A 57,671-nucleotide genomic window follows, 5' to 3' on the forward strand; every position below is an offset into this window, starting at 1 on the left:
CGGCGTCTCCACGTCCAGCGGCGTGATCGCCCCGACGGCGATGGCGCTGGCCAGATCTCCGGCGGCCATGCCGCCCATGCCGTCGGCGACGGCGACCAGCCAGGTGCCGGAGTGCAACGCGTCCTGGTTTCCGCTGCGGATGAGCCCACGGTCGCTCGCCCCGGCGGAACGCAGCTTCAGGGTCATGGCACGCAGCCTGCCAGGAGTAGGGCTCGGTTGTCTCTAGGAGATCAGGACCGCCCGGCGTGGCGCGGTGAATCTCACTGACGGTGAACATGAATTCTCATCGGATGCGATCGATTGACATGTCCTGCGCGTCCTGGAAACATGCCCGATACCTGGGAGCGCTCCCAGGTCACACCCCCACTTCGCCTGATCCGTCCCGCTCGTCGGAAGGACTTCCCCCGTGACGCCATCCCGACGTCGTCTCGCGGTGCTCGCCGCGGCGACCGCCGTGGTGCTGGTCGGCGTTAGCGCCGGCACCGCTTTCGCCGATCCACCCGCTGACGCCCCCGAACAGATCCGCAACGGTGACTTCAGCGACGGCTCGTCGCCCTGGTTCTCCTACGGCACCAACACCCTCGGCGTAGTCGATGGTCAGCTCTGCGCCACCGTGGCCGCTGGCCTGGCCAATCCCTGGGACGCCGGCATCGGCCACGACGCGCTGCCGCTGATCGCCGGCGCCGAGTACACCCTCGGCTTCGACGTCACCTCCACCCCGGGTGGCCCGGTGGCCGCCGTGCTGCAACTCGGCAGCGAGCCCTACACCGGCTACTACTCGGTCACCGCCGCCGCGACCCCGACCCAGCAGCGCGTCGAGCGCACCTTTGTCGCCCCGAACGACGACAGCCGCGCCCAGCTGATCTTCCAGATCGGCGGTAGCGCCGAGGCGCGGACCGTCTGCCTGGACAACGTCTCGCTGCGCGGCGGCAACCCGCCCGAGCCGTACGTGCCGGACACCGGTCCCCGGGTCCGGGTGAACCAGGTCGGTTACCTGCCCGGCGGGCCGAAGAACGCCACAGTGGTGACCGAGGCCACCGAGGCGCTGCCCTGGGAGCTGCACTCCGCGTCCGGAGCCGTGCTGGCCAGCGGCACCACCACGCCGCGCGGGGTCGACGAGGCGTCGGCACAGAACGTGCACTCGGTGGACTTCTCGTCGTACCGCACCCCGGGACAGGGGCTGACGCTGGCCGTGGACGGCGAGGTCAGCCACCCGTTTGACATCTCCGGCACGCTCTACGACCAGTTGCGCTCGGACGCCCTGCAGTTCTTCTACATCCAGCGCAGCGGTATCGAGATCGACGGTGACCTGGTCGGCGAGGAGTACGCCCGACCCGCCGGCCACCTCGGCGTCGCACCGAACCAGGGCGACACCGACGTGCCCTGTGTCGCCGACTCCTGCGACTACCGGCTCGACGTCCGTAGCGGCTGGTACGACGCAGGCGACCACGGCAAGTACGTGGTCAACGGCGGTATCGCCACCTACCAGCTGCTGAGCGCCTTCGAGCGGACCAAGAACGCCGCCACGGCCGGCTTCGGTGCCGACCTCGGCGACGGGACGCTGCGGCTGCCCGAGCGGGACAACGGGGTGCCGGACATCCTCGACGAGGCCCGCTGGGAGTTGGAGTTCCTGCTGCGGATGCAGGTGCCGGCCGGCAAGCCGCTGGCCGGGATGGCCCACCACAAGATCCACGACCGGAACTGGACCGGCCTGCCGATGCAGCCCGAGGACGACCCGGAGCCGCGTGAGCTGCACCCGCCGTCCACCGCCGCCACGCTGAACCTGGCCGCCGTCGCCGCCCAGTGCGCCCGGCTGTTCGCCCCGTACGACAAGGAGTTCGCGCAGCGCTGCGGCAGCGCGGCGAAGACCGCGTACGCGGCGGCCAAGGCCAACCCGGCCCGGTACGCCCCGGCCACCGGCAACGGCGGTGGCCCGTACGACGACACCAACGTCACCGACGAGTTCTACTGGGCGGCCGCCGAGCTGTACCTGACCACCGGCGAGCCCGCCTACCTGACCGACCTGACCGCCTCGCCGCACCACACCGGCGACGTCTTCGACCCCCGTGGCTTCGGCTGGCAGAGCGTGGCCGCGCTGGGCCGCCTCGACCTCGCCACCGTGCCGAACGGGCTGCCGGCCGCCGAGCGGACCCGGATCCGCGAGTCGGTCATCGCCGCCGCCGACAGCTACCTCGCCGAGATCCGTCGGCAGGCGTACGGGCTGCCCATGCCCGGCGACCCCAACAGCTACTTCTGGGGCGGCAACGGCGCCATCATCAACAACGCGGTCGTGCTGGCCACCGCCTTCGACCTGACCGGAGCGGCGAAGTACCGCGACGGCGCGGTGCAGACGATGGACTACATCCTCGGCCGCAACGCGCTGAACATCTCGTACGTGACCGGTTGGGGTGAGCACGCGGCGGAGAACCAGCACAGCCGGATCTTCGGCTTCCAGCTCGACCCGAGCATGCCGAAGCCGCCGGCCGGGTCGATCGCCGGTGGTCCGAACGCCGCGCTCCAGGACCCGTTCGTGGAGCAGCTGCTCGAGGGCTGCGCACCGATGTTCTGCTACGTCGACGACATCGCCTCGTACTCCACGAACGAGGTGGCGATCAACTGGAACTCGGCGCTGGCCTGGATCTCCTCGTTCCTGGCGGACCAGGGCGATTCCGCTGCGGTGCCGGCACCCACCTGCACGGTGTCGTACACCAACTACGGCTCGTGGCAGGGCGGCACCGGCTTCACCGCCCAGGTGAACATCCGCAACACCGGCACCGCCGCGGTGAACGGCTGGACCGCCCGGTTCGCCTTCACCGGCGACGCCAAGGTGCGCGAGGCGTGGATGGCCAAGGTGACGCAGTCCGGAGCGACGGTGACCGCGAAGAGCGAGTCGTACAACTCGCGGATCAACCCGGGTGCCTCGGTGATGTTCGGGTTCAACGCCACCACCGGCGGCGGCGCGAACCCGGCGCCCAACCTGGTCACGGTCAACGGCGCGCCCTGCACCGTGTCCTGATCCCCGGGTGGGGTGCCGTCGGCGACCGGCGCCCCACCCGGCCCCCGTCCCGCACGCAGTGATCAAGAGGTTCTGGTCCGGACTCGTCAGGAGTCCGGACCAGAACCTCTTGGTCGTCGGGCACGGGTGGCGGGGTCGGCACCGTGCGGCAGGATAGGGGCCGTGGGTGATCTCGACGGAGTGGTGTTGCGTCACGGCGGGCCGGCGGACGCGGGGGCGGTGCTGCGGCTGCTCGACGACGCCACCGCCTGGCTGGTGGCGCGAGGTCGGACCGGGCAGTGGGGCAGCGGGCCCGCCTCGACGGATCCCCGCCGCATCGCCCAGGCCGACGCGTGGGCCACCGGCGGCGGACTGTGGCTGGCCGAGGTGGACGGACGTCCGGTCGGTGCACTGGTGGTGGGGACCGCCACCGAGTACGTCCCACCCGCGACCGAACCGGAGCTGTACGTCAACCTGCTGGTCACCGACCGCGCGTACGCCGGGCGGGGAATCGGTGGGCGGCTGCTGGCGCACGCCGCCGACCTGGCCCGGCAACGCGGGGTCGGGCTGTTGCGGGTGGACTGCTACGCCGGCGACGACGGCGCACTCGTGCGCTGGTACGAACGCCAGGGCTTCACCCCCACCGACCCCTTCACCGTCCCCCGCCCCAACCACCCACCCTGGCCCGGCCAGGTCCTCACCCGCCCCCTCTAGCCCGCCCACCCGCGGGTGGTGGGGTGGATCAGGCGCGGAGCTTGGGGAGGACCTGGTCGCCGAAGGTGTCCAGGAAGGGGCGTTGATCCTGGCCTACGTGGTGGAGAGCGATCTGGTCGAAGCCCAGGTCGACGTACTCCTCCAGCCAGCCGACGTGCCGCCCCAGGTCGGCGGAGATGTTGACCACCTGGGCGAGCCGGGCCATCGGCACCTCGGCGGAGACCACGTCGAAGTGCTCCGGGGTGGCCAGATCCCAGCAGACCGGCGGCGCGAAGACGTTGCTGCGCCACTGGTCGTAGGCGATCGCCTCGGCCTCGGCCTGCGCCGGTGCCCAGCTCAGGTGCACCTGGAGATGCACCGGTCCACGACCTCCGGCGTCCCGGTAAGCCTCGATCATGCGGCGCAGGTGGTCGGTCGGCGCGTTGACCGTGATCAGGCCGTCCGCCCACTCGGCGCACCAGCGGGCGGTGGCGACGCTCACCGCGGCGCCGACAAGCGCCGGCGGCTGCTCCGGACGGCTCCAGAGCTTCGCCCGGTCGACCCGGACCAGACCGTCGTGACTGACCTCCTCGCCCGCGAGGAGGGCGCGGATGACGTCCACGCACTCGCGCAGCCGCGCGTTGCGTACGTCCTTGCGTGGCCACGCGTCGCCGGTGATGTGCTCGTTGGCGGCCTCACCGGAGCCCAGGGCCGCCCAGAACCGGCCCGGGTACATGGCGGCGAGCGTGCCGATCGCCTGCGCGATGATCGCCGGGTGGTAACGCTGCCCGGGGGCGTTGACCACCCCGAACGACAGGCCGGTGGCCTGCAACGCCGACCCGAGCCAGGACCAGGCGAATCCGGAGTGGCCCTGACGCTCGCTCCAGGGCGCGAAGTGGTCGGAGCACATGGCGGCGTCGAAGCCGACCTGCTCGGCGTGGACCACCGCCGCCAACAGTTCACGCGGGTGGATCTGCTCGTGGGAAGCGTGAAACGCGATCGCCGTCATGCCGCGCTTCACTACCCAGCCGAGCCCGCTCGTAAGCAGCGGCTACTCGGAGTGGGCGCCGGCCCCGGCGGTGGCCGCCCCCTCCCCCACCCAGACCGTCTTGACGTTGCAGAACTCGTGCATGCCGTGGGCGGAGAGTTCCCGGCCGTAGCCGGAGTTCTTCACGCCGCCGAAGGGCAACTCGGGGTAGGACGTCGTCATCCCGTTGATGAACACGGCACCGGCCTCCAGGTCGGTGGCGAAGCGCTGCTGCTCCTGCGGGTCACGGGTCCAGGCGTTCGAGCCGAGACCGAAGCTGGTGCCGTTGGCCAACTCGATCGCCTCGTCGTACGACGCGGCCCGGTACAACCCGGCCACCGGACCGAACACCTCCTCCGCCCACATCCGCATGCCCGGGTGCAGATCCGTCACCACCGTCGGCGGGTAGAACCAACCGTCGCCGCTCGGCTTCTCCCCGCCACAGAGCACGGTGGCTCCCTTGTCGACGGCGTCCCTGACCTGAGCGTCGACCTCGTCGCGACCCCGCTCGGAGGCCAACGGACCGACGTCGGTGTCGTCGTCCATCGGGTCGCCCACCCGCAGTGCCGACATGCGGTGTGCGAACGCCTCGGCGAAGGCGTCGTAGACGTCGGTGTGCACGATGAAGCGCTTGGCCGCGATGCAGGACTGGCCGTTGTTCTGACAGCGGGCGGTGGTGGCGACCTGGGCGGCCAGTTCCACGTCGGCCGACGGCATCACCACGAACGGATCGCTGCCACCCAGCTCCAGCACCGTCTTCTTCAGCTCCCGGCCGGCGATCTGCGCGATCGACCGACCGGCGACCTCACTGCCGGTGAGCGTGGCGGCACGGACCCGGGGATCGCTCAGGATCCGGTCCACCGCCTCGGAGCCGACCAGCAGCGTGGTGAACGCGCCCTCGGGGAAGCCGGCCCGCCGGAACAGGTCCTCCAGCAGCAGCGCGGTCTGCGGCACGTTGGAGGCGTGCTTGAGCAGGCCGGTGTTGCCCGCCATCAGGGCCGGCGCGGCGAAGCGCATGACCTGCCAGAGCGGGAAGTTCCACGGCATCACCGCCAGCACCGGCCCGATCGGCTGGTAACGGACGAATGCCCGGGTCGCCGAGACCGCCTCGGCGTCGGCCGGCTCGTCGGCGAGGAACTCGGCGGCGTGCTCGGCGTAGAAGCGGCAGGCGGTGGCGCACTTGGTGACCTCGGCCCTGGCCGCGGCGAGCGTCTTGCCCATCTCGGTGGTCATCAGCCGGGCGATCTCGTCCCGTTCCGCCTCCAGCATCTCGGCCGCCGTGGTCAGCCACCGCCCGCGCTGCTCGATCGTGGTCCCGCGCAGCTGCCGGTACGCCAGGTCGGTCCGTTCGATCGCGCCGTCGATCTGCTCGTCGGACATCGGCTCGTACGTCTTGAGCACCTGGCCGTTCACCGGGTTGGTGGTGGCGATGGTCATCAGGACTTCTCCCGTCACTCGAACAGCGAGTGCCGCGCGCCGGGCTCCTCGCGACGGCGGGCGGCGCGACGACGCTGGATGATGACCAGGTCGACGACGGCAACCACCGCGAAGACGGCGCAGACGACACCCAACCAGGCCACGTCGGCACGGAACGCCAACACCGCGAAAACGGTCATGGTGACGAGCCCGAAACTGGCCAGCGCCAGCCGCAGGTTCAGCGCGCTGTACGCGTGACCGACCGTGCCACGGGCACGCCGGGGCTGTGATCTCGTCATCATCCCCACCTACCCCGCGCCGCCGGAGCTAACCGTCGTCCGACCCTTTCCGCCCCGTCGCAATGGCGTGGCGGGCCGCCGCGACCCGTCAGGAACGCCAGGCGCCACGGGCCGCTGCCTCGGCGGCGTACGCGGCAAAGCTCTTCGGATCGTGGCCGGTCACCTGCCGGACCGTGCCGGTCGGCTGGCCGTCGCCCAGGTCGCGCAGGGCCCCGAACGCGGCGATCTCGCCCGCCACCTGCTCGGCCGGCACCCCCAACGCGAGCATCACCGTCCGATAGTCGTCGGCCGTACCGAGATGACGCACCGGGCGGCCGACCGTTTCGGTGAGGATCGCCGCGGCCTCGCCGAAGGAGAGCGCGTCCGGGCCGGTGATCTCGTACGTCCGGCCGGCGTGTCCGGCACCGGTGAGGGCGGCGACCGCGACGCCTGCGATGTCGTCGGCGTCGACGAAACACTGGCGGGTGTCGCCCACCGGCACGGCGATCTCCCCGGCGAGCACGGCGTCCCGGAAGAAGCCCTCGTCGAAGTTCTGGTCGAACCAGTCGGGGCGCAGGATCGTCCATTGCGCGCCGCAGGTGCGTACCGTCTCCTCCGCGGCCATCAGGCGCTCGTCCCCCATCGCCTCGATCGCCCGGCTGGAGAGCAGCACCACGCGGCCGACCCCGTGCTCCACCGCCAGCCGGACGAAATCGGATTCGACCGGCCGGTCGTGCGGAGCCATCAGATACATCGCAGTGACCCCGGCGAGGGATGCCCGCCAGGAATTCGGATCGGTCCAGTCAAAGCGCGCTTCTCCCGAGCGGGACGCGGATCGGAGCGGGTGACCGGCGTCCCGCAGCCGGCGGACCACGCGCCGACCGGTCGTACCGGTGCCGCCGAGCACAAGAGTCATGTCCTGGTTCGTCATGCGCCCAGTCGAGCAGCCGCCTGTGACAAAGGCGGGCACCGAGGCCACTGTCGCCATGGGTCGCGTTACCGCCGTGCGTTGCGTTACACCGGCCCGGCGTGACCCGACCTTTCCGGGCATCGGCGGGGAACATGGACCCATGACCGTGAGCCATGCCGAGCCGGTGACCGTCGCCGTCGCCCGCCGCGCCGACCCCGCCCGCACCGAGGAGATGGTGGCGTGGATGCGGGCCGGCACGGCGCTGGCCGAGGCGTTCCCGGGTTTCCTGGGCGCGGGTTGGGTGCGCAGCGCACCCGGGTCGGGCGACTGGCACATGCTCTACCGGTTCGCCGACCCGGACACGCTGCGCCGCTGGGAGGAATCGCCGCAGCGCCACTGGTGGCTGACGTCGGCACAGGGCATCGTCGAGCACACCCACGTCGAGCGGCGGACCGGCATCGAGGGCTGGTTCGATCCGCCGCGCACGGCGGCCGTCGAGCCGCTGGACGCGGAACCGACCGTTTCGCAGTCGCCGCCGCGCTGGAAGCAGGCGGTGACGATCTGGTTGGCGTTCTTCCCGCTCAGTCTCACCGCCACGCTGCTGACCGGCCAGTTCCTGCCGGGGCTGCCGACCGCGGCGCGGGTGCTGGTGATGACGCTGACCCTGACCCCGCTGATGACCTACCTGGTCCTGCCCCGGATCACCCGGGCGTTGCACTGGTGGCTGCACGGCCGGGCAGCGCCCTGGCGCGGGCAACGGACGCCCCGGGGCCCGCGCATATAGCACGGCAATCGGGGACATCACAGGGCACTGCCGCATCCCCGACAGCGCGTGACCAACCGACCTCACCCGCGTAGAGTCACCGTGCCGTCGCTCTGCGCTGTGAGGCTAGGGAAGTCATGCCTGGACGCTGGACCACCGCCGCCGTCTGCCTGCTCGCACTCGTCGCGTTGGCCTGCGAGGCGGGTGGAGATGCGGCGCCGCGCCCCTCGGGCACGGCCCAGCCCGGTTCCCCCCGCGTCGTCGCCGCCCTCGGTGACTCGATCACCACCGGCTTCGGGTCCTGCCTGGTCCTCACCTCGTGTCAGCGCAACTCCTGGTCGACAGGGGACGGCCTGCGGGTGGACAGCCACTACCGGCGGCTGCTCGACCGGAACCCGGGGCTGCGCGGGAAGGCGCACAACCATGCCCGGGCGGGGGCCCGGGCGTCCGCGCTGGCCGGTCAGGCGGAAGCGGCGGTACGCGACCGCGCCGACTACGTCACGGTGCTGGTCGGGGCCAACGACGCCTGCCGCGCCACGATCGACGCGATGACCCCGGTGGCCGACTTCCGGGCCGAGATCAACCGAGGGTTGCGGGTGCTGCGCGAGGGACGCCCGAAGGCCCGGGTCCTGGTCGTCAGCATCCCGAACCTGTACCGGCTCTGGGAGGTCGGCCATGACGAGCCCCGGGCGGTACGCGCCTGGCGGCGGGGCGTGTGCCCGGCGCTGCTGGCCGACGCGACCTCGACCGCGCCGGCCGACCGGAGCCGCCGCGCCGCGTTCCGCGAGCGGATCGCCGCGTACAACGCTCAGCTGAAGGCGGAGTGCCGCGCCTACGGCTCGCGGTGCCGCTACGACGGCGGCGCCGCGCACCGGGTCCGCTTCGACCTGGATCTGGTCAACCGGCTCGACTACTTCCACCCCAACACGGCCGGCCAGTCCCGCCTCGCCGACGTGACCTGGCGCTCCTCCGGCTACGCCGACTGATCGCCCGCCTGGTCGGGACGACGGGGCAACGGAACCCGGGGGCCGCCGTGCTGCCGGTAGAGCGCCCGGGAACGCTCGGCCAGCTTCTTGGTGGCCGAGGAGTTCGCCCAGGTGCCGAGGATGATCGCCGCTCCGGGAACCACCTTGGCGAAGAGCCGCTTCGCCGCGCGTACCCCGGCCATCTGGGCGAGCCGGACGCCCAGGTGCAGCATCACCCGGCCGAGCGGTGCCTGTCCGCCACCGCCGAACAGCGCGCCCGCACGCTCGCGTCCGGCCGCCACCCCCAGCGCCACCCGGGCGCTCGCGGCGACCTTGTGCACCTTCTGCAACACCAGCAGGTCGGTGGCGCGGTCGGGATGCGTCGGGTCGGCACCGTACGCGGCGGCGACGTGCAGGACCATCCGGGACTGGGTCCAGGCCAGCACGCCGACGTCGATCACCGCGCCGGGCAGTCCGGCCGCACCGGAGACGGCACCGGAGAGCCGGGCCTGGTTGACGAACCGACGTACCGCCTGCTCCGCCAGGGCCTCGGCGCTGATCCCGGGCTGCGCGGCCCGGACCCGCTGCGCCCACTGCGCGGCCTCCGGGCCGAGCCTGCGCACCGCTTCCAGCGCGAGGTGCTCGGGAGCGTACTGCGGATCCTGGCGCATCCGGTCCCACAGCGTGGCCGGTGGCGCCTCGACGACCCGGCCGCCCGGCGGAGGCGGGGCGGGGGTGACGGACTGGCCCTCGGCGGGCACGGGGGGATCACTCATCACCTCTCCTTTCGGTGGCGCCCATCCATGTGTACCCCGCTGGAGCAACGGCGTACCGTCGGCCGATCACCCGGCGACGCCGGGCCGGGCGGACCGGCGCGGCAGGAATGCACGAGGATGGCAGGTACGTTCTGGCGATCGGGGTGCCGGCAATCCGGTGGCCCGTTACGCACATGCAGGGAGGCCGCACCGGTGCTCGACCCACACGAGCTCTACGAACTCACCGACGATCTGCCCGACCTCGGTCAGCCGGTCCTGATCCAGGCGCTCACCGGTTTCGTCGATGCCGGTAACGCCAGCCGGCTCGCCCGCGAGCAACTGCTCACCTCGCTGGAGTCCCGCCCGATCGCCCGGTTCGACCTGGACCAGCTCTTCGACTACCGCTCCCGCCGGCCGGTGATGACCTTCGTCGAGGACCACTGGGAGAGCTACGACGACCCGCAGTTGGAGCTGCACCTGCTCCACGACGACGACGAGACCCCGTTTCTGCTGCTCACCGGCCCGGAGCCCGACCTTCAGTGGGAGCGGTTCACCGCCGCCGTCGCCGGGCTCGCCGCCCGGCTCGACGTCCGGCTCACCGTCGGGCTCAACGCGATCCCGATGGCGGTGCCGCACACCCGGCCGACCGGCGTGACCGCGCACGCCACCCGGCGTGACCTGATCGCCGGCTACGAGCCGTGGCTGCAACGGGTGCAGGTCCCCGGCAGCGTCGGCCACCTGCTGGAGTTCCGCCTCGGCGAGGCGGGCCGCGACGCGCTGGGCTTCGCCGCGCACGTACCGCACTACGTGGCACAGGCCGAGTACCCGGCCGCCGCCGAGGTGCTGCTGGCGTCGGTGTCCCGCAGCACCGGGCTGCTGCTGCCCCGCGACGGGCTGCGCTCGGCCGCCGAGGTGGTACGGGTGGAGATCGACCGGCAGGTCGCGCAGAGCGACGAGGCCACCACCCTGGTCCAGGCTCTCGAGGAGCAGTACGACGCGTACGCCCGGGGTCGGGGCGAGAAGAACCTGCTCGCCACGGAGAACGGTCCGCTGCCCACGGCCGAGGAACTCGGCGCCGAACTGGAGCGGTTCCTCGCCGAACAGACCCGCCCCAACAACGACACCCCCTGAAAGGGCACCATCTCGACGGCTCGCGGGCCGGTAGGGGCGTGACTCGGCACCGGCGCGCCGGCCGGTGGTGCGGCAGCGCGCCGGCCGCGCGGGTCGGGGCCGGATGGGGCAGGCTGGCACCATGCGCCTGGCGACGTGGAACGTGAACTCGGTGAAGGCCCGGCTGCCCCGGCTGCTCGACTGGCTGGCCGGCACCGGTCCGGACGTGGTCTGCCTCCAGGAGACCAAGTGCCCGGACGGTGCCTTCCCGGTGACCGAGGTGGGTGAGCTGGGGTACACCGTGGCCAGCCACAGCGACGGCCGGTGGAACGGGGTCGCCATCCTGTCCCGGGTCGGCCTGGCCGACGTCACCGTCGGGTTTCCCGGCGAGCCCGGCTTCCCCGAGCCGGAGGCCCGCGCGATCTCGGCCACCTGCGGCGGGCTGCGGGTCTGGTCGGTGTACGTGCCGAACGGCCGCGCGCCCGACGACCCGCACTACGCGTACAAGCTGGCCTGGTTGGCGGCGCTGCGGGACGCGCTGGACACCGAGCTGACGAATCGGGCACCGCTGGCCGTCTGCGGCGACTTCAACGTGGCACCCACCGACGACGACGTGTGGGACCCGGCGCTGTTCGTCAGCTCCACCCACGTCACGCCGCCCGAGCGGGCCGCCCTGGCGGCGCTGCGCGATCTCGGCCTCACCGACGTGGTGCCCACTCCGATGAAGGGCCCGCACCCGTTCACCTACTGGGACTACCGGGCCGGCATGTTCCACCAGAACAAGGGCATGCGCATCGACCTGGTGTACGCCTCGGCCCCGCTGGCCCGCGCCGTCCGGTCGGCGTACGTGGACCGGGAGGCCCGCAAGGGCAAGGGCCCCTCCGACCACGCCCCCATCGTCGTCGACGCCGACCTGATCCCCACCGTCGAGTCCTTCTGACCCCCACGCCGACCCGGCGCGGCCGTGGCCGCCGACCCGGACGGGTGCTGGCGCGAGATGCCGCAACTCGGCCTCTCCCGCCGCCAGGAAAGCCCCACTTACCGCAACCCGCGCCCATGCCCGGCGCCCGCTGGCGAGGGCAGCGGCTAGGGTGAGGCCATGGCAGTTGTGAAGATCAACGCGATCGACGTTCCGCCCGGTGGCGGCGAGGAGTTGGAGAAGCGGTTCGCCGCCCGGGCTCGCGCGGTGGAGAACTCCCCCGGTTTCCTCGGCTTCGAGCTGCTGCGTCCGGTGGCCGGCGACAACCGCTACTTCGTCTACACCCGGTGGGAGACCGAGCAGGCGTACCAGGACTGGGCCGCCGGCCCCGCCCGAGCCGCCCACGCCGCCCCGCCCGGAGCCGAGCAGCGGCCACCGGTCGCCACGGGTGCGACTCTCCTCGAATTCGAGGTCGTGCAACAGGTCCCCTGACCGGCCCCCGGTTCACCGCTGCTGAAACACCACCGCCTCGTCGCCGAACCGGAGCAGTAGCGGCGGGTAGGTCAGGAGGGGCGGGTGGTGGTGAGGGTGGCGAAGGCGATGACGTTGTCGGCATAGCCGGTGCCGCCGCCGAGCCACTCGCCGCCGCAGGTGATCAGCCGCAGGCCGGGCGGGCCCTCGTGGCCGTAGACCCGGTCGGCGGGCAGTCGATCCTTCGGGAAGTGTTCGACCGAGTTGACGGTGAACACCGCCACCGAGTCGTCCTCCCGGAGGACCTCGACGGTGTCCCCCACCTTCAGCTTGCCCAGGTGGTAGAAGACCGACGGGCCACTCTTGGTGTCCACGTGCCCGACGATGACCGCCGGGCCCGGGTCCCCCGGCACCGGCCCCCGGTCGTACCACCCGGTTTCCTCGTGCCGGCTCAGCGGCGGCACGGCGATCGAGCCGTCCGGTGCGTCACCGACCGGTTTCACCGGCGCGGCGACGTCGATCGACGGGATGGACAGGCTCACCGGCCGCGCGGCGGTACGTCCGGCGGACACCGTCGAGGCTCCGCCGGAGCCCCCTTCGCCGCCGGTGGCCGTCCAGTCGAGCGGCCCCCCGACGGTGTGCCTGAGCCCGGCGCCGGTGGCGAACACGCCGGCCAGCACGAGCACCACTGCCAGCGGCAGCGACCACGGGCTGCGCCTGGGACGCGCCGGGCGGCCGGACCCGCCGGCACCGCGTGGTGCCCGACGACGGTCGGTGAACGGTGCCGCAGCCCGGGCGCGACGGGAGCCCACGTCCGGCACCGCCGCCCACCCGTGCGGGCGCGGCGTGGCACCGGAGCCGGTCGCACGGCCGCCGCGCCCCGACGCGGAACCAGCGACTGCCGCACCGTCGCCGGGACGCGGCGTGGGACCGGAGCCGGCGGGGCGGTCGCCGGGACGCGGGGGCGAGCTGTCCGGCGGTACGAACAGGTCGGTTCGATAGGTGGGACGGGGCGGGCCACCGACGGGACGGGCCGAGCGACCGGAACCGGTTCGTGGCCCGGCCCAGCCGGGCGCACCGGTCGAGCCGGAGGGGCGGGGTGTGCGGGGGGCGGTCATGACGGGCTCACCGTCGGCTGCCGCGACGGCGGGTCGCGGTGACCCAGAGGACCATGCCGGTGACAGTGAGCGCCAGACCGCCGGGAAGCAGCAGATTGCCGGTGATGTCGCCGGCGCTCCCGCCGAAGCCGGTCGCCGGCCCTCGGCTGGGCTTCATCTGGCGTACCACCTGGATCATGGTGGAGGCGGTCTCGCCGCCCCGGCACTCCAGCTTGACCCGGTAGTTGCCGGGGAGCACCCGCTCCTTGACCATCGCCGTGCCGGTCAGCAGCCCGCGCTGCGGCTGCACGGCGACCCGGCCGAACGCGTCCGAGACGACGATGGCCCCCACCGAGTTGTCGTGGCAGCTGGCGCGGAGCCCGACCAGATGGCCCGGTTCCACCATGCTCGGCGAGACCTCCACGAACACGGTCGGGCCGGGCTGCGGCGCGCCCTCGGGTACACCGGGTTGCCCACCGCCGGGTTGCCCGGCGACGACCGGCACGACGGCGGCCCGCGCGGGTGCCGCCAGGTGCGCCGAGTCGGTGCCGGCCGGCACGGACGGCGACAAGGGTGTCGCCACCGCCGGCACGGGCGTCAGCAGGGCGGCCAGGGTGATCGCGAGCAACGGGGCGAAGGCCGCGACGGTACGCAACGGAGCTGTGGACGGCGCCGGACGAGTGTGGATCGCTGCTGACACGCTGCCCCCTCCCGGTGCGCCGGGGCGGTCGCCGGGCACCGCCGGGCACACGGTCCTGCCTTCTTCCGATGATGGTCTCACCACCGGGCGTACCTCACATCCGGGCCGGCGCGTGTTCGCGTAGGCTCGGTGCGTTGTGACCTCCACCGACCCCACTCCCGCCGTCGCCGTGCCGCATCCGGTACGGGCGATCCGCACCTACCACCCGCGTCGCGGCCGGATGAGCGGCCGGCAGGTGACGGCGCTGGAGCAGCACTGGCCGCGGTACGGGCTGCGCGTCGCCGACGCCGACCCGTTCGACCCCGTCGGCCTGTTCGGCCGCCGGGCCCCGCTGGTGGTCGAGATCGGTTCCGGCATGGGCGACACGACCGCGGAGATGGCCGCCGCCGACCCGGATCGAGATTATCTGGCGGTCGAGGTGCACACCCCCGGAATCGCCAACCTGCTGGACCTGATCCACCTTCGTGACCTGGGCAATGTCCGGATCGTCGAAGGCGACGCGATGGAGCTGCTCGATCTGCTGCCGCCCGCCTCGCTGGACGCGGTACACGTCTTCTTTCCGGACCCGTGGCCGAAGTCCCGCCACCACAAGCGGCGGCTGATCCAGCCCGCCCACGTGGCGCGGTTGCGGTCCCGGTTGGCGGTCGGCGGCACGCTGCACTGCGCCACCGACTGGGCGGAGTACGCCGAGTCGATGCGGGCCACCCTGGACGCCGATCCGGGCCTGGTCAACGCCCACGACGGGTACGCACCCCGGCCCGCGTACCGGCCGGTGACCCGGTTCGAGCGACGGGCGCTGCGCGCCGGCCGCCCGATCGCCGACCTGATCTACCGCCGCCACCGGTAGGCCCGACGGCGGGCGAGCGCCGGCTGCCCCGGTTGGCGCACAGGCAATTCATCCAGGCACCATGGACCGGCCATGACACTCACCGCCGCGCTGCCGAAAACCGCCGACCCCGACACCCTCTACGACGCGTTCGCCAGTTGGGCGTCCGAGCGCGGCCTGGACCTCTACCCCCACCAGGAGGAGGCGGTCATCGAGATCGTCTCCGGGGCCAACGTGATCATGAATACGCCGACCGGCTCGGGCAAGAGCCTGGTCGCCATCGCCGCGCACTTCGCCGCGCTGGCCGACGACCGGACGACCTTCTACACCGCGCCGATCAAGGCGCTGGTTTCGGAGAAGTTCTTCGCGCTCTGTGAGGTCTTCGGCGCCGAGAACGTCGGCATGCTCACCGGCGACGCCAGCGTCAACGCCGACGCCCCGATCATCTGCTGCACCGCGGAGATCCTGGCCAACCTGGCGCTACGCGAGGGCAGTCGGGCCGACGTCGGTCAGGTGGTCATGGACGAGTTCCACTTCTACGCCGAACCGGACCGGGGCTGGGCCTGGCAGGTGCCGCTGATCGAGCTGCCGCAGGCCCAGTTCGTGCTGATGTCGGCGACGCTCGGCGACACCACCCGGTTCGTCGACGACCTGACCCGGCGTACCGGCCGGGCTACCGCCGTCGTGCGCTCCGCCGAGCGGCCGGTCCCGCTGCTCTTCTCGTACGCGATGACGCCGCTGCACGAGACCCTGGAAGAGCTGCTGGAGACCAAGCAGGCCCCGGTGTACGTGGTGCACTTCACCCAGGCCGCCGCCCTGGAACGCGCCCAGGCGCTGATGAGCGTCAACGTCTGCACCCGGGCCGAGAAGGACATGATCGCGGCCGCGATCGGCGGGTTCCGGTTCACCTCCGGCTTCGGCAAGACCCTGTCCCGGCTGGTCCGGCACGGCATCGGCGTGCACCACGCGGGGATGCTGCCCAAGTACCGCCGGCTGGTGGAGACCCTCGCCCAGGCCGGACTGCTCAAGGTCATCTGCGGTACGGACACCCTCGGCGTCGGAATCAACGTGCCGATCCGCACGGTGCTGTTCACCGGCCTGTCCAAGTACGACGGGGTCCGCACCCGGCTGCTCAAGGCCCGCGAGTTCCACCAGATCGCCGGTCGGGCCGGACGAGCCGGCTTCGACACCATCGGGCGGGTCGTGGTGCAGGCGCCCGAACACGTCATCGAGAACGAGAAGGCGCTCGCCAAGGCCGGCGACGACCCGAAGAAGCGACGCAAGGTGGTGCGCAAGAAGCCGCCGGAGGGCTCCATCGGCTGGGGCAAGCCAACCTTCGACCGTCTGGTGGAGGCCGAACCGGAACCGCTCACCTCCAGCTTCCAGGTCAGCCACTCGATGTTGCTCAACGTCATCGGCCGCCCCGGCGACGCGTTCGCGGCCATGCGGCACCTGCTCACCGACAACCACGAGGACGCGGCGGCCCAGCGCCGGCACATCCGCCGGGCCATCGCCATCTACCGGGCGTTGCGGGCCGGCGGCGTGGTCGAGGAGCTGCCCGAGCCGGACGAGACCGGGCGGCGGGTCCGGCTCACCGTCGACCTGCAACTCGACTTCGCCCTCAACCAGCCGCTGTCGCCGCTGGCGCTGGCCACCATCGAGCTGTTGGACGGCGACTCGCCGTCGTACGCCCTGGATGTGCTGTCGGTGATCGAGTCGATCCTCGACGACCCGCGCCAGGTGCTCTCCGCGCAGCAGTTCAAGGCCCGTGGCGAGGCGGTCGCCGCGATGAAGGCCGACGGCATCGAGTACGAGGCCCGGCTCGAACTGCTCGACGAGGTGACCTGGCCCAAGCCCCTCGCGGAGCTGCTGGAGAACGCCTACGAGATGTACCGGCGGGGGCACCCCTGGGTGGCCGACCACCAGCTCTCCCCCAAGTCCGTGGTGCGGGACATGTACGAGCGGGCGATGACCTTCACCGAGTACGTACAGTTCTACGGGCTGTCCCGCTCCGAGGGCCTGGTGCTGCGCTATCTCGCCGACGCGTACAAGACGCTGCGGCAGACGGTGCCCGAGGAGGCCAAGACCGAGGAACTCGTAGACCTGATCGAGTGGCTGGGCGAGCTGGTCCGCCAGGTCGACTCCAGCCTCATCGACGAGTGGGAGCGGCTGCGCAACCCGACCGACCTGCCCGACGTCGCCGCCGCCCTGGACGACCGGCCGGCGGCGGTCACCCGCAACCCGCGGGCGTTCCGGGTGCTGGTGCGCAACGCCCTGTTCCGGCGGGTCGAGCTGGCCGCGCTGCGGCAGTGGAACGCGCTGGGCGAGTTGGACGCCGACTCCGGTTGGCCCGCCGACGCCTGGGCCGACGCGCTGGCGCCCTACTTCGAGTCGTACGACGGGATCGGGACCGGTCCGGACGCCCGTGGCCCGGCGCTGCTCATGATCGAGCAGGGTCGGGAGCGCTGGACGGTCCGTCAGATCCTGGACGATCCGGAGGGCGACCACGACTGGGGCATCAGCGCCGAGGTCGACCTCGCCGCCTCCGACGAGGCGGGCGCCGCCGTCGTCCGGATCACCGACGTCGGCCAGCTCTGAAATTTTCCGCGAGGGGGCCGTCCGGGATGCCCGGGCGGCCCCTTTCGTACCCTGGGCGATGTCAGGGTCGTCGATTAGAATGTATGTACTAATCGAGTTCCTGACCTGGGAGGATGCTCGTGACCGCGCCCATCTCCGCCCCCCTCACGCCGTACGCCACCCTCCTCGGTTTCACCCGGTACGTCGACCGCACCGGCCCGACCAAGGCCAGCTTCGTCGGCGGCCTGCGCCGGCAGCGGGCCAGCCGTTCCGGGTTCAACCCGCACGGCCAGTTCGTGAAGGCGCTCAAGGCCGACATCGCCTTCCACACCGGCGGCACCCACCTGGCGCAGGTGGTCGACGTGGTCAAGCCCCGCTGGCGGCCGCTCTACCAGTCGCTCGTGCCCGGCGCGACGGCCTGGCTGCACTCCCTCGGTGAGCCTGCCGGGGTCGACCTTGCCCAGACCCGCGACGCGCTGGCCATGCTCGGCGACCTGCCCATCAAGATCAACCCCCACTTCGGCATCCGGTACGCCGACGGCCGCGCCGAGGCGGTACGCCTGCACTTCGACGAGGCCCCGCCCAGCGAGGAGGCGACGCTGGCGGCACTGCACCTGACCGCCCGTCACATGGACGCCGTGCTCCCGCACGCCGAGCCGGTCCTGGTCGACGTGCGCCGGGGCAGCACCCACCGGATGCCCGACAACGCCAGGCCCGACGAGATCGAACGCTGGCTCGCCGGCGAGGCAGCCGCTTTCCGGGCCATCTGGTCCGCCGCCGCCTGACCCACCCCGCCCCGCCCTCCCCCGCCCCCTGCCCTGCCCTGCCGTGCCGTGCCGTGCCGTGCCGTAGAAAATCAGCAACGTCGGGGAAAGTGTCGCCTCGACGCACCCGGAAGCAGCACTTTTCCCGAAGTTGCTTGAGCAGTAGCGCCCCGTCGCGGCGCGGCGGCGCGGCGGGGCGGCGGGGCGGCGGGGCGGCGGGGCGGCGGGGCGCGGGGTTATCCACAGGGCGGCGGGCGGTGCTTGCGGTCGTCCATGGTGGACGGCATGGCTAAATCCGCTCGGCGTCCGCCGCAACTGCGCGGGCGCGTCTTCCAGGGTTCCCGTGCCGTGGCCCGAGGGCTACTGACCCGGGGCGAACTACGCAGCCGGGCGTGGCGACCGGTCTTCCGGGACGTGTACGCCGACGCACAGCTCACGATCTCGCACCGCACCCGATGCCTGGCTGCGGCGCGGTGGGTGCTCCCACCCGGGGCGGTGATCGCTGGGCGCAGCGCCGCCGCGCTGTTCGGCGCCGGATTCATCGGAGACGCCGATCCGCTCGACATCCTCGTACCCGCCGGTTTCCGCTTCGGGCCGGTCGCCGGTCTGGTGGTGCACACCGGCGAGGTCGCCGAGGCCGATGTGCTGTCGCACGCCGGCATGCCGGTCACCACGCCGCTACGGACCTGCTGGGACCTGGCCCAGTGGCTGGATCCGGAGGAGGCCGTGGTCGTGGTGGACCGGCTGCTCGGCCAACGACTGGTACGCGCCGAACAGTTGCGGGAGATGGCGGACCGACGTCGCGGCGCCCGGGGCTGGAAACGCATGCTTCGGGTGACACAGCTGGCCGACCCGGGCGCGGAGTCGGCTCAGGAGTCGCGGCTGCGGGTGCGGATCGTGCTGGCCGGTGTTCGCCGGCCGGTCACCCAGTTCTTGGTAGAACGTGACGGCAGGTTCATCGCCCGGGTCGACCTCGCCTGGCCAGAGTTGAAGATCGCGGTTGAGTACGACGGGCTCTGGCACGACGATCCGCAGCAACTCCATCGCGACCGGCGACGCCTCAACCGCCTGCTCGGCGAGGACTGGATCGTGTTGCACGTGACCGCCCAACGGCTCCGCGAGGACTTCGACGGCTTCCTCGCCGAACTCCGCCAAGCAATCCGCACCCGCACCCGCTGATCCCACCACCCCACGCACAAGCCCGAACGAGCACAAGGGCAGACGGCAGCTTCGGGGAAACTGCCGCCTCAGGCCGTGTCGAGGGGACACCTTCCCCGAAGTTGCACACGCCCGTGGCTCAGGGGTGCGAGCAGGGCAGCCTAGTGGGGGTGGGTGGGGTCAGGTCGGTGACGGGCACGACCTTCGGATCCTCGGGGTTGCCGACGATGACGCGTAAGGCCGGATAGCGGTCGGCCAGGAGCTGCCGGCAGGGGGCGCAGGGGGTGACGAGGGACCGGCCACGGTCGCCGACGGTGACGATTGTCTCCAGCTCTGCCACGCCCTGTGTGGCGGCGGTGCCGAGCGCGACCGTCTCGGGGCAGGCTCCTCCCGTGGCGTGCACCACGTTGACTGCGGAGATCACCCGACCGTCGGCGGTACGCGCCGCCGTGGCGAGGGTGTGGGTGGCGCTGCGGCAACGCAGCTTCGCCACCGCGCTGGCGGCCTGCACCAGCGCCCGATCGGTGTCACGCATCGTCATCGGCGTCCCCGTGTCCCGCTTCCAGCCCGGCGCCCAACGATAGACCGACCGGAGCAGCCGGCCCGAGCAGGCCGGGCATGGCGTGGGTAACCAGGAGGCGGACCGGCGGGCGGCTGCCTATCCTTGGCCACGACATGCAGAATCCAGCCTCACCCGCCGCGACCGATCCCGTCGGCGAGTTGCAGCGTCGACTGTCTCCGCTGATGTTCCGCGACCAGCGTCACCTGCGCCGTCGGCTCGACGGGCTGCGCAAGCTCCGCGATCCGCGGCGCCGCGAGTCGGTGCTGGCGGAGATCGTCGCCGAGACGGCTGCGGCGGAGGGTCGGCTGGAGCGGCGGAAAGCGGCGGTCCCGAAGATCGTCTACCCGGCCAGTCTGCCGGTCAGCGAGCGCAAGGACGACATCGCCGCGGCGATCCGCGACCACCAGGTGGTGATCGTGGCGGGCGAGACCGGCTCGGGCAAGACCACCCAGCTGCCGAAGATCTGCCTGGAGCTGGGGCGGGGCATCGGCGGCCTGATCGGGCACACCCAGCCCCGGCGGCTGGCCGCGCGTACGGTGGCCGACCGGATCGCCGAGGAGCTGGGGACCGAGCTGGGTGACGTGGTCGGCTACAAGGTGCGCTTCACCGATCAGGTCAGCGAGAACAGCCTGGTCAAGCTGATGACCGACGGCATCCTGCTGGCCGAGTTGCAGACCGACCGGATGCTGCGCCAGTACGACACGTTGATCATCGACGAGGCGCACGAGCGCAGCCTCAACATCGACTTCATTCTCGGGTACCTCCGGCAGCTCCTGCCGCGCCGCCCCGACCTCAAGGTGATCATCACCTCGGCGACCATCGAGACCGACCGGTTCGCCCGACACTTCGCCGGGCCACCGACCGCCGAGCATCCCGACGGCGAGCCGGCACCGGTGGTGGAGGTCTCCGGCCGGACCTATCCGGTCGAGGTGCGCTACCGGCCGCTGGTCGAGGTCGCCGGAGGCGACGAGGAGGATGCCGACGAGGAGAACGTCCGCGACCAGGTCCAGGCCATCGGTGACGCCGTCGAGGAGCTGGCCGCCGAAGGGCCGGGCGACATCCTGGTCTTCCTCAGCGGTGAGCGGGAGATCCGGGACACCGCCGAGGCGCTGGGCAAGCTGGTGCAGAACAAGCGGTCCCTGCTCGGCACCGAGATCCTGCCGCTGTACGCCCGGCTCAGCGTCGCCGAGCAGCACCGGGTCTTCGCCCCGCACGGGGGACGCCGGGTGGTGCTGGCCACGAACGTCGCGGAAACCTCGCTGACCGTGCCCGGCATCAAGTACGTGGTGGATCCCGGCACCGCCCGGATCTCCCGCTACTCGCAGCGGCTGAAGGTGCAGCGGCTGCCGATCGAGCCGATCTCGCAGGCCAGCGCCAACCAGCGCAAGGGTCGCTGCGGACGTACCTCGGACGGCATCTGCATCCGGCTCTACGACGAGCAGGATTTCGACTCCCGTCCCGAGTTCACCGACCCGGAGATCCTGCGGACCAACCTGGCCTCGGTCATCCTCCAGATGACCGCCATCGGCCTGGGCGACATCGCGGCGTTCCCGTTCATCGACCCGCCGGACCGGCGCAACATCACCGACGGCGTCAACCTGCTGCACGAGCTGGGCGCGCTCGACCCGGCCGAGAGCGACCCGACGGGACGGCTCACCACTCTCGGCCGACGGTTGGCCCAGTTGCCGGTCGACCCCCGGCTGGCCCGGATGGTGCTTGAGGGGGAACGCAACGGCTGCGCCACCGAGGTGATGGTGATCGCCGCGGCCCTGTCCATCCAGGATCCGCGCGAGCGGCCGGCGGAGAAACAGGCCCAGGCCGACCAGGCGCACGCCCGGTTCGCCGACGCCGAATCCGACTTCGTCGCGTACCTCAACCTCTGGCGGTACCTGCGCGAGCAGCAGCGGGCCCTCTCCTCCAGCGCGTTCCGCCGGATGTGTCGAGCCGAGTACCTCAACTACCTGCGGGTCCGGGAGTGGCAGGACATCGTCAGCCAGTTGCGCCAGGTGCTGCGTACCCCTGACGACAGGAACCGGGGACGCGGCCGGCGGGGCGGCCCGGACGTCGCGCCCGACGGCGGCGGGCGGCGCCAGGGCGGCGCGGATCTGCCGGAGGAGATCGACACACCGAAGGTGCACCAGTCGCTGCTGCCGGGCCTGCTGTCGCACATCGGCCTCAAGGACGCGCAGAAGCACGAGTACCTGGGCGCGCGTGGGGCGAAGTTCGCCCTGTTCCCGGGCTCGGCGCTGTTCCGCAAGCCGCCCCGCTGGGTGATGGCCGCCGAGCTGGTGGAGACCTCCCGGCTGTGGGGGCGGGTGAACGGGCGGATCGAGCCGGAGTGGGTCGAGCCGCTCGCCCAGCACCTGGTCAAGCGCAGTTACAGCGAGCCGCACTGGGAGAAGAAGCAGGCGGCGGTGATGGCGTACGAGAAGGTCACCCTCTTCGGCGTCCCGCTGGTCACCTCGCGCAAGGTCAACTTCGGCCGGATCGACCCGACGCTGAGCCGGGAGTTGTTCATCCGGCACGCGCTGGTCGAGGGCGACTGGTCCACCCACCACCAGTTCTGGCGGGACAACCAGCGGCTGCTGGCCGAGATCGAGGAGCTGGAGAACCGGGCCCGGCGGCGCGACATCCTGGTCGACGACGAGACGATCTTCCAGTTCTACGACGAGCGGATCCCGGCCGAGGTGGTCTCCGGGCGGCACTTCGACAGCTGGTGGAAGAAGATTCGCCGCGAGCGGCCCGAGCTGCTCACCTTCACCCGGGAGCTGCTGGTCAACGCGGGTCGGGGCGGGCTGGACGAGGCCGACTACCCCGACCAGTGGCGGGCCGACGGGGTGGCGCTGCCGCTGACGTACACGTTCGAGCCCGGTACCCCGACCGACGGCGTGACGGTGGACATCCCGCTGCCGCTGCTCAACCAGGTGCCCGCCGAGAGCTTCGACTGGCAGGTGCCGGGGCTGCGCGAGGAGCTGGTCGTCGCGCTGATCCGGTCACTGCCGAAGCCGGTACGGCGCAACTTCGTGCCGGTCCCCGACTACGCCCGAGCCGCGCTCGCCGCGATCACCGTCGGCGAGGAGCCGCTGCTGGACGCGCTGACCCGGCAGCTGCGGCGGATGACCGGGGTGACCGTACCCCGGGACGCGTGGGATCTCGGCAGGCTGCCGCCGCACCTGAGGGTCACCTTCCGGGTGCTCGGCGACGACGACAAACCGGTCGCCGAGGGCAAGGACCTGCCGGCCCTGCAACGCCAGCTCAAGGCGGAGGTACGCCAGGTGGTGGCCGCCGCCGCACCGGAGGTGGCCCGATCGGGGCTGACCGGCTGGGAGATCGGTACGCTGCCGCGCACCATCGAGCAGGTCCGGGCCGGGTACGCGGTGACCGCCTACCCGGCGCTGGTGGACGAGGGCGCCACGGTCGGGGTGAAGGTGTTCGACTCACCGGGCGAGCAGGAGGCAGCCCACTGGGCCGGTACCCGGCGACTGCTGCGGCTGACCGTGCCGTCCCCGGCGAAGTTCCTCCAGGGGCGGCTGAGCAACGAGGCGAAGCTGGCGTTGTCCCGCAACCCGCACGGCGGGGTGCAGGCGTTGATCGAGGACGCGGCCGGCGCGGCGATCGACAAGCTGATCGCCGACGCGGGCGGGCCGGCCTGGGACGAGGCGGGTTTCGTCGCGCTGCGCGAGAAGGTCCGGGCCGACCTGGTGGACACGGTGGTGGCGGTGATGGACCGGGTCCGGGGGGTGCTCGCCGCCGCCTACGCGGTGCAGCAGCGCCTGGGCGCGACGCGGAACCTGGCCGTGGTGGCCGCCCTGGCCGACATCCGCAACCAGCTCACCGGCCTCGTCCACGGCGGCTTCATCACCGAGGCCGGATACGCCCGGCTGCCCGACCTGCTGCGCTACCTGACCGCGATCGAGCGTCGACTGGACCGGCTGCCGAGCAACCCGGCCCGGGACAAGCAGCAGCAGGACCGCGTCGCGGTGGTGCAGCGCGAGTACGACGAGTTCCTGGCCGCCCTGCCCGCGGCGCGACGCTCGTCGCCGGCGGTCCGCCAGATCCGCTGGATGATCGAGGAGTTGCGGGTCAGCATCTTCGCCCAGGCCCTCGGCACCCCCTACCCCGTCTCGGAACAACGCATCTACCGCGCCATGGACGACGCCGAGAACGGTTAGGGCAGGGGCTCGACGCCGGGTGGGAGTTGGGCGGTGGCGGTGGCGGTGTGGACGTAGTCGAGCAGGATGCGGCGTAGTTCGCGGCCGGCGTGGGTGGGCACGGCGTCGCGGCGGCGGGCCACGGCGATGGTGCGGCGGACGCCGGGTGGGGCCAACCGGGTGACGCGGATGCCGGCCCGGCGGGCCACCACCATGCCGGGTACGACGGCGATGCCCAGCCCGGCCTCGACGAAGCTGAGCACCGCGTCCATCTCCCCGCCGTCCACCGACAGGGTCGGTTCGAAGCCGGCGCCCCGGCACGCCTGGAGGGTGGCGTCGCGCAGGTCGTAGCCCTCGCGGAACATCACCATCGGCTGGTCGCGCAGGTCGGTGATGCGTAGCTCGGCACCGGGGGTGGCGGTGGGCACCGGGTCGACCGAGGCGACCACCAGGTTCTCGGTGAGGATCGGGTCGGCCCGCAGGCCGGCGTCGGTGCCCTGGGAGGGCATGATGATCAGTGCGAGATCGAGGTCGCCCCGGAGCAGGTCACGGACCAGGTCCTGCGAGCCGCCTTCCTCCATCCGCAGGTCGACGGTGGGGTGGGCGTCGCGGAACCGGCGCAGCACCGGCGGGGCGAGCGAGGTGGCGAGGCTGGGGGTGGCGCCGAGGCGTACCCGGCCGCGCCGCAGGCCGACAAGTTCCTGCACCTCCCGGGTGGCGGTCTCGACGTCGGCCAGGATCCGGGTGGCCAACGGCAGCAGCACCTCGCCCGCCGCGGTCAGCGTTATGTTGCCCCTTACCCGCTCGAACAGGGGTGCGCCGAGGGTGTCCTCCAACGCGTGAATTTGCTTACTCAACGACGGCTGGGTGATGCCCACGATGTCGGCCGCCTGGGTGAAATGTCGTACTTCGGCCACCGCGACGAAGTACTTCAGCTGATGGAGCTGCATCTACATAGCTTATGGCTATCAAGACTGCGGTGTCGATGCATTGGACGACTGATCGAAGTCCTCCTAGCGTCGGTCGAGTGGTAGTCACGACGAGAACCCGGTCGCCCATCCGATCGAATGTCGGCCTCAAGGCCGTCATGGCGGTGACGGGCATCCTGCTGGTGCTGTTCCTCATCGCCCACATGCTGGGCAACCTGAAGATCTTCTCAGGCGCGTCCTCGTTCGACCACTACGCGCACTGGCTGCGCGAGATCGGCGTCCCGCTGCTGCCCAGCGCCGGGTTCCTGTGGATCCAACGGGTCGGCCTGCTGACGGCGGTGCTGCTGCACATCTGGGCCGCCACGGTGCTGGCGTTGCGGGCCCGCGCCGCCCGCCCGGTCCGCTACGCCCACCGCAAGAAGGTCCGCGGCAGCTACGCGGCCCGCACCATGCGCTGGGGCGGCGTGATCATCCTGCTCTTCGTGATCTACCACATCCTGGACCTGACCACCGGCACGCTGAACCCGGTCGGCGACCCGTCCCGGCCGTACGCCAACGTGGTCGCCGACTTCGCCCCGCAGCGCTGGTACGTCACGGCCTTCTACACCCTGGCGATCGTCGCGCTCGGCTTCCACCTGCGGCACGGCGTGTTCAGCGCGCTGCGCAGCCTGGGCCAGCAGACCCCGCGCGGCGAGCAGCGGGCCCGGGTGGTGGCGCTGGTCTTCGCCGTCGTGCTCTGCGCCGGCTACCTCGTGGTCCCGTTCGCCGTACTCACCGGATTGGTGTCCTGACCATGGATCTGTTCACCGAGGGCGACCCGATCGCCGACACCAGGGCCCCCGACGGCCCGATCGAGACCCGGTGGGAACGCCGCCGCTTCGAGGCCAAGCTGGTCAACCCGGCCAACCGCCGCAAGATGACCGTGATCGTGGTCGGCACCGGTCTGGCCGGCGGCTCCGCCGCCGCCACGCTCGCCGAGCAGGGCTACCGGGTCCGGTCGTACTGCTACCAGGACAGCCCGCGCCGGGCGCACTCGATCGCCGCCCAGGGCGGCATCAACGCCGCCAAGAACTACCGCAACGACGGCGACTCGGTGCACCGGCTCTTCTACGACACCGTCAAGGGCGGTGACTTCCGCTCCCGCGAGTCGAACGTGCACCGGCTGGCCGAGGTCTCGGTCAACATCATCGACCAGTGCGTCGCCCAGGGGGTGCCGTTCGCCCGCGAGTACGGCGGCCTGCTCGACACCCGTTCGTTCGGTGGCGCGCAGGTACAGCGCACCTTCTACGCTCGGGGCCAGACGGGTCAGCAGTTGCTGCTCGGCGCGTACCAGGCGTTGGAGCGGCAGATCGGCCTGGGCAACGTGGAGATGAACGCCCGGCACGAGATGCTGGAGCTGATCGTCGTCGACGGCAAGGCCCGGGGCATCGTGGTCCGGGACATGGTCACCGGCGAGATCACCACGGAGTTCGCCGACGCCGTGGTGCTCGCCTCCGGCGGCTACGGCAACGTCTTCTACCTCTCGACGAACGCCAAGGGCTGCAACGTCACCGCCACCTGGCGGGCGCACCGCAAGGGCGCGTACTTCGCCAACCCCTGCTACACCCAGATCCACCCGACCTGCATCCCGGTCTCCGGCGACCACCAGTCGAAGCTGACCCTGATGAGCGAGTCGCTGCGCAACGACGGCCGGGTGTGGGTACCGAAGGCCAAGGACGACGACCGCGACCCCCGCGACATCGGCGAGGACGAGCGGGACTACTACCTGGAGCGCATCTACCCGTCCTTCGGCAACCTGGTGCCCCGCGACATCGCCTCTCGGGCCGCGAAGAACGTCTGTGACGAGGGCCGGGGCGTGGGCCCGACGAAGCTCGGGGTCTACCTCGACTTCGCCGACGCCATCGACCGGCTGGGCCGCAAGGCCATCGAGGCCAAGTACGGCAACCTCTTCGAGATGTACGAGCGGATCACCGGCGAGGACCCGTACGAGGTGCCGATGCGGATCTACCCCGCCGTGCACTACACGATGGGCGGCCTCTGGGTCGACTACGACCTCCAGTCGACGATCCCCGGCCTGTTCGTCATCGGTGAGGCGAACTTCTCCGACCACGGCGCGAACCGGCTCGGCGCCTCGGCGCTGATGCAGGGCCTGGCCGACGGGTACTTCGTGCTGCCCAACACGGTCGCCAACTACCTGGCCGCCGGTCCGTTCGAGAAGGTCGACGCGACCCACCCGGCGGCCGTCGAGGCCCGTCGCGACGTGGAGGACCGTATCCAGCGGCTGCTCGCGATCGACGGCGACCGGACGGTGGACTCGTTCCACCGCGAGCTGGGCCAGATCATGTGGGAGCACTGCGGCATGGAGCGCTCCGAGGCCGGGCTGCGCAAGGCCATCGACGAGATCCGCGCCCTGCGGGACCAGTTCTGGCAGCGGGTCCGGGTGCCGGGCAACGGCGAAGGGTTGAACCAGTCGCTGGAGAAGGCCGGCCGGGTCGCCGACTTCTTCGAGCTGGCCGAGCTGATGTGCATCGACGCCCTGCACCGGGAGGAGTCCTGCGGCGGCCACTTCCGCGCCGAGCACCAGACCCCGGAGGGCGAGGCGCAGCGCGACGACGACCGGTTCGCGTACGTCGCGGCCTGGGAGTTCACCGCCACGGGTGAGCCCTCGGTGCTGCACAAGGAAGACCTGAACTTTGAATACGTCCACCCCACGCAGCGGAGCTACAAGTGAACCTGACCCTGCGCATCTGGCGCCAGTCCGGCCCCCAGGACAAGGGTCGGATGGTGACGTACCAGGTCGACGACGTCTCCCCGGACATGTCGTTCCTGGAGATGCTCGACGTGCTCAACGAGCGGCTCATCCTCGCGGGCGAGGAGCCGGTCGCCTTCGACCACGACTGCCGTGAGGGCATCTGCGGCATGTGCGGCCTGATGATCAATGGGGACGCGCACGGGCCGCAGCGCGGCACCACCGCCTGCCAGCTGCACATGCGGCAGTTCTCCGACGGCGACACCATCGACATCGAGCCGTGGCGCGCGCGGGCCTTCCCGGTCATCAAGGACCTGGTGGTCAACCGCAACGCCTTCGACAAGATCATCGCCGCTGGCGGGTACGTCACGGCGCCCACCGGCAGCGCGCCGGAGGCGCACTCCGTACCGGTGGCCAAGGCCGACGCCGACGCCGCCTTCGAGTCCGCCGCGTGCATCGGCTGCGGCGCCTGCGTGGCCGCCTGCCCGAACGGCTCCGGGATGCTGTTCACCGCCGCCAAGGTCACCCAGCTCTCGCTGCTCCCGCAGGGCCAGCCCGAGCGCTACACCCGGGTGATCGGCATGGTCGACGCGCACGACGAGGCCGGCTTCGGCGGCTGCACCAACGCCGGCGAGTGCACCGTGGTCTGCCCCAAGGGCATCCCGCTGACCACCATCGGCCGCCTCAACCGCGACTACCTCACCGCGACCAGCCGCCACGCCGACACCCCCGGCACCTGACCACACCCCGACCGGATTTCCTCCGTTGACCATGAGGTTGGCGGCAGTTGTTGATCTTCAAGCTGCCGCCAACCTCATGATCAACCCCTGCGGAGGTGGGGTAGGCCGGTTAGGGGGCGCTGGCGCGGGTAGCAGGTCAGCTACGGGGACGGCGGCGACTAGGGGGCGACATGCGGGCACTTACCTGGCACGGCAAGCGGGACGTACGGGTCGAGGAGGTGCCCGACCCGAGGATCGAGGACCCGACCGACGCGATCGTGCGGATCACCTCGACCGCCATCTGCGGCTCGGACCTGCACCTGTACGAAGTCCTCGGGCCCTACCTCAAGCCGGGTGACATCCTCGGTCACGAGCCGATGGGCATCGTCGAGGAGGTCGGGTCGGGGGTTACCCGCCTCAAGCCCGGCGACCGGGTGGTGGTGCCGTTCAACATCTCCTGTGGATCCTGCTGGATGTGCCAGCGGCAGCTCTACGCCCAGTGCGAGACCACCCAGGTCACCGCCGAGGGCAAGGGCGCCGCGCTGTTCGGCTACACCTCCCTCTACGGCGCGGTGCCCGGCGGACAGGCCCAGTTCCTCCGCGTTCCGTTCGCCGAGTTCGGTCCGGTCAAGGTGCCGGACGACGGGCCGGACGAGCGGTGGCTCTACCTCTCCGACATCCTGCCGACCGCGTGGCAGGCGGTGAAGTACGCCGACACCCCACCCGGCGGCACCCTGGCGGTCTTCGGGCTGGGGCCGGTCGGGCAGTTCTGTGCCCGCATCGGCCGCCACCTCGGCGCGGACCGGGTGATCGGCCTCGACGTGGTGCCGGAGCGGCTGGAGATGGCCCGCCGGCACGGCGTGGAGGTGCTCGACATCTCCCAACTCGACGACGTGCCCGGCACGTTGATCGACCTGGTGGACGGGCGCGGGCCGGACGCGGTGATCGACGCGGTCGGGATGGAGTCGCACGGCGCGCCGCTGGGCAAGCTCGGCCAGGCCGCCGCCGGGTTGCTGCCGGACAAGCTCGCCCAGCCGATGATCGACAAGGTCGGGGTGGACCGGCTGGTCGCGCTCAAGGCCGCGCTCAAGGCCGTCCGGCGCGGCGGCACCGTCTCCATCTCCGGGGTGTACGGCGGCGAGGTCGACCCGTTGCCGCTGATGGAGATGTTCGACCGGGGCATCCAGGTGCGGATGGGTCAGTGCCACGTACGGCGCTGGACCGACGAGATCATCCCCCTGCTCACCGACGACGACCCGCTCGGCGTGACCGACCTGCGTACCCACCGGCTGCCGCTGGAGCAGGCGCCGCAGGCGTACGAGATGTTCCAGAAGAAGCAGGACGGCTGTGTGAAGGTCGTCCTCGCCTCGTGAGCCCATCGACGGGGTCACCTACGTCGATCCGTCCGCCTAGGGTGTGTCCTGGACACACCAGGGCACCGACGGGAGAGACGAGTGACCATTCGGATGGACCGCAGGACCGCGCTCGGCCTGGGCACCGTGGCGACGGCCGGCGCCGTGTTCGGCACCGCGATGCCCGCCGCCGCTGACCCGACCGAGCAGGCGGGCACGGGTGGCGAGGCGGGCAGTGACCGCGAACGGCTCGCCGCCCGCATCGCCGCGGCCTTCCACCGGGTGAGCAGCCGGGCCGGCGGCAACTGGCAGGCGTACGTCAGCCTGGCCGGTCCGGACGGGCCGCTGGTCGCGGTGAACGAGTCGGCGGACCTGCGGATCGAGGCGTACAGCGTCAACAAGATCGCCGTGGCGGTCGCGGTGCTGGACAAGGTCGACCGGGGCCTGCTCGCCCTCGACCACCAGGTGGAGGTGACCGAGGCGATCGTGGTGACCGGCGGTGACGGCATCTTCAGCCTGGACGGCGCCTACCCCAGTCTGGTGACCGTCGGCCACGTCCTGGCGAACCTGCTGACCGTCTCCGACGACACCGCGGTCCGGCTCTGCGGGCTGGTCTGCCCGGCCGCCGAGATCAACCAGATCCTGGTCGCTAAGGGCTTCCCGAACACGCAGGTGCAGCCGGTGGCCAACCCGAACCGCTTCTTTCTGGGCACCAGCACGCCCCGGGAGACCCATGACCTGCTGCGGGCGCTGGTCGCCGGCACCCTGCTCTCCCCCGCCTCGACCGACCGGGTGCTGCGACTGCTGCGCTCGCCGGTGGCGTTCACCGACGGGGTACGTCGCGAGATGTCCTCCGCCGAACGGGCCCGCGTCGCCACCAAGGCGGGCTGGTACGCCGACGCCCGCCACGAAGCCGGAGTGATCTTCGACACCGCCGGCGCGCCACTGGTGACGTACGCCCTCTTCGCCGACGGGCAGGCCGACGCGGACGACTTCGGCGCCACCCACCCCGCCGTGCAGGCACGCGCCCGGTGGGGCCGACGGGTCATGGACCTGACCGCCGGTGTCGGCGGCACCGGCACCACCCACCGCAAGCACCTGTACCGCCCCAGCAACGGCGGCTGAACCCGGCCGGCGGCGGCTACCGTGGACCTCGGGGATCAACAGAGGGGGGACCATGCGGGCGCCGAACGAGCCGAGCGGACCTACCACCGGTCGGCGAATCACCGGGTCGGTGGCGGGCCTGGCCGCGGTGGCCGGACTCGCCACCGCGGCCTGGGCCGCACGCAACGTGCCGGCCGCGATCGGCGGCCGGCTGGCTGGCGCGCGGGCCGAACGGGCGGCCCGGTCACCACAGTTCCGCGACGGCACCTTCCACAACCGGGCGGACACCCGCACGATGGTGCCCGCCTCCGACCGCAACCTGTTCCGGGAACTGCTCTTCGGCAAGCAGAAGCGTCGGCCGGGCGCACCCGTGCCACTGCTGCGGCCGTCCGCCGAGACCGGCATCGACCCGGCGCGCGAGCTGAACGTCGTCTGGTACGGCCACGCCTCCGCCCTGATCGAGATCGAGGGTCGACGGGTGCTGCTGGACCCGGTGTGGAGCGACAGGTGCTCCCCCTCGACGGCGGTCGGCCCGCGCCGGCTGCACCAACCGCCGGTACGCCTCGACGAACTGCCCCGCCTCGACGCGATCCTGATCTCGCACGACCATTACGACCATCTCGACATGGGCACGGTGCGGGAACTGACCGCCCGGCAGTCGGCGCCGTTCCTGGTGCCGCTCGGGGTCGGTGCCCACCTCGACCGCTGGGGCGTACCGGCGGAGCGGATCATCGAGCTGGACTGGTCGCAGACCCACCGGGTGGCCGAGCTGGAAATCTCCTGCACCGCCGCCCAGCACTTCTCCGGTCGGGGCCTGCGCCGCAACGGCACCTTGTGGAGCTCCTGGGTGGTGGCCGGTCGGCAGCGCCGCGTCTACTACACCGGAGACTCCGGCTACTTCGGCGGGTACGCCGAGATCGGCGCCGCGCACGGGCCGTTCGACGTGACGCTGATGCAGATCGGCGCGTACGACCGGGCCTGGCCCGGCATCCACATGTTCCCGGAGGAGGCCGTCGCCGCCCACCTGGACCTGCGCGGTGGGCTGTTCCTGCCGGTGCACTGGGGCACGTTCAACCTCGCGCTGCACGACTGGTCCGAGCCGGTGGACCGGCTCTGGGCCGAGGCGAAGGCCCGCGACGTGCGGCTGGCCGTGCCACGCCCCGGTGAGCGGGTGGTGGTCGACGACCCGCCGCCGGTCGACGGCTGGTGGCAGGCCATCGCCTGAGTAGCCGCTGCCCCGACGGACCCGAGCCGGGTCGCCTCAGAGGACGAAGGCGTCGGTCCAGAGGGCGCCGGAGCGGCCGGAGAGCGCGTCCAGCATCGCCACCGCCTGACCGTCGGTGAGCTGGGCGACGAAGTCCACGATGGCCCGGCCGCGCGCCTTGCCGATCCGGTCCGGGGTACGCGGATGCAGTTCCGCCTCGGCCAGCTCCACCAGGTCGTGCAGCCGCCGGGGCAGCCGGGACTCCTCCTCCGGGTCGAGCAGCCACTCCCGCAGCGCCTCGACCAGGGTGTCGAGCAGCCGGGCCTGACCACGCTGGTGCAACGCCAGGTCGGGACGGGCCAGCACGAACCGGTGGTGCACGAACTTGAGCACCTGCACCTCGTGCCACTGCGCCGGGGCCAGCAGCACGTGCCCGGAACGTACGGCGGGCTGCTCGACGACGGTGATCGCGTCCACGAAACGGGCGGTCCACCGGGCGGAGAAGCGGGCCACGTACTGCTCCGCCTCGATGGAGCCGTCGAACGGCAACGCCAGCAGCCCCTCGACCAGTTCCTCCCGGACGTGTTCGACGGCGGCGGCGAACGCCTCGTCGTCGGCGATCCAGGCGTCCTTGTGGTGCAGTTGGCGGCGCAGCCGCTCGATCGACGAGCCGGGCCGACGGGCCGAGGTGGCCAGCGCGGAATCGGTGATCGCCCGCAGGTGGCCGCCCTCGCGCTGCCAGGCCATCAGCTCGGCGGCCACCGCGCCCTGCTGGAGCACACCCACCCGGTAGAAGTCCTCCACGTCGTGGATGGCGTACGCGATGTCGTCGGCAGTGTCCATCACCGACGCCTCGACGGTCTGCTGCCAGTCGGCGATCCGGCCGGCGAACGGTGCCCGCGCCTGCCGCAGGTCGTCCAGCTCCGTGCGGTACGCCCCGAACTTCAACGAGCCGCTGTCCGGGTCGTCCGGCGGCGGGGTGGCGCCGCGCGGCGGCGGATCCATCGTCCGGGGGTGCGGGTCGGGGTGGTCCAGCCGGGTCCACGGGTACTTCAGCATCGCCGCCCGCACCGCCGCCGTCAGATCCAGGCCGGTGGTCGCCGCGCCCCGGATCTCGGTCGAGGTGACGATCCGGTACGACTGGGCGTTGCCCTCGAACCCGTCGGTCAGGCCGAGCCGGTGCCGGGCCAGCCGGTCCAGCACCCGCTCCCCCAGGTGCCCGAAGGGCGGGTGACCGAGGTCGTGGGCGAGCGCGGCGGCCTCCACCACGTCCGGGTCGCAGCCGCCCAGCTTCTCCACCAGGTCGCGTTGCTGGCCGTCGGCGGTGAGCCGCTCGGCGATCGCCCGGGCCACCTGGGCGACCTTGAGACTGTGGGTGAGCCGGTTGTGCACCAGCAGCCCGGACCCGCCCGGGCTGACCACCTGGGTGACGCCACCGAGCCGGGTGAAGAACGGCGAGCCGACGATGCGGTCCCGGTCGGCCCGGAACGGGCTGGTCGCCAGGTCGCCGAGGGCCCGCGCGCTGCCACCGAAGAGTCGGCGCGCCCGGGGGTCCGCAGGTGGTTCCATGATCGCCACGGTAGCCCGGCAGAATGCACCACGGAACCCACACCCGAAGGCGGAGCGACATCGTGACCCTCTCTGTTCATCAGCGGATCGCCGAGGAACTCGGCGTCGCCGAGCGCCAGGTACGCGCGGCCGTGGAGCTGCTCGACGGTGGTGCCACCGTGCCGTTCATCGCGCGGTACCGGAAGGAGGCCACCGGCCTGCTCGACGACACCCAGCTGCGCACCCTGGAGGAGCGCCTGCGGTACCTGCGGGAGCTGGACGAGCGGCGCGCGGCGGTGCTGGAGTCCATCCGTTCCCAGGGCAAGCTCGACGAGGCCCTGGAAGCGCAGATCATGGCGGCCGACTCGAAGTCCCGCCTGGAGGACATCTACCTGCCGTACAAGCCGAAGCGGCGGACCCGGGCGCAGATCGCCCGTGAGGCGGGGCTGGAGCCCCTCGCCGACACGCTGCTCGGCGACCCGACCCAGGACCCGCGCGCGACCGCCGCGACCTTCGTCGACGCCGACAAGGGGGTGGCCGACGCCGCCGCCGCGCTGGACGGGGCGCGGGCCATCCTGATCGAACGGTTCGCCGAGGACGCCGACCTGATCGGCACGCTGCGCGAGCAGATGTGGTCGCGGGGCCGGCTGGTGTCCCGGGTACGCGAGGGACAGGAGAGCGCCGGGGCGAAGTTCGCCGACTACTTCGACTTCGCCGAGCCGTACCCGAAGCTGCCCTCGCACCGCATCCTGGCCATGTTCCGGGGCGAGAAGGAGGGCGTACTCGATCTGACCATGGATCCGGAGTCCGACGGCGACGTCGACGCGGTGGCCAGCGGGCCGACCCGCTACGAGGCCGCCATCGCTGGCCGGTTCGGGGTGAGCGACCGGGGGCGGCCCGCCGACAAGTGGCTCGCCGACACGGTGCGCTGGGCGTGGCGTACCCGCATCCTCATCCACCTCGGCGCGGACCTGCGGATGCGACTGTGGCAGGCGGCCGAGGAGGAGGCCGTCCGGGTCTTCGCCACCAACCTGCGCGACCTGCTGCTGGCCGCGCCGGCCGGCGCCCGGCCCACGATGGGACTGGACCCGGGCCTGCGGACCGGGGTGAAGGTGGCCGTGGTGGACGCCACCGGCAAGGTGGTCGCCACCGACACGATCTACCCGCACGAGCCGCGCCGGCAGTGGGACGCCTCGCTGCACACCCTCGCCACGCTGGCCGCCGCGCACGGGGTCGAGCTGATCGCCATCGGCAACGGCACGGCCAGCCGGGAGACCGACAAGCTCGCCGGTGACCTGATCAAACGGCACCCGGAGCTGAAGCTGACCAAGGTCGTGGTCTCCGAGGCCGGCGCGTCGGTCTACTCGGCCTCCGCGTACGCCGCCCAGGAACTGCCCGGGCTGGACGTGTCGCTGCGCGGCGCGGTCTCCATCGCCCGCCGGTTGCAGGACCCGCTCGCCGAGCTGGTGAAGATCGACCCGCGCTCCATCGGGGTCGGGCAGTACCAGCACGACCTGTCCGAGGTGAAGCTGTCCCGGTCGCTGGACGCGGTGGTGGAGGACTGCGTCAACGGCGTCGGCGTGGACGTCAACACCGCCTCCGCGCCGCTGCTGACCCGGGTTTCCGGCATCGGTGCCGGGCTGGCCGAGAACATCGTGCTGCACCGGGACGCCAACGGTCCGTTCCGTACCCGGGCCGAGTTGAAGAAGGTGGCCCGGCTCGGCCCGAAGGCGTTCGAGCAGTGCGCCGGCTTCCTGCGCATCCCCGGCGGCGACGACCCGCTGGACTCCTCGAGCGTGCACCCCGAGGCGTACCCGGTGGTGCGCCGGATTCTGGCCAGCACCGGCCAGGACCTGCGGTCGATCATCGGCAAGAGTTCCATCCTGCGCGGGCTGCGCGCGACCGACTTCGTCGACGAGACGTTCGGCCTGCCCACCGTCACCGACATCCTCGCCGAGCTGGAGAAGCCGGGCCGCGACCCCCGGCCGGAGTTCAAGACGGCGACCTTCGTCGAGGGTGTGGAGAAGATCGGTGACCTGACGCCGGGGATGGTGCTGGAGGGCGTGGTCACCAACGTGGCCGCGTTCGGCGCGTTCGTGGACGTCGGCGTGCACCAGGACGGGCTGGTGCACGTGTCGGCGATGTCCCGCACCTTCGTGAAGGACCCGCGCGACGTGGTCAAGTCCGGCGACGTGGTGAAAGTCAAGGTGCTGGACGTCGACGTACCGCGCAAGCGCATCTCGCTGACCCTGCGCCTGGACGACGAGTCCGAGCCCGGCGCCGGACGCGGTGGCGGCCGGGACGGCGCGGCCGGGCAGGACCGCGCTGGCCAGGGCGGTCGGAGTGGCCAGGGCGGTCGGAGTGGCCAGGGCGGTCGGAGTGGCCAGGGCCGCGACGGGCAGGGCGGACAGGGCCGTACCGGCCAGGGCGGGCAGGGCGGCCAGGGCCGTGGCGCGCAGGGCGGGCAGGTGCGCCAGGGACGCGGCGCGGCGGCACCCGCCGACGGCGCGATGGCCGACGCGCTGCGCCGCGCCGGCCTGCTCTAGAGAGAGCCCTCTCGTCAACGGCCGAGCCATATACCACCTCGCGCCCTTTGCTCTGCTTCAACGGACGCAACGGTTCCGCTGCACCGCTGGTGCGTGGGTTGAAGCAGAGCAAAGGGCCCCAACCCACACCCCGATCCGGGTTCAACACATCGGACAACTTCGGGGATGGTGCTGCCTCAACCCGTCGCGAGACCGCAGCATCACTGAAGTTGCTGACGGCGCCAGGGGTAGGGGGTGGGGAGGGCGGCGGGCGGCGGGCGGCGGGCGGCGGGCGTACCGTCGGGGTGGGGAGCGACGGCGGCGCGGAGTGGCGGGAGACGCAGCGGCAGGCGGTGCTGGCGCACGCGGCGGCCGCACAGCGGCGCCGGGAGGCCGAGCAGGCGGAGGCGGCGGCACTGGTCAGCGCGTTCGTCGCCGAGGCGCGGCGGCGCGGCCTGGCCACCACCCGACTCGTCGCCCGGTCGCATGACGGCCGGGCCCGCTACCGGACCGGCCTGCACGGCTGGTACATCGACCGGGCGCGCAGCCGGGCGGTCGACGTGCACGGTCGTTTTCACCTGCTGACCGTGCCGCGCTCACTGCGCGCCCGGCTCCTCGGTGCCGATCCGCAGCCCGACCCGGCCCCGCTGATCGTCGGCGAAGGTGCTCGGGACGGCGAGTCGCTACCGCTGCGGATCATGTTGCAGCGGCGGCTCGACGCGGCCGACGCGGACCTCTGACCAGCGGCTGAGCGACACACCCGAGCTGACGCGGCGCGCCGGGACGCGTGTCCTTTGCATGTCCTCGCGGGTTGACGTGTCGGGATCCGTGTTGACTGTCGCCATTTTCCGAAATCACGAGCGCTCAGTCTGATACAACCCGTTTGTCTGCTATGACCGTTTGACGTACGGAGGTCAGAACGGTGCCCGTATCCTCGGTGACCGCGCCGACGCGCTCGCCCCGGCCCGCGCGGCCGGACGACCCGGTCAAGCGGCTGTTCGACGTGGTCGTCGCGACCGTGCTGCTGCTGCTGACCGCGCCGTTGATGGCGGTGGTCGCGGCGGCGGTCGCGGTACGGCTGGGCCGACCGGTGCTCTTCCGGCAGTGCCGCATCGGACGAGACGACCGGCCGTTCGAGTTGATCAAATTTCGCACCATGCGGGCGCCCGATTCGGCCCGGGGATTGCTGACCGACGCCGACCGGCTCACCCCGCTCGGCCGCTGGCTGCGGGCCACCAGTCTGGACGAGCTGCCGACGCTCTGGTGCGTGCTGCGGGGTGACATGAGCCTCGTCGGTCCCCGACCGCTGCTGCCGCAGTACCTGAGCCGGTACTCCCCCACCCAGGCGCGTCGGCACGAGGTGCGCCCCGGCATCACCGGGTTGGCCCAGGTACGCGGACGCAACAGCCTCGACTGGGACGCCAAGTTCTCGCTCGACGTGGAATACGTGACCAGCCGCAGCCTCCGCCTCGACCTGTCGATCCTGGCCGCAACCGTCGGCACGGTGCTGCGCCGGGACGGCATCTCGGCCGACGGCAACGCCACCATGCCCGAGTTCCTCGGCAGCCGACGATGACCGGCACCATTCACCTGTCCGCGCCGGACATCGGACCGCTGGAGGAGTCGTACCTGATCGCGGCGCTGCGCTCCGGGTGGGTGGCGCCGGTCGGGCCGGATCTCGACGCCTTCGAGCGGGAGGTCGCCGCCCGGGTGGGCACCCGGGGCGCGGTGGCGGTCAGTTCCGGCACCGCCGCGCTGCACCTGGCGCTGCTGGGCCTGGGCGTCGGCCCGGGGGACGTGGTGCTGGTACCCACGCTGACCTTCGTGGCCACCGCCAACGCGGTCCGCTACACCGGGGCCCGACCGGTCTTCGTCGACTGCGATCCGCGCACCGGCAACCTCGACGTCGCCCTCGTCGCTGAACTGCTGCGGGACCTGCGCTCGCGCGGGGAGCGGATCGGCGCGGTGATCCCGGTCGACATGTTCGGCAGTTGCGCCGACTACGCCGCGCTGCTGCCGATCTGCGCCGCCGCCGACGTCGCGGTGGTCGAAGATGCCGCGGAGGCGCTCGGTGCCACACATCTCGGCCGACCGGCCGGTTCCTTCGGCCGGGTGGGCGCCCTCTCCTTCAACGGAAACAAGATCATGACCACCTCCGGCGGTGGCATGCTCGTCGGCGACGATGTGGCGCTGCTCGACCGGGCGCGGCACCTGTCCACCCAGGCGCGCGAGCCGGTGGCGCACTACGAGCACCGGGAGACCGGATACAACTACCGGTTGAGCAACCTGCTCGCGGCGTTGGGGCGGGCTCAGCTGATCCGGCTGGACGGGATGATCGACCGGCGCCGGCGGCTGCGCGACCGGTACGCCAAACTCTTCGCCCCGGTGCCCGGGGCCGCGCTGGTCGGCGCCGAGGACGCCGGTTCCAACTGCTGGCTCACCAGCATCCGGGTCGACCCGCGCCGTTCCGGCTGGACCGCGGCGGACCTGGCCGCCCACCTGTCCGCCCGGAACATCGAGACCCGTCCGGTGTGGAAGCCGATGCACCTGCAACCGGCGTACGCCGACGCGGAGAGTCGGCTCACCGGAGCCGCCGAACGGCTCTACGCCGAAGGGTTGACCGTGCCCAGCGGCAGCGCCCTCACCGAAGCGCAGGTCACCGCCGTGCTCTCGGCGATCGACGAGTTCCTGGCCGCCCGGACCGGAGTTCCGGCACCGTGACGGTACCCCTGGTCATCGTCGGATGCGGCGGGCACGGTCGGGAGGTCCTGACCATCACCCGTGCCGTGAACGCCGCCGCTCTCCTGCCGCGGTGGCAGGTCCTGGGCTTCGTCGACGACCGGCCGAGCGAGGTGAACCTCAAGCGGGTGCAGCGACTCGACGTGCCGTTTCTCGGTGGTCTGTCCTGGTTCGCCGAGGCGCCCGCCGACACCCACCACGTCATCGGTATCGGCGACCCTCGGGTCCGGCGCGCGGTCGCCGAACGGGTCGACCGGTACGACACAGCGGCGGCCAGTCTCGTACACCCCGACGCCACGCTCGGCCCGGACCTGCGGCACGGCCCCGGTCTGGTCGCCTTCGCCGGGGCGCGGGTCACCACGAACGTCACTCTCGGGCGGCACGTGCATCTCAACCAGAACTGCACCGTCGGACACGACTGCGAGCTGGCCGACCACGTGTCGGTGAATCCGCTGGCCGCGATCTCCGGGGAGTGTCGGCTGGCGGAGGGCGTACTCGTCGGCACCACCGCCGCCGTGTTGCAGGGGCTGCGGGTGGGTCGGGACAGCACCGTCGGCGCGGGTGCCTGCGTGGTTCGGGACGTGCCCGCTGGTGTCGTGGTCAAGGGCGTACCAGCTCGCTGATCCGGCCGGTGGCCAGCAGCGATGGCCCGGCCGGTCATCAGGCCCGCGGCGATCAACCAGCAATCCCCGAAAAGCCCACAAAACACTCATAAGGCATGTAACAAGGACAGGAGCGTATTGCTCCTTCCGCTCGCCCCGGGCGGAAGTGGTCGACAGCACAGGAGCCGCAGATGCGGGACACACAGACCAGCCGGCACCCGGACCCGACGGCGCGCCGGAGCAGGACCCGATGGCGCACCCTGGCGTTTCTCGCCATCGACGCCACGGCCTGGGTGGGTGGGTTCGTCGCTGCCGCCTGGACCCGCTACGAGTTCGCCCTGACCACCACCCAACTGACCCGCGCCGCCGGCTGTGGGCTGATCGCCGCCGGGCTGCACGTGGCGGTGGCCGGGGCGCGCCGGGTGCGCTCGGGACGCCACCCGCTCGGCAGCCTCCAGGAGGTACGCGGGCTGGCCGGAACCGCCCTCACCACCATCGCGATCGTCCTGCTCGGCGTACTGCCGGCTGGCGAACGGCCGGTGCCGGCGAGCACGCCGCTGGTCGGCGGCGCGCTCGCCCTGCTGTTCATGCTCGCCGTTCGGTTCGCCTACCGGCACCGGCGTGACCTGGCCCTGCGTCCGGACGTCCGCTCGTCGGCCCCGGTGCTGCTGTTCGGGATGGGCGACGCCGGCCAGGGACTGCTCCACGCGCTGCTCACCGACCCACGCAGCCGCTACCGGCCGGTCGGGGCCCTCGACGACGACCCGGAGAAGCGCAACCTCTGCGTCGACGGCATCCGGGTGCTCGGTGGGCGCGGAGACGTCGCCGAGGCGGTACGCCGCACCGGCGCCACCACCGTGATCTTCTCGGTCGCCAACGCCGACGCCGCGCTCATCCGGCAGATCCGGGAGGCCACCCTGAACACCGGCGCGGCGTTCAAGGTGCTCCCGCCGGTACGCGACCTGGTCGACCACCGGATCACCGTTACCGACGTACGCGACGTCCGGATCAGCGACCTGCTCGGCCGCCGTCAGGTCGTCGCCGAGATGGCGGTACGGACCAACGGCCTCACCGGCCGACGGATCCTGGTCACCGGCGCCGGCGGCTCGATCGGCTCGGAACTCTGCCGCCAGGTGATGAAGGCCGACCCGGGCGAGCTGATGATGCTCGACCGCGACGAGTCGGCGCTGCATGCCCTGCAGATGTCGCTCGACGGTCGCGCGATGCTCGACGGGCCCGAGCTGATCCTGGCCGACCTGCGCGACGACGAGGCGATCCGGCGGATCATCCGGGAACGCCGTCCGGAGATCATCTTCCACGCCGCCGCGCTCAAGCACCTCACCCTACTCGAACGGCACCCGGGCGAGGCGGTGAAGACGAACGTGTGGGGCACGCTGTCGGTGCTGGACGCCTGCCAGGACGTGGCCAAGTTCGTGAACATCTCCACCGACAAGGCCGCCGACCCGATAAGCGTCCTGGGCTACTCCAAACGGATCACCGAGCGGCTGACCGCGCACGCCGCCTCACGCTTCCCCGGCACCTTCCTCAGCGTCCGCTTCGGCAACGTGCTGAGCAGCCGGGGTTCGGTGGTCACCGCCTTCCAGCGGCAGATCGAGGCGGGCAACCCGCTCACCGTCACCCACCCCGAGGTGACCCGCTACCTGATGACCATGCAGGAGGCGGTGCACCTGGTGCTCCAGGCCACCGAGATCGGCCGCGACGGTGAGGCACTGGTGCTGGACATGGGCGAGCCGGTCCGCATCGCCGACCTGGCCCGGCAGATGGCCGAGCAGGCCGGCAGCGACGTGCCGATCGTCTACACCGGTCTGCGCCCCGGCGAGAAGTTGCACGAGGACCTGCTCGGCACCGGCGAGACCGACGCCCGCCCGCTGCACCCGCTGGTCTCGCACGTCGCGGTGCCCCCACTCGATCCGCTGGAGGTCAGCGGCCTCGACCCGTTCGACGACCCGGAAAAGGTCATCACTGAACTCGCCCGTCTCAGCGACCAACCAACTGCCCGACCGGTCCAGGATGCTGTCGTCGAGCTGCCCACACCCCGCTGATCCGGTACCTGACGGAATGTCAAAGGGGCCGGCGACCCATTCGGATCGCCGGCCCCGGACTTCTCAAGCGCGGTCTAGCGGCGGATGCCCGCCCACTCGTGGTGCCGTCGGACCGTGGACAAGATGAAATCCACCACCCGCCGGGAGGTGTCCGGCACCCGGTAATCGGCCGGACAGGAAACTCCGTCGGCGGCGACCTGCTCAACGGTGACTTTCACGGCCTCGACCACGCCCGCCGAATCCAGGCCGGTCATGATGATGCCGCCGGTGTCCAGCGCCTCAGGACGTTCAATCGACTCCCGCAGAGTGACCGCCGGGAAACCGAGGATAGCTGATTCCTCACTTATGGTCCCGCTGTCCGACAGGGTGCAGAATGCGCGGGACTGCAGATGTACGTAGTCGATCAGCCCGAACGGTTCGTGAAATGCGATGCCGTCCAGCACGGTAGCGTCGGGTGCCAGGGCCTCAAGCCGCTTACGGGTACGCGGATGGGTGGAAACCAGCACCGGGTGGCCCCAGCGGTCCCGGACTGCGGCGAGGCAGTCGAGCAGCCGCCGCAGCCGAGCGGGATCATCGACATTCTCCTCCCGGTGAGCGCTCACCATGACATAGCGGCCGGAGGTCAGGTCGAGCTGGTTGAGGACCCGAGACCTCTCGATCTGGGGCCGGTAGTGCTCCAGCACCTCGCGCATCGGCGACCCGGTGTGCAGGATCCGGCGCGGATGCAGACCTTCGGCGAGGAGATTGCGTCGCGCGTGTTCGGTGTAAACGAGGTTGAAGTCGGCGACGTGGTCGACCAGCCGACGGTTAGTTTCCTCCGGCACGTTGAGGTCGAAGCAGCGATTTCCGGCCTCCATGTGGTAGACCGGTACGCGCAGCCGCCGTGCCATCAAGGCGGCGATACAGCTGTTGGTGTCCCCCAGCACCAGGAGCGCATCCGGCCGCAGGTCGGCGATGGCCGCCTCGACTCCGACCAGCACGCCACCCAGCACCCGCCCCAACGAGGACGTGTCCACCCGCAGGAAACGGTCCGGCTCGCGCAGCCTCAGTTCGGTGAAGAAGACGTCGGAGAGAGTTTTGTCCCAATTTTGTCCGGTGTGCACCAGCGAGTGGTCCACGGTGTCGTCGAGCCGGCTGATGACCCGGGACAGCCGGATGATCTCAGGCCGAGTCCCCACCACTGTCATAATGCGTGTCATCTGCGCCCCCTGCGCGTGTTCAACTTGGCGAGGATGTCCTCGAACTGGTCGACGCCGACGCGCAGCGACATCCGGTCCTGATAGACCTGTCGGGCCTGGCGTCCCATTTCGTCACGACGTTGCCGGGGCAGCGCGGCGGCCTCGGCGAAGCGGGCGGCCAAGGCCCGCCAGTCCCCCGGCCGGCTGACGAGTCCACCGCCGCTCGATTGGATGAGCGCCGCCGCGTCTCCTGCGACCGATGCGATGACCGGCACACCGCAGGCCATCGCGGCCTGCAGCTTGGACGGGGTCGCGCCGCGCAGCTCTGGCAAGTCCCGCAGGCAGATCAGCTGAAAATCGGCCGCCGCGTACAGCGCGGCCATCTCGTTCGCCGGCCGGCGGCCCACGAATCGCACGTTGTCGGCGCCCGACTCCACGGCGAGCCGTCGGATCTGGTCCTCGTCGGCACCGGAGCCGACCAGGACCAAGTCCATCCGCTCACGGACTGCTGCGGCGGCACGAACTGCGGTGTCGAGCCCCTGTAGGAGTCCGAGGTTCCCAGCGAACATGACGGTGCAGCGACCGCGGTGTCCCAGGACCGACCGCGCTTCCGGCGTGACCGGCACCGGCCGGAACAGAGAGTCGTCGGTCCAATTCAAAACCACTCTGACCCGGTCGGGGTCCGCGCCGCGGGCAACCACCTGCTCCGCCATGACCGGTGAGATCGTCACGATCACGTCGGCGGTCCGATAGGCGGTCCGCATCAATGCCCCGATGCCCGTCTCCAGCGCTCGTCCCAGTCGGCCGACGGATGCCATGCCTGACCCAGTCACCGCATCCGGCCACAGGTCCTGCACATGCAGGACGACGGGAGTACGCCGTGTCGCGCGTAACAGGGCGGCGAGGGCAATCGCGGTCGGCGGAGGATGGTAGACGTATGTGACGTCCACTCCGGCCAACCACGCTGAACCGGCCACAACGCTACTGGCGCCAAAGGAAAGGTGACTGAGCGCCCGCCGGGTCGCCGAGGTGTCATGGCTGGGATACGCGGGCACCCGTCGTACCGCTACTGGCCCGTCGGTCTCCCGATGTCTCCAGCGCTGTTTCCATCCCGGGAAGATGCGGCCGTACGGATAGTTCGGAAAGGTGGTGAGCACCCGGACGGTGTGTCCTCGACCGGCCAACCCCTGTGCCAGGCTGCCCGGGATGAACACCCCCTCCGGGGGATACCACTGGCTGACGACGCCAATCTTCATACGGCGACCGCAGCCTGCGCCGGCACTGCCGCGTCCACCGGCTCGGGCCAAGTGTCCGGGCGCGTGGGGTCGAACAGCTCGTTGGTCCAGAACAGGGTGACCAATTCGTGGTCACCGGTGTTGACCAGCTTGTGCACCCACATGGTCGGCATGTCTACTGCCACCGGTTCGTCACCGGTCACGGTGAACCGCAACACCTCGGTGTGGCCGACGCGCCGGAGGCTGATCTCCGCGGAGCCGCGCAGCACCACGAACCGCTCCATTTTGGCAAGGTGGAAGTGTTCACCCCGGGCGACCGCTGGATACGACGTCGAGCAGAACGTCTGGCCGCCGCCGTGCGTCCTGACCGTCTCTACGAGATCACCGCGTGCGTCGCCCCGGCGGGGCAACGGCAGCGGGTAGTGCACCGGGAAGCAGTGCGACCGGTAGGTGTTGAATAGCCGTACCTCGTGTCGGTCGCGCAGCAGAGGCAACTCTCCGTTGCGATAGGTCGCCGCTGTCGCCGCCAGCCGCTCGGCCAGTTCGCGTACGCCGACCCGAAGCACGGGCATGCGCGGATCCCAGGAGCCACCGACCGGCACCCCCGCCAGCCGGGCTGCGGCGTCGGTCACGTGCACCAAATCGAGTTCCCGATCCGCATGCACCTCAGGCTGCCCACCGTCGGCTAGGACCCGACAGAATGTCGCGACGACGGAGTTGTACCACGGGCGACCGTGTTCGCCGTAGAGGTTGGGCAGCCTCACGTCATCGAGCGGCAGTCCGGTGTCGGCGAGCAGTCGGGCGGAGGTGGCCTTCGCGTCACCGTACGGCGTGCCGTTCCCAGCCTGCACCGAGTTGGCATAGACCACCGTGGTCGGGGCGATATCGGCGGCTCGTAGCGCGGCGGCCAGTTGCGCGGTGGCCCGCAAACTACCTGCGGCTACCTCGTCGGGCTCGCCCCGGTTGCGCCCCGCCAGGTGTAGTACGCGATCCACCCCGGACAGCAGCTCGCTGGCACGTTGCGGATCGGCCAGTTCGGTGGGGCCCAGACAGACCGGCTCGGGCCAGCCGAGAGCCCGGACCAACACCCGCACATGCCAGCCGAGGAAGCCGTCGGCGCCGGTGATGGCCAACCTCAGCATGCCGGCACCGCATCCGACAGGTCCAGTTCCACGCGGACCTCGGGCAGCGTCAGCAACAGTTCCACGATCTCGGAAACGCTCAGCCGCAGCGCATTGGCGGAATCGAAGTCCGCAGCCGAGGCGCCGCCCAGATCTCCCTCGGAGATGTAGAGGGCGTAGTTCAGGTCTCGGGCGTCCAGCGGCACTCTGAAGAACTCGCCGAAGTCCTCGGCACGGGCCAAATCCTCCCGGCTGGCCAGCGTCTCGTGCCGTTTCTCACCGTGCCGGATGCCAATGACGTCGAGTTTCGCGGGCACATCGAAAAGTTGACAGACGGCTTCGGCGAGATCTCCGATGGTGCAGGCGACAGCCTTGCGGATGAACACGTCACCTGGTCGGGCATGTTGAAAGGCGTGCTCCACCAGCGCCACCGAGTCGGTCAGGGACATCAGGAAGCGGGTCATGGTGGGGTCGGTGACGGTGGGGGGACGGCCGGCCTTAATTTGTTCTATGAACATCGGGATCACCGATCCACGCGAGTACATGACGTTGCCGTAGCGAACACAGGAGACGACTGTGGCGCTGTCCGGGTTGTTCCGGGCGTGCGCCTGCACGACCTTCTCCATCAGAGCTTTGCTCATGCCCATGGCATTGACCGGGCGCACCGCCTTGTCGGTGCTCAGCACGACCACCGACTCAACACCGTTGCGGTGGGCGGCATCCACCACGTTGGCAGTGCCATGCACGTTGGTACGCACCGCCTCCAGGGGGAAGAACTCGCAGGACGGGACCTGCTTCAGCGCCGCCGCGTGGAAGATGTGGTGGACGCCGCGACTCGCGTGCAACACCGATTCGTGGTCGCGGACGTCTCCCATGTAGTAGCGCACTCGTCGATCACCGATGAGCCGCCGCATCGCGTCCTGTTTGGCCTCATCACGGCTGAGCACGCGGACCTCGTCGACGCCGCGGGCGAGCAGATGACGAACCATCGTCTGGCCAAAGGATCCGGTGCCACCGGTGATGAGGACACAACTGCCGGTCGTCGTTGAAGTCACTGATGCTCCGTTCGTCGTCGCCGAGACGCCCGCCGCAGTCGGTCGGACAGCCACGTGACGAAAAACGAGCCAGCCAATCTCCGGAAACGTCACAGGCCACTAAAACGACCGCTTGAGCAGGAGCGCTGTAGCATCGCCGATCGGCGTTCGGCCCGGGCTCCGCCACCGGCACGATGGGAACCAGCACGACGGGAACCTGCGACCGAGTACGACTCCGCTGCGTGGCCGGAGGTGCGAAGACGACTCGCGCCCCAGGCCAACAGCAGGAGCACGGCGAGCAGCACCAACAGGCGACCGCCGGTGCGCACCACGTACGTGAAACTGCCCACCCAGACGAGGTCGAACAGACCGACGGCGGCGAGGATCGTCCCGGCGTAGACGCCGACCGCGGATGGCCGGTCAAGCGGCTTCGATGAAGCGCGGAGCAGCAGCCAATCGATAGCACGGACCACAAGGCCAGTGACCGGAATCATCAGGGCCAGCCCTGGCAGCCCGAAGTTGAACAGCCACTCACCATGCCATAGGGCGGCCTCGGAATGCGCCGTACCAGCCAACTCGGGCGACAGGAACGGGACCAGGTCGGCACCGAACCCGACCGGCTTTTCCGGCCAGATCGCGCGGGGAATCAAGCCGACCGCCGCGTTGAGGAAGGTCTCTCCCATTGCCATAGGCAGCGACCCCATCGCGTGGAGGTCGAGTAGCTGGGCAAACGAGTGCAGCGGGCTGACGGCCGACTCGAAGCCGTCCTCCTCCACCCCAGGAGACGCCGAGGCGTCGCTGGCGCGTAACCCCGCAAGAAACAGCAGGACCGGGGCCGCGCCGAGCAACACGAGAGACTTCGTGAGTCGCCGTCGGTCACGGTGGGCCGCGATCACCAGTAGGGCTAGTGCGAGCGCCCCGAGAACAAGACGACCAAAGCCGTTGAAGAGGTATATGAAATAGATCGCGAAGGCGACTCCGATGACCACTGCGCCCAGCGGGAGCCAGCGGCGCATCGGCCCTCCCAGCAAGCCCGCGGACAGGAGCAGGACCCCGATGAAGCCGGCCGAGTTCACCAGCGGTACCGATCCGGGAATCATTGTCGATCCGGCCACCGCCAGCGTCAGCAGGACGGCACCGCACCGCATTGCCCAGCCGGCCGTCCGGCCGTCCGCTTGGCCGGCGTCCGGCGGAAGATCGGGTATCCCAAGCCCACTCCAGAAGAGCAACCAGGTCGTCACCTGCACGAAATAGCAGATCGCCAGCGCAGGGAACAGGGAGGCTCCCGCAGCATCCGACCATGCCCGCGCCACCTGGTAGAGCCCGCTGAAACCGACGAAGAGGGCGAAGGCCAGATGGTAGAGGCCGACTGCCGTGATCCGGCAGGCACCGTCGCGCCAGAAGACCCATAGCCCGAACAGAGCCGACAGGGCACTCAGTACGAGGGCACCCTGACGAGGCCAGCCGGCCGACTCGACACCGTCGAGGACGAAGCACAGCGCGCCCGCGACCAGCCAGGTCGAACCGACGAAGCCCCGCCTGAGAATACTCGTCGGGCGCCGGGTGACCCGGAATGCGTGGATTCCGCGGGAGGAACTCCGCAACGGCCCACGTCGTCCTTCCGCCACCATAGACACCGGTTCGATGGATGCTGCCATGACCGTCGACTTTAGCCGGAAGTCGCTCCCGAAGCCGGTCGATCAAAAGGGCGGATGGCGCAATTGAGGCGTCACCTCTGGAGCTCTCACTCGTTGGCCAGACGTGGCTGAAAACCCCGGATATGCAGCCGAAGAGCACACCACTGCAGCCGCGAGAAATATTCGCAGCGCACGCCTTGCTAATACCACTTTCCAGCCGACACGACTGATCGACCAGTCGGGCTGGCCGACCCAAGCAGGGTCACCAAAGCAGCCCTATCGCGTCCTGCTGACGTGCGACTTCTTCGAGCCCGGATTCCGGGCCGGAGGTCCGGTACGCTCCGTGGCCAAACTACTGGACGACGTGTCGGCAGCCGTCGAGGTGACGATGGTCACGAGAGACCGGGACCTTGGCTGCGACCAGCCGTACTCCGGGCTCTCCGGCCAGTGGGTCCGGCGTCGACAGGCTCGAATCTACTATCTCGACGCGAAGAACCGTAGGCAGTTGTACCGAATCCTCCGCACGCTACGGTCCACCATGTTCGACCTTCTATATGTGAACAGCCTGTGGGCGACCTTCGCGGTCGTGCCCATCGTCGCCACGCGCATCGGCCTCCTACGGGTGAGGGAGATTCTCATTGCCCCTCGGGGTGAACTCTCACCGAGCGCGCTGAAGGTGAAGAGCTTCAAAAAGCGGTTGTTTCTGAGGGTGTGGCGACCGCTCATCAAGTCGTCGAGAGTACGCTGGCACGCCACCAGCGATCGCGAGGCGCAATCGATCGCCCAAGTCTTTCCCCGGGCGCGGATAGAGACCCGGCAAGTCGACGTGGCGCTCCCTCTTGAACCCATGGCACCCGTCGAGCTCGACGGCCCGCTGCGGCTAGTCTTCATCGGGCGAATTAACCCGATCAAAAACCTGTCATTGACGATCCTTGCTCTCGCCCGGATTACCCGGCCGGTAATTTTTGATCTGTACGGTCCTGTTGAGGACCCCGCGTACTGGGCCGAATGCCAGGACCTTGCCCGGCAGCTTCCCCCTGCGGTGACCCTCGCCTACGGGGGTGAGCTCAGGCCTGGAGATGTGCCATCCACCTTCGCCGGGTACGACGCGTTCGTCTTTCCGACACAGGGTGAGAACTTCGGGCACGTGATCGCCGAGAGCCTGTCCGCGTCCTGTCCGGTCATCTGTTCGGACCAGACGCCGTGGAGTTCGCTGCTTCGCGCGGGTGGCGGCATCGTGCTGGCGGACCTCACGCCGGCTGCTCTCGCCGAGCAACTCGACCAGTTGGCCAGGCGGACGCCGACCGAGCGGCTCGCCGCGCGCCGCGCAGCCGGTGACGCCTACCGGTCGTGGCGCGCCGAGGCACGCGGCCCGAACATTCTCGACCAGATCCGGCTGCTCGGTTGACGGCCGAACGGATGCCAACCACGGTCAACGTCACGGCACAGTCCCTCCGAGCCGGCAACAGCAAGCTCCGCGCCAACACCCTGGTCACATCGGCGAGCAGTCTGGCCAATGGCCTACTGAACGCGGCAATGTTGGCATACGCGGCGCGACAGGGCCAAACCGGGCAGATTGCTGCTTACAGCGTCATGACTGCGGCCCTGACCTGGATCGCGATTCTGGTGATGGGTGGTTCGTCACTGCTGTACGTCTCCGGGACCGAGCACGAGCGTCTGGCCGCACGCAGTCAACGCCTGCTGATTGCGTTGCCGGTGATGGCAGCCGCCACATGCCTGCTCTCCGGCCTTTACGCAGCGCGGGGCTACGCAAGCACGGCTCTGATCGCGGCCGGATGCGTGCTAATGCTCAACAGCCTCGCCGAGCTGCGCTACAGCGATCTGATCCGGCAGCTGCGGTTCGTCGGCGTCTCCGCCGCCTCGACCGGCACCCGGCTGTTGGCTCTCGGACTGCTGGTCGGCGGCGTCCCGTTGACCGCAGCCTTGGCCACCGGGGCCGGCGTCTACCTGCTCTCCGTCGAGATTCTCGTTCGCCGGGCCGGGAACGGAGCTCCGCCGATCTGGTCGGGGCTGTCCGTCCGGGCGGCAAAGGGGGCGTTCAGGCTGAACCGCAGGCTGATGGGTTACAGCATCGGGGATGCGTTCAGCGCTCGAGCCGGGACCCTAGCGCTATCTCTGGTCGCCAGTCCACACGTGGTGGGCTGCTACGGGGCCCTGGTCAGCATTTACCAGGCGCTGGTGGCGGTCGTGTTCAGTGGCCTCCGGGTGCCGATGGCGATGCGGACCCGCCGCCGCCATCGGATCGGGCCACCACGCCCCGTCAGCCGCGAGGCCGAAGTCATCACGACGGCAGCCGCACTCGTGATCTCGGCAGGCATCGTCGGCTTCGCGCCCTGGCTCACCTCTGACGTGCTCGATCTAGACGTTGCCGGGGCTGCAGTTTGGTTACAAATGCTCGCGATCGCCCTTCCGTTCGCCACCGTGAATCGGGCCTTCGCCCTGAGCCGAATCGGCGACGGCGACTACCGCGCTGCGACCCGGACGGCCATTGCCCTTGCCATCATCGTTCTGGTTGGGCTGGCCGCCCAGTTCGCAGAGCTCACGCCGACCGGAACCGCAGCAGCGGCTGGTATAGCGGAGGTGTCCGTCGCGGTCGCCATTCTGGTCGGCGCCGCGCGGCGCCGACGCGGTCGATCAGCACCGGCCGTGGGGACGGCGGATGCGCCAATCGGCACTGAGCAGGCATCGGTGCCGGGGTCCGTCACGGCCCCATGACCTGGTGAAGTCGATTTCGCTGCGCCTCCGGTCGCACCGTGCCTGGCACCGATCGGGCTGATGCGGAGTGCGGCGAAATGCGCGATTAACTGCACCGACCACCCGCAGCGGGATGTTACGCCGAATGTATTGACATGCGTAGGGGCCGGCACAAGGCTCGCCGCAGAAGTCCTTCGATCAAAGGGGGCAGGATGAGGCGCACACGGCTGGCGATCGCCGGCGTGTTCACTCTGGTCGGTGCGCTGGTGCTGACCGCACCGGCGAGCGCACGGCCACCGTCCGATCCGGGCGGTCGCGACGGCCGAGACGGCTTGGAGGTGTACGTCGGCACGGTCGATCCCGCGCAGCTGCACCAGTTGCGGGAGGCCGGTGTCGACCTCGGGCACGGCGCGACGCCCGACCAGTCCGGCAAGACAGAGATCGAGACGGTACTCAGCCGGGGTGAGGCCGCCCGGCTGGCCCACAAGGGTGTCGATCTCAAGGTCAAGAAGGTCCACGGCAGGGATGCCTCGCAGGTGCTGCGGGAGCAGGCCGCGGCGGGTTGGCGGGCCTTCCGGTCGTACAGCGAGCCGGGCGGCATCCGCGACGAGATCACCGCGACGGCGGCCCGTTATCCGAAGCTGACTAAGGTGCAGAGCATCGGTCGGTCGGCGCAGGGCAAGCCGATCCTCGCGATCAAGGTCACCAAGGACGCGAAGAAGATCAAGGACGGCAAGCGGCCGGCGGTGCTCTACGGCGGCACCCAGCACGCCCGGGAGTGGATCACGCCGGAGATGACCCGCCGGTTGATGCACCACGTGCTGACCGGCTACGGCTCCGACCGGGAGATCACCCGGCTGGTGGACACCACCGAGCTGTGGTTCATACCGGTGCTCAACCCGGACGGCTACGACCACACCTTCACCCCCGGCAACCGGCTGTGGCGCAAGAACCTGCGCGACAACAACGGCGACGGCCAGATCACCGGAGCCGACGGCGTCGACCTGAACCGTAACTTCAGCTACAAGTGGGGCTACGACAACGAGGGGTCATCGCCGGATCCGGCCAGTGACACCTACCGGGGGCCGGGTCCCAACTCGGAGCCGGAGACGAAGGCGCTGGACGCGTTGTTCAAGCGGCTCAGGTTCGAGTTCTTCGTCAACTACCACTCTGCCGCGCAGTTGCTGCTGTACGGCGTCGGCTGGCAGGTGGCCACGCCAACCCCCGACGACGTGATCTACGAGGCGATGGTCGGCGACGACGCGAACCCGGCGGTGCCGGGCTACGACCCGGACATCTCCGCCGAGCTTTACACCACCAACGGCGACACGGACAGCCACGCCACGGTGCGCTACGGCACGCTGGGCTTCACTCCGGAGATGTCCACCTGTCAGGCGGCGGCCGAGTCGGATCCGGACGACCAGTGGCTGCCGGAGGACTGCGTCAGCGTCTTCACCTTCCCCGACGACGAGGAGCTGATCGCCGCCGAGGTGGCCAAGAACATTCCGTTCGCCCTGTCGGTGGCGAAGTCGGCGCACCGGCCTGACGATCCGGTCTCGGTGGTCGGCCGCAGCACCCCGGACTTCGTGGTGGACGCTTTCGACGTGTCGTACGGCCGGAACCAGCAGGTCGCCGCGATCACCCGGCGCTCACTGAAGAACGTCAAGCTGAACTGGTCGATCAACGGGGGCCGGGCGAAGTCCACCCGGGTCCGCGAGTGGCGCGGCGGTGAACGCTACGGCGACACCCACAACGACTACTTCGCCGAACTGCGCGGCAAGGTCACCGGTGCCCGACCCGGCGACCGGGTGCGGGTCTGGTTCACCGCTACCAGACCGGGCCGGGGCAAGGTCAGCAGTGAGCGCTTCAGCTACCGGGTGCACGACGACATCGGTGGGGACGTGCTGGTGCTGGCCGTGGAGGACGTCACCGGCGTCAGCCCCGCCCAGGACACCACCACCGCGAAGTACGCCGACGAGATCGCCGCCTCGTTGAAGGCCGCCGGGCGCAGCAGCAACGTGTACGACTTCGACGCGATGGGGCGTACCGCCCCGCACCATCTGGGTGTGCTGTCGCACTACGACGCGGTGGTCTGGGAGACCGGCGACGACATCATCCTGCGCGAGCCCGGCCAGGTGCCGGGCACCGTGGCGAAGGCGGCGGTGGACATCGAGCTGTCCGTCCGGGACTACCTCAACGAGGGCGGCAAGCTGCTGGTCAGCGGCAAGTACGCGCTCTACGCCCAGGCGGCCAACGGATCGTACGGCTACCTGCCGGACGCCCCGCCGGAGTGCACCGACGCGGACGATCCGGCCTGCCTACCGCTGCTGAACGACTTCCAGCAGTACTGGCTCGGGGCGTACAACTACGTCAGTGACGGCGGCACGTCACCCGACGGGCAGCCGTACCCGGTGCTCGGCGAGGAGGGCCGGTTCGCGGGGTTCACCGGCGCGCTCAACGCCGACGGCTCGGCGGGCAACCAGGACCACACCGCGTCGTTCCTGACCACGTCGAGTTTCCTGCCGCCGGCCCAGTTCCCACAGTTCGCCAGCTCCGCTCCGGTGGGCTGGGGTCGTCCGGGCGGCGCGCCGTTCGATCCACGTACCGGCGAGTGGTACCTGTTCAGCGGGCAGTCCGACGAGTCCTACAAGCGGCTCACCAGGACCGTGGACCTGACCGGGGCGAGCAGCGCCGAGCTGCGCTTCTTCACCTCGTTCGACATCGAGACGAACTGGGACTTCATGTTCGTCGAGGCGCGTGCGGTCGGCACCGACGACTGGACCACCCTGCCGGACGCCGGGGGCCTGACGACCCAGGAGACCGGGGACAGCTGCGCCTCCGGCTGGGTGGCTGAACTGCACCCGTTCCTCGCCCACTACCAGGGCGCGGACTGTTCGCCGACCGGCAGCACCGGCCAGTGGCACGCGGCGACCGGCACCTCCAACGGCTGGAAGGAGTTCGTGGCCGACCTGTCCGGGTACGCGGGCGGGCAGGTGGAGGTCTCGATCAGCTACGCCAGCGACTGGGCCACCCAGGGCCTCGGCCTGTTCATCGACGACACCCGGGTCGTGGTCGACGGGGCCACCGTCGCCGAGACGTCGTTCGAGACGGACCTCGGCGGCTGGACGGTGGCCGGTCCGCCGACCGGGTCCACCCCGGCGGCCAACGACTGGTCGCGTAGTCAGCAGGCGTTCGAGGAAGGGTCGGCGGTGGTCACCCCGGACACCGTCTACCTGGGCTTCGGGCTGGAGGGGCTGGCACCGGCGGCCCGCGACGAGCTGGTCGCCCGGTCGCTGACCCACCTGACCGGTCGACCGCGCCGGTAGCGGCGGTCCAAGGCGCGCCGGCGGTGTCCCACCGCCGGCGCGCCTTGCCGCGTACCGGCATGACGGGCGTGCGGACTGTGATGAGCTGTGGGCATGGACCGCATCCGGCTCGGGCTGGTGCTGCACCCCACCCGGGACGTGTCCCCGGTGGTGGACACCATCGCCGCCTGGGCCGCGCGGCACCAGGTGGAGCTGACGGTACGCGAACAGGACCGGCAACGGGTGCCCGAGTCCGTCCGCCCGGTACCGGAGGACCAGCTCCCCGCCGGAGCGGACGTACTGGTCAGCGTCGGCGGGGACGGCACGATGCTGGGCGCGCTGCGGGCGGCCGTACCGGATCCGAAGCCGGTGCTCGGCGTACACCTCGGCAAGTTGGGGTTTCTGGTGGAGGTGGAGCCGCCGGAGCTACCGGCGGCGCTGGACCGGCTGCTGGCCGGCGAGTACACCGTCGAGTCACACAGCTGTCTGGCCTGCGACGTGTGCGGCGACGACGTGGTCGCGTTCAACGACATCGCGTTGATCCGCCGCCCCGGTCAGGGCTTCGTCACCGCGACCCTGGCGGTGAACGGGCAACAGTACGGCTACTACCGCTGTGACGCGCTTGTGGTGAGCACCCCCAGCGGGTCGACCGCCTACAGTTACGCCGCCGGCGGGCCGCTGATCTCTCCCGCGACGCGTGCCGTGGTGGTCACCCCCAGCGCGCCGATGTCCGGCATCTCGCGATCGGTGGTGCTCTCCTCCGACGAACGGGTCCGGCTGGAACTGCGTCCCGGGTCCGTCCCGGTCGCGATCGAGGTGGACGGCCAGGTGATCCGGGACGGGTCGACCTCCGGTGCGGTGGACATCGGCTACCGCACCGACGCGGGCCTGGTGGTCCGCCTCGACCCGGCCCGCTACCAGGAACGCAGTCAGCTCAAGCTGAGCCTGCTCGACCTGCCGCTGCTGCCGGAGCAACTCCGCGAGCTGCTCCCCGAAAATCTGCGCCGCCAACTCGGCCGCCGCGAACAGCCCCCACCGCGCTGAGCTGCCGGTGTGATGCGGTCAGGCGTTGTCGAGGACGTCGGTGACCAGGGCCTGGGCCTCCTGCTGCACCCGAGCCAGGTGCTCGGGGCCCTGGAAGGACTCCGCGTAGATCTTGTAGACGTCCTCGGTGCCGGACGGGCGGGCGGCGAACCAGCCGCTCTGCGTCGTCACCTTCAGACCACCGATCGGCGCCCCGTTGCCGGGGGCGGTGGTCAGCGTGGCGGTGATCGGCTCACCGGCCAGCTCGGTCGCCTTAACCTGCTCCGGGGAGAGCTTGCCGAGCACGGCCTTCTGCTCCCGGGTGGCGGGTGCGTCGATGCGGGCGTACGCGGGTGCGCCGAAGCGGTCGGCCAGCTCGGCCCAGTGCTCGCTCGGGGTACGCCCGGTGCTGCCGATGATCTCGGCGGCGAGCAGGCAGAGCAGGATGCCGTCCTTGTCGGTGGTCCAGGTGCCGCCGTCGCGGCGCAGGAAGGACGCGCCGGCGCTCTCCTCGCCGCCGAAGCCGACCGCGCCGTCCAGCAGCCCGGGCACGAACCACTTGAAGCCGACCGGCACCTCCAGCAGCGGTCGGCCGAGGTCGGCGGCCACCCGGTCGATCATCGAGGAGGAGACCAGGGTCTTGCCGACCGCCGCGTCCGGGCCCCAGTTGTCGCGGGTACGGAACAGGTGGGCGATGGCGACGGCCAGGTAGTGGTTGGGGTTCATCAGCCCGGCGTCGGGGGTGACGATGCCGTGCCGGTCGGCGTCGGCGTCGTTGCCGGTGGCCACCTGGTACTCGGCGCGCCGGGCGATGAGCGAGGCCATCGCGTTCGGCGACGAGCAGTCCATCCGGATCTTGCCGTCGCCGTCGAGGGTCATGAACCGCCAGGTCGGGTCGACGCTCGGGTTGACCACGGTCAGGTCGAGGCGGTGCCGGTCGGCGATCTCGCCCCAGTAGTCGACGCTGGCGCCGCCGAGCGGGTCCGCGCCGATGCGCACCCCGGCGGCGCGGACCGCGTCGAGGTCGAGCACCGCCGGCAGGTCGTCGACGTAGCGGCCGAGGAAGTCGTACGTGTCGGTGGTGTCGGCGGCGCGGGCCCGCGCGTACGGGATGCGGCGCACCTCCTTGAGCCCGGCGGCCAGGATCGCGTTCGCGCGGTCCTGGATCCACTGCGTGACGTCGGAGTCGGCCGGACCGCCGTGGGTGGGGTTGTACTTGAATCCGCCGTCGTCCGGCGGATTGTGCGACGGAGTGATGACGATGCCGTCGGCGAGCGCGCTGGTGCGTCCCCGGTTGTGGGTGAGGATGGCGTGCGACACCGCCGGGGTGGGGGTGTAACCGTCGCGGCTGTCCAACAGCACGGTGACGTCGTTGGCGGCGAGCACCTCCAGGGCGTCGACGGCCGCCGGGGTGGACAGCGCGTGGGTGTCCCGGCCGAGGAAGAGCGGGCCATCGACGCCCTGCTCCCGTCGGTAGTCGCAGAGCGCCTGGGTGACGGCGAGGATGTGGTCGGAGTTGAAGGCGTTACGCAGGCTCGACCCGCGATGCCCGGAGGTGCCGAAGGAGACCTGCTGCGCCGGGTCGGCCGGGTCGGGATGCTCGCTGTAGTAGGCAGTCACCAACCGTGGTACGTCGACCAGGTCGGCGGGCTCGGCGGGCTGCCCGGCACGGGGATGACTGCTCAAGGCTGTATTGACCTTTCGTTCGCGACTGCGGGGCTCCGCTGCGCTGCACTCCTCGCGCTCACGGTTCTACCTTCTGTCCTTTGCCGATGACCACGATGCCGTTGTCGGAGACCGTGTATCGCTGCCGGTCCCGTTCCAGGTCCACGCCGATCTCGGCGCCCTCGGGCACGTAGACATTCTTGTCGAGGATGGCCCGGCGGACCACCGCGTGCCGGCCGATCTCGACACCTTCCATGAGTACGGAGCCGTCCACGTGGGCCCAGGAGTGGACCTTCACCTTCGGCGAGACGATCGAGTTCTCCACCAGGGAGCCGGAGATCACCGCGCCGGGCGAGACCATCGAGGCGACCGCCCGGCCGACCCGCTCCCCCCACTGGTGCACGAACTTGGCCGGCGGGAACGGGGGCTGCTCGGTGTAGATCGGCCAGTCGAAGTTGTAGAGGTTGAACACCGGGTGGACGTTGATCAGATCCATGTGCGCGTCGTAGAACGAGTCGAGGGTTCCCACGTCGCGCCAGTAGCCGCGGTCCCGGTCGGTGCTGCCGGGCACCTCGTTGTCGCGGAAGTCGTAGACGTTCGCCTCGCCGCGCTCGACGAGCATCGGGATGATGCTGCCGCCCATGTCGTGCTTGCTGGTCTTGTCGTCGGCGTCGCGCTCCACGGCCTCGCACAGGGCCTTTGTGGTGAAGACGTAGTTGCCCATCGAGGCGTAGATCTCGTCGGGCGCGTCGGGCAGGCCCACGGCGTCGGTGGGCTTCTCCCGGAAGGCCCGGATCCGTCGGCCGTCCTCGCCGACCTCGATGACGCCGAACTGGTCGGCCGTCGACAGCGGCTGCCGGATGCCGGCGACGGTCACCCCGGCGCCGGAGGCGATGTGGTCCTCCACCATCTGCCGGGGGTCCATCCGGTAGATGTGGTCGGCGCCGAAGACGATCACATAGTCGGGCTGCTCGTCGTAGATCAGGTTGAAGCTCTGGTAGATCGCGTCGGCGGAGCCGGCGAACCACCAGGGGCCACGGCGCTGCTGCGCGGGCACCGGCGTGACGTAGTTGCCAAGCAGCGTCGA

Annotated in this window: 46 protein-coding genes (2 of these 46 only partly in view); 28 read left to right on the forward strand and 18 right to left on the reverse strand. The window is 70.8% G+C overall.

Annotated features, from left to right (window positions below; translation table 11 throughout):
* Positions 1–186 carry the 5' portion of a PP2C family protein-serine/threonine phosphatase gene (locus ENC19_RS01110; protein WP_164445285.1) on the reverse strand. It extends 543 nt beyond the left edge of the window, so only the first 186 of its 729 coding nucleotides appear in the window; the start codon lies at positions 184–186; its stop codon lies beyond the left edge, outside the window.
* Positions 187–406: 220 nt separating this feature from the next.
* On the opposite strand from ENC19_RS01110, the gene ENC19_RS01115 reads away from it, so the two are divergent.
* A complete protein-coding gene (locus ENC19_RS01115) occupies positions 407–3,016 on the forward strand; it encodes a glycoside hydrolase family 9 protein (RefSeq protein ID WP_164445286.1) in 2,610 nt (869 codons plus the stop codon).
* Between the two features lie 162 nt (positions 3,017–3,178).
* A complete protein-coding gene (locus ENC19_RS01120) occupies positions 3,179–3,709 on the forward strand; it encodes a GNAT family N-acetyltransferase (RefSeq protein WP_309246119.1) in 531 nt (176 codons plus the stop codon).
* Positions 3,710–3,737: 28 nt separating this feature from the next.
* Here ENC19_RS01120 and ENC19_RS01125 read toward each other — a convergent pair whose 3' ends face one another.
* The 4 genes from ENC19_RS01125 to ENC19_RS01140 form a co-directional block, all read right to left on the reverse strand.
* Positions 3,738–4,697, reverse strand: a complete 960-nt coding sequence (locus ENC19_RS01125) for a TIGR03885 family FMN-dependent LLM class oxidoreductase (RefSeq protein ID WP_164445287.1) — start codon at positions 4,695–4,697, stop codon at positions 3,738–3,740.
* Positions 4,698–4,739: 42 nt separating this feature from the next.
* A complete protein-coding gene (locus tag ENC19_RS01130) occupies positions 4,740–6,152 on the reverse strand; it encodes an NADP-dependent succinic semialdehyde dehydrogenase (protein ID WP_164445288.1) in 1,413 nt (470 codons plus the stop codon).
* A gap of 14 nt (positions 6,153–6,166) precedes the next feature.
* Complete coding sequence (locus ENC19_RS01135) at positions 6,167–6,430, reverse strand: DUF6343 family protein (protein WP_164445289.1); 264 nt, start codon at positions 6,428–6,430, stop codon at positions 6,167–6,169.
* Between the two features lie 88 nt (positions 6,431–6,518).
* Positions 6,519–7,481: an NAD(P)H-binding protein gene (locus ENC19_RS01140; protein WP_373688872.1), complete on the reverse strand. Its 963-nt coding sequence runs from the start codon at positions 7,479–7,481 to the stop codon at positions 6,519–6,521.
* Between ENC19_RS01140 and ENC19_RS01145 the strand changes: the two genes are divergently transcribed.
* Both ENC19_RS01145 and ENC19_RS01150 read left to right on the forward strand, forming a co-directional pair.
* Positions 7,480–8,103, forward strand: coding sequence for an antibiotic biosynthesis monooxygenase (locus tag ENC19_RS01145; protein WP_164445291.1), 624 nt, complete (start codon positions 7,480–7,482; stop codon positions 8,101–8,103). The two genes, ENC19_RS01140 and ENC19_RS01145, sit on opposite strands and share 2 nt — an antisense overlap.
* Before the next feature lie 116 nt (positions 8,104–8,219).
* Positions 8,220–9,068: a GDSL-type esterase/lipase family protein gene (locus ENC19_RS01150; protein WP_164445292.1), complete on the forward strand. Its 849-nt coding sequence runs from the start codon at positions 8,220–8,222 to the stop codon at positions 9,066–9,068.
* On the opposite strand, the gene ENC19_RS01155 is transcribed toward ENC19_RS01150, so the two are convergent.
* A complete protein-coding gene (locus tag ENC19_RS01155; protein WP_164445293.1) occupies positions 9,056–9,823 on the reverse strand; it encodes an EcsC family protein in 768 nt (255 codons plus the stop codon). The two genes, ENC19_RS01150 and ENC19_RS01155, sit on opposite strands and share 13 nt — an antisense overlap.
* A gap of 192 nt (positions 9,824–10,015) precedes the next feature.
* Between ENC19_RS01155 and ENC19_RS01160 the strand changes: the two genes are divergently transcribed.
* The 3 genes from ENC19_RS01160 to ENC19_RS01170 all read left to right on the forward strand — a co-directional run bounded on the left by ENC19_RS01160 (position 10,016) and on the right by ENC19_RS01170 (position 12,323).
* Complete coding sequence (locus ENC19_RS01160) at positions 10,016–10,933, forward strand: proteasome assembly chaperone family protein (protein WP_164445294.1); 918 nt, start codon at positions 10,016–10,018, stop codon at positions 10,931–10,933.
* A 121-nt stretch (positions 10,934–11,054) separates the two neighbouring features.
* Positions 11,055–11,852 carry an exodeoxyribonuclease III gene (locus ENC19_RS01165; protein ID WP_164445295.1) on the forward strand — a complete coding sequence of 266 codons (798 nt, stop codon included), beginning with the start codon at positions 11,055–11,057 and terminating at the stop codon, positions 11,850–11,852.
* A gap of 159 nt (positions 11,853–12,011) precedes the next feature.
* On the forward strand, positions 12,012–12,323 hold the full coding sequence (locus tag ENC19_RS01170; protein WP_164445296.1) for an antibiotic biosynthesis monooxygenase family protein: 312 nt from the start codon (positions 12,012–12,014) through the stop codon (positions 12,321–12,323).
* A 71-nt stretch (positions 12,324–12,394) separates the two neighbouring features.
* Here the strand turns inward: ENC19_RS01170 and ENC19_RS29750 are convergent, their stop codons facing one another.
* Positions 12,395–13,114, reverse strand: coding sequence for a class F sortase (locus ENC19_RS29750; RefSeq protein ID WP_328824146.1), 720 nt, complete (start codon positions 13,112–13,114; stop codon positions 12,395–12,397).
* Between the two features lie 313 nt (positions 13,115–13,427).
* Positions 13,428–14,027, reverse strand: coding sequence for a hypothetical protein (locus ENC19_RS01180; protein ID WP_408058049.1), 600 nt, complete (start codon positions 14,025–14,027; stop codon positions 13,428–13,430).
* A 208-nt stretch (positions 14,028–14,235) separates the two neighbouring features.
* Here ENC19_RS01180 and trmB point away from each other — a divergent pair, with 208 nt between their 5' ends.
* The 4 genes from trmB to ENC19_RS01200 all read left to right on the forward strand — a co-directional run bounded on the left by trmB (position 14,236) and on the right by ENC19_RS01200 (position 19,445).
* Positions 14,236–14,946, forward strand: coding sequence for a tRNA (guanosine(46)-N7)-methyltransferase TrmB (gene trmB / locus ENC19_RS01185; protein ID WP_164445298.1), 711 nt, complete (start codon positions 14,236–14,238; stop codon positions 14,944–14,946).
* 72 nt (positions 14,947–15,018) lie between these two features.
* On the forward strand, positions 15,019–17,523 hold the full coding sequence (locus ENC19_RS01190) for a DEAD/DEAH box helicase (RefSeq protein WP_164445299.1): 2,505 nt from the start codon (positions 15,019–15,021) through the stop codon (positions 17,521–17,523).
* Between the two features lie 119 nt (positions 17,524–17,642).
* Positions 17,643–18,287 (forward strand): hypothetical protein, encoded by a 645-nt coding sequence (locus ENC19_RS01195; RefSeq protein ID WP_164445300.1) that lies wholly within the window; start codon positions 17,643–17,645, stop codon positions 18,285–18,287.
* Positions 18,288–18,551: 264 nt separating this feature from the next.
* A complete protein-coding gene (locus tag ENC19_RS01200) occupies positions 18,552–19,445 on the forward strand; it encodes a hypothetical protein (protein WP_164445301.1) in 894 nt (297 codons plus the stop codon).
* A gap of 118 nt (positions 19,446–19,563) precedes the next feature.
* Here the strand turns inward: ENC19_RS01200 and ENC19_RS01205 are convergent, their stop codons facing one another.
* Positions 19,564–19,965, reverse strand: a complete 402-nt coding sequence (locus tag ENC19_RS01205) for a cytidine/deoxycytidylate deaminase family protein (RefSeq protein WP_164445302.1) — start codon at positions 19,963–19,965, stop codon at positions 19,564–19,566.
* A 134-nt stretch (positions 19,966–20,099) separates the two neighbouring features.
* Here ENC19_RS01205 and hrpA point away from each other — a divergent pair, with 134 nt between their 5' ends.
* On the forward strand, positions 20,100–24,158 hold the full coding sequence (hrpA, locus tag ENC19_RS01210; protein ID WP_164445303.1) for an ATP-dependent RNA helicase HrpA: 4,059 nt from the start codon (positions 20,100–20,102) through the stop codon (positions 24,156–24,158).
* Here hrpA and ENC19_RS01215 read toward each other — a convergent pair.
* Entirely contained in the window at positions 24,155–25,087 is a 933-nt protein-coding gene (locus ENC19_RS01215) for a LysR family transcriptional regulator (protein WP_164445304.1), read from the reverse strand. The two genes, hrpA and ENC19_RS01215, sit on opposite strands and share 4 nt — an antisense overlap.
* Positions 25,088–25,164: 77 nt before the next feature.
* Between ENC19_RS01215 and ENC19_RS01220 the strand changes: the two genes are divergently transcribed.
* The 6 genes from ENC19_RS01220 (at position 25,165) to ENC19_RS01245 (ending at position 32,215) form a co-directional block, all read left to right on the forward strand.
* Positions 25,165–25,857: a succinate dehydrogenase cytochrome b subunit gene (locus ENC19_RS01220; RefSeq protein ID WP_281601583.1), complete on the forward strand. Its 693-nt coding sequence runs from the start codon at positions 25,165–25,167 to the stop codon at positions 25,855–25,857.
* 2 nt (positions 25,858–25,859) lie between these two features.
* Positions 25,860–27,797 carry a fumarate reductase/succinate dehydrogenase flavoprotein subunit gene (locus tag ENC19_RS01225; protein WP_164445305.1) on the forward strand — a complete coding sequence of 646 codons (1,938 nt, stop codon included), beginning with the start codon at positions 25,860–25,862 and terminating at the stop codon, positions 27,795–27,797.
* Positions 27,794–28,555, forward strand: coding sequence for a succinate dehydrogenase/fumarate reductase iron-sulfur subunit (locus ENC19_RS01230; RefSeq protein ID WP_164445306.1), 762 nt, complete (start codon positions 27,794–27,796; stop codon positions 28,553–28,555). Before ENC19_RS01225 ends, ENC19_RS01230 begins: the two co-directional genes overlap by 4 nt.
* 170 nt (positions 28,556–28,725) lie before the next feature.
* Positions 28,726–29,907, forward strand: a complete 1,182-nt coding sequence (locus tag ENC19_RS01235; protein WP_164445307.1) for a zinc-dependent alcohol dehydrogenase — start codon at positions 28,726–28,728, stop codon at positions 29,905–29,907.
* Between the two features lie 93 nt (positions 29,908–30,000).
* The gene (locus ENC19_RS01240) at positions 30,001–31,011 is read left to right on the forward strand and encodes a serine hydrolase (RefSeq protein WP_208020789.1); all 1,011 of its coding nucleotides are present in this window, start codon (positions 30,001–30,003) and stop codon (positions 31,009–31,011) included.
* A gap of 52 nt (positions 31,012–31,063) precedes the next feature.
* Positions 31,064–32,215 (forward strand): MBL fold metallo-hydrolase, encoded by a 1,152-nt coding sequence (locus tag ENC19_RS01245; protein WP_164445308.1) that lies wholly within the window; start codon positions 31,064–31,066, stop codon positions 32,213–32,215.
* A gap of 36 nt (positions 32,216–32,251) precedes the next feature.
* Here ENC19_RS01245 and ENC19_RS01250 read toward each other — a convergent pair whose 3' ends face one another.
* Complete coding sequence (locus ENC19_RS01250; protein ID WP_164445309.1) at positions 32,252–33,763, reverse strand: deoxyguanosinetriphosphate triphosphohydrolase family protein; 1,512 nt, start codon at positions 33,761–33,763, stop codon at positions 32,252–32,254.
* 62 nt (positions 33,764–33,825) lie between these two features.
* Between ENC19_RS01250 and ENC19_RS01255 the strand changes: the two genes are divergently transcribed.
* The 6 genes from ENC19_RS01255 to ENC19_RS01280 all read left to right on the forward strand — a co-directional run bounded on the left by ENC19_RS01255 (position 33,826) and on the right by ENC19_RS01280 (position 41,671).
* A complete protein-coding gene (locus tag ENC19_RS01255) occupies positions 33,826–36,288 on the forward strand; it encodes a Tex family protein (protein ID WP_164445310.1) in 2,463 nt (820 codons plus the stop codon).
* Positions 36,289–36,572: 284 nt separating this feature from the next.
* A complete protein-coding gene (locus ENC19_RS01260) occupies positions 36,573–37,007 on the forward strand; it encodes a hypothetical protein (RefSeq protein WP_164445311.1) in 435 nt (144 codons plus the stop codon).
* A 182-nt stretch (positions 37,008–37,189) separates the two neighbouring features.
* On the forward strand, positions 37,190–37,843 hold the full coding sequence (locus ENC19_RS01265) for a sugar transferase (RefSeq protein WP_281601590.1): 654 nt from the start codon (positions 37,190–37,192) through the stop codon (positions 37,841–37,843).
* On the forward strand, positions 37,840–38,988 hold the full coding sequence (locus tag ENC19_RS01270; protein WP_164445312.1) for a DegT/DnrJ/EryC1/StrS family aminotransferase: 1,149 nt from the start codon (positions 37,840–37,842) through the stop codon (positions 38,986–38,988). Before ENC19_RS01265 ends, ENC19_RS01270 begins: the two co-directional genes overlap by 4 nt.
* Positions 38,985–39,629 (forward strand): acetyltransferase, encoded by a 645-nt coding sequence (locus tag ENC19_RS01275; protein ID WP_164445313.1) that lies wholly within the window; start codon positions 38,985–38,987, stop codon positions 39,627–39,629. The genes ENC19_RS01270 and ENC19_RS01275 overlap by 4 nt, the downstream gene beginning before the upstream one ends.
* A gap of 170 nt (positions 39,630–39,799) precedes the next feature.
* A complete protein-coding gene (locus ENC19_RS01280) occupies positions 39,800–41,671 on the forward strand; it encodes a polysaccharide biosynthesis protein (protein ID WP_164445314.1) in 1,872 nt (623 codons plus the stop codon).
* A gap of 74 nt (positions 41,672–41,745) precedes the next feature.
* On the opposite strand, the gene wecB is transcribed toward ENC19_RS01280, so the two are convergent.
* The 5 genes from wecB to ENC19_RS01305 all read right to left on the reverse strand — a co-directional run bounded on the left by wecB (position 41,746) and on the right by ENC19_RS01305 (position 47,897).
* The gene (gene wecB / locus ENC19_RS01285) at positions 41,746–42,870 is read right to left on the reverse strand and encodes a non-hydrolyzing UDP-N-acetylglucosamine 2-epimerase (RefSeq protein WP_164445315.1); all 1,125 of its coding nucleotides are present in this window, start codon (positions 42,868–42,870) and stop codon (positions 41,746–41,748) included.
* Positions 42,867–44,105 (reverse strand): glycosyltransferase family 4 protein, encoded by a 1,239-nt coding sequence (locus ENC19_RS01290; RefSeq protein ID WP_164445316.1) that lies wholly within the window; start codon positions 44,103–44,105, stop codon positions 42,867–42,869. Before ENC19_RS01290 ends, wecB begins: the two co-directional genes overlap by 4 nt.
* Entirely contained in the window at positions 44,102–45,226 is a 1,125-nt protein-coding gene (locus ENC19_RS01295; protein ID WP_164445317.1) for a polysaccharide biosynthesis C-terminal domain-containing protein, read from the reverse strand. The genes ENC19_RS01290 and ENC19_RS01295 overlap by 4 nt, the downstream gene beginning before the upstream one ends.
* Positions 45,220–46,260, reverse strand: coding sequence for a polysaccharide biosynthesis protein (locus ENC19_RS01300; RefSeq protein ID WP_164445318.1), 1,041 nt, complete (start codon positions 46,258–46,260; stop codon positions 45,220–45,222). The genes ENC19_RS01295 and ENC19_RS01300 overlap by 7 nt, the downstream gene beginning before the upstream one ends.
* An 89-nt stretch (positions 46,261–46,349) precedes the next feature.
* Positions 46,350–47,897 carry a hypothetical protein gene (locus ENC19_RS01305; protein WP_164445319.1) on the reverse strand — a complete coding sequence of 516 codons (1,548 nt, stop codon included), beginning with the start codon at positions 47,895–47,897 and terminating at the stop codon, positions 46,350–46,352.
* Between the two features lie 322 nt (positions 47,898–48,219).
* On the opposite strand from ENC19_RS01305, the gene ENC19_RS31190 reads away from it, so the two are divergent.
* From ENC19_RS31190 to ENC19_RS01325, 4 genes are all read left to right on the forward strand, one after another.
* Complete coding sequence (locus tag ENC19_RS31190; RefSeq protein WP_164445320.1) at positions 48,220–49,284, forward strand: glycosyltransferase; 1,065 nt, start codon at positions 48,220–48,222, stop codon at positions 49,282–49,284.
* Entirely contained in the window at positions 49,281–50,612 is a 1,332-nt protein-coding gene (locus tag ENC19_RS01315) for a lipopolysaccharide biosynthesis protein (RefSeq protein ID WP_164445321.1), read from the forward strand. The genes ENC19_RS31190 and ENC19_RS01315 overlap by 4 nt, the downstream gene beginning before the upstream one ends.
* Positions 50,613–50,803: 191 nt before the next feature.
* On the forward strand, positions 50,804–53,917 hold the full coding sequence (locus tag ENC19_RS01320) for a M14 family metallopeptidase (RefSeq protein WP_164445322.1): 3,114 nt from the start codon (positions 50,804–50,806) through the stop codon (positions 53,915–53,917).
* Positions 53,918–54,010: 93 nt separating this feature from the next.
* Positions 54,011–54,940: an NAD(+)/NADH kinase gene (locus tag ENC19_RS01325; RefSeq protein ID WP_164445323.1), complete on the forward strand. Its 930-nt coding sequence runs from the start codon at positions 54,011–54,013 to the stop codon at positions 54,938–54,940.
* An 18-nt stretch (positions 54,941–54,958) separates the two neighbouring features.
* Here the strand turns inward: ENC19_RS01325 and pgm are convergent, their stop codons facing one another.
* Positions 54,959–56,605, reverse strand: coding sequence for a phosphoglucomutase (alpha-D-glucose-1,6-bisphosphate-dependent) (gene pgm / locus ENC19_RS01330; protein ID WP_164445324.1), 1,647 nt, complete (start codon positions 56,603–56,605; stop codon positions 54,959–54,961).
* Between the two features lie 58 nt (positions 56,606–56,663).
* On the reverse strand, positions 56,664–57,671 hold the 3' portion of the coding sequence (gene glgC, locus ENC19_RS01335) for a glucose-1-phosphate adenylyltransferase (protein WP_164445325.1). It continues 225 nt past the right edge of the window; the window shows 1,008 of its 1,233 coding nt (coding positions 226–1,233); the start codon falls outside the window, past its right edge — the gene reads right to left on this strand; it ends in the stop codon at positions 56,664–56,666.

The sequence above is a fragment of the Verrucosispora sioxanthis genome (assembly GCF_010560025.1).
Taxonomy (GTDB): Bacteria; Actinomycetota; Actinomycetes; order Mycobacteriales; family Micromonosporaceae; genus Micromonospora; species Micromonospora palythoicola.

Excerpts from the sequence above, each read along its gene's own strand:
- ENC19_RS01270 (WP_164445312.1), top strand. The coding sequence starts at position 37,840 with ATGACCGGCACCATTCACCTGTCCGCGCCGGACATCGGACCGCTGGAG.
- ENC19_RS01140 (WP_373688872.1), bottom strand. The coding sequence starts at position 7,481 with ATGGGTCCATGTTCCCCGCCGATGCCCGGAAAGGTCGGGTCACGCCGG.
- ENC19_RS01225 (WP_164445305.1), top strand. The coding sequence starts at position 25,860 with ATGGATCTGTTCACCGAGGGCGACCCGATCGCCGACACCAGGGCCCCC.
- ENC19_RS01320 (WP_164445322.1), top strand. The coding sequence starts at position 50,804 with ATGAGGCGCACACGGCTGGCGATCGCCGGCGTGTTCACTCTGGTCGGT.
- ENC19_RS01135 (WP_164445289.1), bottom strand. The coding sequence starts at position 6,430 with ATGACGAGATCACAGCCCCGGCGTGCCCGTGGCACGGTCGGTCACGCG.
- ENC19_RS01165 (WP_164445295.1), top strand. The coding sequence starts at position 11,055 with ATGCGCCTGGCGACGTGGAACGTGAACTCGGTGAAGGCCCGGCTGCCC.
- ENC19_RS01150 (WP_164445292.1), top strand. The coding sequence starts at position 8,220 with ATGCCTGGACGCTGGACCACCGCCGCCGTCTGCCTGCTCGCACTCGTC.
- ENC19_RS01125 (WP_164445287.1), bottom strand. The coding sequence starts at position 4,697 with ATGACGGCGATCGCGTTTCACGCTTCCCACGAGCAGATCCACCCGCGT.
- ENC19_RS01305 (WP_164445319.1), bottom strand. The coding sequence starts at position 47,897 with ATGGCAGCATCCATCGAACCGGTGTCTATGGTGGCGGAAGGACGACGT.
- hrpA (WP_164445303.1), top strand. The coding sequence starts at position 20,100 with ATGCAGAATCCAGCCTCACCCGCCGCGACCGATCCCGTCGGCGAGTTG.
- ENC19_RS01170 (WP_164445296.1), top strand. The coding sequence starts at position 12,012 with ATGGCAGTTGTGAAGATCAACGCGATCGACGTTCCGCCCGGTGGCGGC.
- ENC19_RS01155 (WP_164445293.1), bottom strand. The coding sequence starts at position 9,823 with ATGAGTGATCCCCCCGTGCCCGCCGAGGGCCAGTCCGTCACCCCCGCC.
- ENC19_RS01145 (WP_164445291.1), top strand. The coding sequence starts at position 7,480 with ATGACCGTGAGCCATGCCGAGCCGGTGACCGTCGCCGTCGCCCGCCGC.
- ENC19_RS01200 (WP_164445301.1), top strand. The coding sequence starts at position 18,552 with ATGGCTAAATCCGCTCGGCGTCCGCCGCAACTGCGCGGGCGCGTCTTC.
- ENC19_RS01205 (WP_164445302.1), bottom strand. The coding sequence starts at position 19,965 with ATGACGATGCGTGACACCGATCGGGCGCTGGTGCAGGCCGCCAGCGCG.
- ENC19_RS01295 (WP_164445317.1), bottom strand. The coding sequence starts at position 45,226 with ATGCTGAGGTTGGCCATCACCGGCGCCGACGGCTTCCTCGGCTGGCAT.
- ENC19_RS01325 (WP_164445323.1), top strand. The coding sequence starts at position 54,011 with ATGGACCGCATCCGGCTCGGGCTGGTGCTGCACCCCACCCGGGACGTG.
- ENC19_RS01245 (WP_164445308.1), top strand. The coding sequence starts at position 31,064 with ATGCGGGCGCCGAACGAGCCGAGCGGACCTACCACCGGTCGGCGAATC.
- ENC19_RS01190 (WP_164445299.1), top strand. The coding sequence starts at position 15,019 with ATGACACTCACCGCCGCGCTGCCGAAAACCGCCGACCCCGACACCCTC.
- ENC19_RS01235 (WP_164445307.1), top strand. The coding sequence starts at position 28,726 with ATGCGGGCACTTACCTGGCACGGCAAGCGGGACGTACGGGTCGAGGAG.
- ENC19_RS01130 (WP_164445288.1), bottom strand. The coding sequence starts at position 6,152 with ATGACCATCGCCACCACCAACCCGGTGAACGGCCAGGTGCTCAAGACG.
- ENC19_RS01215 (WP_164445304.1), bottom strand. The coding sequence starts at position 25,087 with ATGCAGCTCCATCAGCTGAAGTACTTCGTCGCGGTGGCCGAAGTACGA.
- ENC19_RS01250 (WP_164445309.1), bottom strand. The coding sequence starts at position 33,763 with ATGGAACCACCTGCGGACCCCCGGGCGCGCCGACTCTTCGGTGGCAGC.
- ENC19_RS01240 (WP_208020789.1), top strand. The coding sequence starts at position 30,001 with ATGGACCGCAGGACCGCGCTCGGCCTGGGCACCGTGGCGACGGCCGGC.
- ENC19_RS01280 (WP_164445314.1), top strand. The coding sequence starts at position 39,800 with ATGCGGGACACACAGACCAGCCGGCACCCGGACCCGACGGCGCGCCGG.
- wecB (WP_164445315.1), bottom strand. The coding sequence starts at position 42,870 with ATGACACGCATTATGACAGTGGTGGGGACTCGGCCTGAGATCATCCGG.
- ENC19_RS01290 (WP_164445316.1), bottom strand. The coding sequence starts at position 44,105 with ATGAAGATTGGCGTCGTCAGCCAGTGGTATCCCCCGGAGGGGGTGTTC.